54 protein-coding genes (1 of these 54 running past the window's edge) are annotated in these 56,828 nt (G+C 70.9%); 14 read left to right on the plus strand and 40 right to left on the minus strand.

Annotation, left to right across the window (positions count from 1 at the left end; translation table 11 throughout):
• A protein-coding gene (locus ASD30_RS24995; RefSeq protein WP_235529970.1) for a bifunctional cytidylyltransferase/SDR family oxidoreductase crosses the window boundary here: on the plus strand, positions 1-1,081 show its 3' portion. It extends 317 nt beyond the left edge of the window; the window shows 1,081 of its 1,398 coding nt (coding positions 318-1,398); its start codon lies off the left edge, out of view; its stop codon occupies positions 1,079-1,081.
• Position 1,082: 1 nt separating this feature from the next.
• Here ASD30_RS24995 and ASD30_RS25000 read toward each other — a convergent pair whose 3' ends face one another.
• From ASD30_RS25000 to ASD30_RS25015, 4 genes are all read right to left on the minus strand, one after another.
• Positions 1,083-3,974 (minus strand): CDP-glycerol glycerophosphotransferase family protein, encoded by a 2,892-nt coding sequence (locus tag ASD30_RS25000; protein WP_056688782.1) that lies wholly within the window; start codon positions 3,972-3,974, stop codon positions 1,083-1,085.
• Between the two features lie 119 nt (positions 3,975-4,093).
• Entirely contained in the window at positions 4,094-5,071 is a 978-nt protein-coding gene (locus tag ASD30_RS25005) for an ABC transporter substrate-binding protein (RefSeq protein WP_056688785.1), read from the minus strand.
• Entirely contained in the window at positions 4,995-5,798 is an 804-nt protein-coding gene (locus tag ASD30_RS25010) for an ABC transporter permease (RefSeq protein WP_082564165.1), read from the minus strand. The genes ASD30_RS25005 and ASD30_RS25010 overlap by 77 nt, the downstream gene beginning before the upstream one ends.
• Before the next feature lie 209 nt (positions 5,799-6,007).
• Positions 6,008-6,658, minus strand: coding sequence for an ABC transporter permease (locus tag ASD30_RS25015; protein ID WP_235529971.1), 651 nt, complete (start codon positions 6,656-6,658; stop codon positions 6,008-6,010).
• A 54-nt stretch (positions 6,659-6,712) separates the two neighbouring features.
• On the opposite strand from ASD30_RS25015, the gene ASD30_RS25020 reads away from it, so the two are divergent.
• Positions 6,713-7,699: an ABC transporter ATP-binding protein gene (locus tag ASD30_RS25020; RefSeq protein ID WP_442938278.1), complete on the plus strand. Its 987-nt coding sequence runs from the start codon at positions 6,713-6,715 to the stop codon at positions 7,697-7,699.
• A gap of 125 nt (positions 7,700-7,824) precedes the next feature.
• On the opposite strand, the gene ASD30_RS25025 is transcribed toward ASD30_RS25020, so the two are convergent.
• From ASD30_RS25025 to dacB, 13 genes are all read right to left on the minus strand, one after another.
• Entirely contained in the window at positions 7,825-8,412 is a 588-nt protein-coding gene (locus ASD30_RS25025) for a hypothetical protein (RefSeq protein ID WP_056688788.1), read from the minus strand.
• A 9-nt stretch (positions 8,413-8,421) separates the two neighbouring features.
• The gene (locus ASD30_RS25030) at positions 8,422-8,862 is read right to left on the minus strand and encodes a DUF3180 domain-containing protein (protein WP_056688983.1); all 441 of its coding nucleotides are present in this window, start codon (positions 8,860-8,862) and stop codon (positions 8,422-8,424) included.
• Positions 8,863-8,915: 53 nt separating this feature from the next.
• The gene (gene folK / locus ASD30_RS25035) at positions 8,916-9,485 is read right to left on the minus strand and encodes a 2-amino-4-hydroxy-6-hydroxymethyldihydropteridine diphosphokinase (RefSeq protein WP_056688790.1); all 570 of its coding nucleotides are present in this window, start codon (positions 9,483-9,485) and stop codon (positions 8,916-8,918) included.
• Positions 9,482-9,853, minus strand: a complete 372-nt coding sequence (folB, locus tag ASD30_RS25040; protein ID WP_056688793.1) for a dihydroneopterin aldolase — start codon at positions 9,851-9,853, stop codon at positions 9,482-9,484. Before folB ends, folK begins: the two co-directional genes overlap by 4 nt.
• Positions 9,850-10,299, minus strand: coding sequence for a YybH family protein (locus ASD30_RS25045; RefSeq protein ID WP_056688796.1), 450 nt, complete (start codon positions 10,297-10,299; stop codon positions 9,850-9,852). The genes folB and ASD30_RS25045 overlap by 4 nt, the downstream gene beginning before the upstream one ends.
• The gene (folP, locus tag ASD30_RS25050; RefSeq protein WP_235532677.1) at positions 10,299-11,129 is read right to left on the minus strand and encodes a dihydropteroate synthase; all 831 of its coding nucleotides are present in this window, start codon (positions 11,127-11,129) and stop codon (positions 10,299-10,301) included. Before folP ends, ASD30_RS25045 begins: the two co-directional genes overlap by 1 nt.
• 31 nt (positions 11,130-11,160) lie before the next feature.
• Positions 11,161-11,775: a GTP cyclohydrolase I FolE gene (gene folE / locus ASD30_RS25055; protein WP_056688799.1), complete on the minus strand. Its 615-nt coding sequence runs from the start codon at positions 11,773-11,775 to the stop codon at positions 11,161-11,163.
• Positions 11,772-13,793 carry an ATP-dependent zinc metalloprotease FtsH gene (ftsH, locus tag ASD30_RS25060; protein ID WP_082564168.1) on the minus strand — a complete coding sequence of 674 codons (2,022 nt, stop codon included), beginning with the start codon at positions 13,791-13,793 and terminating at the stop codon, positions 11,772-11,774. The genes folE and ftsH overlap by 4 nt, the downstream gene beginning before the upstream one ends.
• A gap of 100 nt (positions 13,794-13,893) precedes the next feature.
• A complete protein-coding gene (hpt, locus tag ASD30_RS25065) occupies positions 13,894-14,445 on the minus strand; it encodes a hypoxanthine phosphoribosyltransferase (RefSeq protein WP_056688802.1) in 552 nt (183 codons plus the stop codon).
• Positions 14,446-14,493: 48 nt separating this feature from the next.
• Positions 14,494-15,333: a VOC family protein gene (locus tag ASD30_RS25070; protein ID WP_056688805.1), complete on the minus strand. Its 840-nt coding sequence runs from the start codon at positions 15,331-15,333 to the stop codon at positions 14,494-14,496.
• Between the two features lie 68 nt (positions 15,334-15,401).
• Positions 15,402-16,376: a tRNA lysidine(34) synthetase TilS gene (gene tilS / locus ASD30_RS25075; protein WP_056688808.1), complete on the minus strand. Its 975-nt coding sequence runs from the start codon at positions 16,374-16,376 to the stop codon at positions 15,402-15,404.
• Positions 16,373-17,404 (minus strand): zinc-dependent metalloprotease, encoded by a 1,032-nt coding sequence (locus ASD30_RS25080; RefSeq protein ID WP_235532675.1) that lies wholly within the window; start codon positions 17,402-17,404, stop codon positions 16,373-16,375. Before ASD30_RS25080 ends, tilS begins: the two co-directional genes overlap by 4 nt.
• A gap of 247 nt (positions 17,405-17,651) precedes the next feature.
• Positions 17,652-19,082, minus strand: a complete 1,431-nt coding sequence (dacB, locus tag ASD30_RS25085) for a D-alanyl-D-alanine carboxypeptidase/D-alanyl-D-alanine endopeptidase (RefSeq protein WP_056688814.1) — start codon at positions 19,080-19,082, stop codon at positions 17,652-17,654.
• Between the two features lie 107 nt (positions 19,083-19,189).
• Here dacB and ASD30_RS25090 point away from each other — a divergent pair, with 107 nt between their 5' ends.
• Entirely contained in the window at positions 19,190-19,705 is a 516-nt protein-coding gene (locus tag ASD30_RS25090; RefSeq protein WP_442938280.1) for an inorganic diphosphatase, read from the plus strand.
• 119 nt (positions 19,706-19,824) lie between these two features.
• Here the strand turns inward: ASD30_RS25090 and ASD30_RS25095 are convergent, their stop codons facing one another.
• The 11 genes from ASD30_RS25095 to ASD30_RS25145 all read right to left on the minus strand — a co-directional run bounded on the left by ASD30_RS25095 (position 19,825) and on the right by ASD30_RS25145 (position 33,177).
• A complete protein-coding gene (locus ASD30_RS25095) occupies positions 19,825-21,807 on the minus strand; it encodes an acyl-CoA dehydrogenase family protein (RefSeq protein WP_056688819.1) in 1,983 nt (660 codons plus the stop codon).
• A gap of 34 nt (positions 21,808-21,841) precedes the next feature.
• On the minus strand, positions 21,842-23,191 hold the full coding sequence (locus ASD30_RS25100; RefSeq protein ID WP_056688822.1) for a C40 family peptidase: 1,350 nt from the start codon (positions 23,189-23,191) through the stop codon (positions 21,842-21,844).
• Between the two features lie 293 nt (positions 23,192-23,484).
• On the minus strand, positions 23,485-24,534 hold the full coding sequence (locus ASD30_RS25105; RefSeq protein WP_056688825.1) for a phosphatase PAP2 family protein: 1,050 nt from the start codon (positions 24,532-24,534) through the stop codon (positions 23,485-23,487).
• A gap of 30 nt (positions 24,535-24,564) precedes the next feature.
• Positions 24,565-25,560 carry an ABC transporter ATP-binding protein gene (locus tag ASD30_RS25110; RefSeq protein ID WP_056688828.1) on the minus strand — a complete coding sequence of 332 codons (996 nt, stop codon included), beginning with the start codon at positions 25,558-25,560 and terminating at the stop codon, positions 24,565-24,567.
• Position 25,561: 1 nt separating this feature from the next.
• Positions 25,562-27,190, minus strand: coding sequence for an ABC transporter permease (locus tag ASD30_RS25115; protein ID WP_056688831.1), 1,629 nt, complete (start codon positions 27,188-27,190; stop codon positions 25,562-25,564).
• Positions 27,187-28,293: a thiamine ABC transporter substrate-binding protein gene (locus ASD30_RS25120; RefSeq protein ID WP_056688834.1), complete on the minus strand. Its 1,107-nt coding sequence runs from the start codon at positions 28,291-28,293 to the stop codon at positions 27,187-27,189. The genes ASD30_RS25115 and ASD30_RS25120 overlap by 4 nt, the downstream gene beginning before the upstream one ends.
• A gap of 284 nt (positions 28,294-28,577) precedes the next feature.
• Entirely contained in the window at positions 28,578-29,447 is an 870-nt protein-coding gene (locus ASD30_RS27705; protein ID WP_056688836.1) for an RNA polymerase sigma-70 factor, read from the minus strand.
• 8 nt (positions 29,448-29,455) lie between these two features.
• Positions 29,456-30,058 carry a carboxymuconolactone decarboxylase family protein gene (locus tag ASD30_RS27710; RefSeq protein ID WP_056688839.1) on the minus strand — a complete coding sequence of 201 codons (603 nt, stop codon included), beginning with the start codon at positions 30,056-30,058 and terminating at the stop codon, positions 29,456-29,458.
• A 190-nt stretch (positions 30,059-30,248) separates the two neighbouring features.
• Positions 30,249-31,259, minus strand: coding sequence for an MBL fold metallo-hydrolase (locus ASD30_RS25135; RefSeq protein ID WP_056688842.1), 1,011 nt, complete (start codon positions 31,257-31,259; stop codon positions 30,249-30,251).
• A 32-nt stretch (positions 31,260-31,291) separates the two neighbouring features.
• Complete coding sequence (locus tag ASD30_RS25140; protein ID WP_082564170.1) at positions 31,292-32,095, minus strand: SDR family oxidoreductase; 804 nt, start codon at positions 32,093-32,095, stop codon at positions 31,292-31,294.
• A complete protein-coding gene (locus ASD30_RS25145) occupies positions 32,092-33,177 on the minus strand; it encodes an NAD(P)H-dependent amine dehydrogenase family protein (RefSeq protein WP_056688845.1) in 1,086 nt (361 codons plus the stop codon). The genes ASD30_RS25140 and ASD30_RS25145 overlap by 4 nt, the downstream gene beginning before the upstream one ends.
• Positions 33,178-33,259: 82 nt before the next feature.
• Between ASD30_RS25145 and ASD30_RS25150 the strand changes: the two genes are divergently transcribed.
• The gene (locus ASD30_RS25150; protein ID WP_056688847.1) at positions 33,260-33,550 is read left to right on the plus strand and encodes a hypothetical protein; all 291 of its coding nucleotides are present in this window, start codon (positions 33,260-33,262) and stop codon (positions 33,548-33,550) included.
• A gap of 124 nt (positions 33,551-33,674) precedes the next feature.
• Positions 33,675-34,337 carry a hypothetical protein gene (locus ASD30_RS25155; protein WP_056688853.1) on the plus strand — a complete coding sequence of 221 codons (663 nt, stop codon included), beginning with the start codon at positions 33,675-33,677 and terminating at the stop codon, positions 34,335-34,337.
• A 7-nt stretch (positions 34,338-34,344) separates the two neighbouring features.
• Here the strand turns inward: ASD30_RS25155 and ASD30_RS25160 are convergent, their stop codons facing one another.
• The 3 genes from ASD30_RS25160 to ASD30_RS25170 form a co-directional block, all read right to left on the minus strand.
• Positions 34,345-34,557, minus strand: a complete 213-nt coding sequence (locus tag ASD30_RS25160) for a DUF1918 domain-containing protein (protein WP_235529973.1) — start codon at positions 34,555-34,557, stop codon at positions 34,345-34,347.
• Between the two features lie 113 nt (positions 34,558-34,670).
• A complete protein-coding gene (gene ilvA / locus ASD30_RS25165; protein ID WP_056688857.1) occupies positions 34,671-35,954 on the minus strand; it encodes a threonine ammonia-lyase IlvA in 1,284 nt (427 codons plus the stop codon).
• Between the two features lie 10 nt (positions 35,955-35,964).
• A complete protein-coding gene (locus ASD30_RS25170) occupies positions 35,965-37,245 on the minus strand; it encodes an NAD(P)/FAD-dependent oxidoreductase (protein WP_056688998.1) in 1,281 nt (426 codons plus the stop codon).
• Positions 37,246-37,404: 159 nt separating this feature from the next.
• Here ASD30_RS25170 and ASD30_RS25175 point away from each other — a divergent pair, with 159 nt between their 5' ends.
• Genes ASD30_RS25175 through neuC form a run of 3 tightly spaced genes read left to right on the plus strand, consistent with a single transcriptional unit; the run spans position 37,405 to position 40,201 of the window.
• A complete protein-coding gene (locus ASD30_RS25175; protein WP_156393776.1) occupies positions 37,405-38,052 on the plus strand; it encodes an acetyltransferase in 648 nt (215 codons plus the stop codon).
• Entirely contained in the window at positions 38,049-39,080 is a 1,032-nt protein-coding gene (locus ASD30_RS25180; RefSeq protein WP_056688862.1) for an N-acetylneuraminate synthase family protein, read from the plus strand. Before ASD30_RS25175 ends, ASD30_RS25180 begins: the two co-directional genes overlap by 4 nt.
• Positions 39,077-40,201 carry a UDP-N-acetylglucosamine 2-epimerase gene (gene neuC, locus ASD30_RS25185; protein WP_082564171.1) on the plus strand — a complete coding sequence of 375 codons (1,125 nt, stop codon included), beginning with the start codon at positions 39,077-39,079 and terminating at the stop codon, positions 40,199-40,201. The genes ASD30_RS25180 and neuC overlap by 4 nt, the downstream gene beginning before the upstream one ends.
• Before the next feature lie 3 nt (positions 40,202-40,204).
• Here the strand turns inward: neuC and ASD30_RS25190 are convergent, their stop codons facing one another.
• The 3 genes from ASD30_RS25190 to ASD30_RS25200 are packed head-to-tail and all read right to left on the minus strand — an operon-like array spanning position 40,205 to position 43,445.
• On the minus strand, positions 40,205-41,383 hold the full coding sequence (locus tag ASD30_RS25190) for an aminotransferase class I/II-fold pyridoxal phosphate-dependent enzyme (RefSeq protein ID WP_056688865.1): 1,179 nt from the start codon (positions 41,381-41,383) through the stop codon (positions 40,205-40,207).
• A complete protein-coding gene (locus tag ASD30_RS25195; protein ID WP_056688867.1) occupies positions 41,380-42,399 on the minus strand; it encodes a GDP-mannose 4,6-dehydratase in 1,020 nt (339 codons plus the stop codon). Before ASD30_RS25195 ends, ASD30_RS25190 begins: the two co-directional genes overlap by 4 nt.
• Complete coding sequence (locus ASD30_RS25200; RefSeq protein ID WP_056688870.1) at positions 42,396-43,445, minus strand: nucleotidyltransferase family protein; 1,050 nt, start codon at positions 43,443-43,445, stop codon at positions 42,396-42,398. Before ASD30_RS25200 ends, ASD30_RS25195 begins: the two co-directional genes overlap by 4 nt.
• Positions 43,446-43,569: 124 nt before the next feature.
• On the opposite strand from ASD30_RS25200, the gene ASD30_RS25205 reads away from it, so the two are divergent.
• Positions 43,570-44,307, plus strand: a complete 738-nt coding sequence (locus ASD30_RS25205) for an acylneuraminate cytidylyltransferase family protein (protein WP_056688872.1) — start codon at positions 43,570-43,572, stop codon at positions 44,305-44,307.
• A gap of 10 nt (positions 44,308-44,317) precedes the next feature.
• Here the strand turns inward: ASD30_RS25205 and ASD30_RS25210 are convergent, their stop codons facing one another.
• Positions 44,318-46,408, minus strand: coding sequence for an acyltransferase family protein (locus ASD30_RS25210; RefSeq protein ID WP_056688875.1), 2,091 nt, complete (start codon positions 46,406-46,408; stop codon positions 44,318-44,320).
• A gap of 101 nt (positions 46,409-46,509) precedes the next feature.
• On the opposite strand from ASD30_RS25210, the gene ASD30_RS25215 reads away from it, so the two are divergent.
• A complete protein-coding gene (locus tag ASD30_RS25215) occupies positions 46,510-46,932 on the plus strand; it encodes a hypothetical protein (RefSeq protein ID WP_056688877.1) in 423 nt (140 codons plus the stop codon).
• A gap of 10 nt (positions 46,933-46,942) precedes the next feature.
• Positions 46,943-47,950, plus strand: coding sequence for a hypothetical protein (locus ASD30_RS25220; RefSeq protein ID WP_056688880.1), 1,008 nt, complete (start codon positions 46,943-46,945; stop codon positions 47,948-47,950).
• Positions 47,951-47,971: 21 nt separating this feature from the next.
• Here the strand turns inward: ASD30_RS25220 and ASD30_RS25225 are convergent, their stop codons facing one another.
• From ASD30_RS25225 to ASD30_RS25235, 3 genes are all read right to left on the minus strand, one after another.
• Positions 47,972-49,111, minus strand: a complete 1,140-nt coding sequence (locus ASD30_RS25225) for a PucR family transcriptional regulator (RefSeq protein ID WP_056688884.1) — start codon at positions 49,109-49,111, stop codon at positions 47,972-47,974.
• Between the two features lie 80 nt (positions 49,112-49,191).
• Positions 49,192-50,670, minus strand: a complete 1,479-nt coding sequence (locus ASD30_RS25230; protein WP_056688887.1) for an aldehyde dehydrogenase — start codon at positions 50,668-50,670, stop codon at positions 49,192-49,194.
• Positions 50,671-50,770: 100 nt separating this feature from the next.
• On the minus strand, positions 50,771-52,417 hold the full coding sequence (locus ASD30_RS25235) for a sigma-54-dependent Fis family transcriptional regulator (RefSeq protein WP_056688890.1): 1,647 nt from the start codon (positions 52,415-52,417) through the stop codon (positions 50,771-50,773).
• A 143-nt stretch (positions 52,418-52,560) separates the two neighbouring features.
• Between ASD30_RS25235 and ASD30_RS25240 the strand changes: the two genes are divergently transcribed.
• Positions 52,561-53,676 (plus strand): NDMA-dependent alcohol dehydrogenase, encoded by a 1,116-nt coding sequence (locus ASD30_RS25240; RefSeq protein WP_056688893.1) that lies wholly within the window; start codon positions 52,561-52,563, stop codon positions 53,674-53,676.
• Positions 53,677-53,689: 13 nt separating this feature from the next.
• A complete protein-coding gene (locus ASD30_RS25245; protein WP_056689004.1) occupies positions 53,690-54,628 on the plus strand; it encodes an AAA family ATPase in 939 nt (312 codons plus the stop codon).
• A gap of 47 nt (positions 54,629-54,675) precedes the next feature.
• Here ASD30_RS25245 and ASD30_RS26820 read toward each other — a convergent pair whose 3' ends face one another.
• Positions 54,676-54,846: a hypothetical protein gene (locus ASD30_RS26820; protein ID WP_156388551.1), complete on the minus strand. Its 171-nt coding sequence runs from the start codon at positions 54,844-54,846 to the stop codon at positions 54,676-54,678.
• Between ASD30_RS26820 and ASD30_RS25250 the strand changes: the two genes are divergently transcribed.
• A complete protein-coding gene (locus ASD30_RS25250; protein ID WP_082564174.1) occupies positions 54,838-55,581 on the plus strand; it encodes a VWA domain-containing protein in 744 nt (247 codons plus the stop codon). The genes ASD30_RS26820 and ASD30_RS25250 overlap by 9 nt on opposite strands.
• 8 nt (positions 55,582-55,589) lie before the next feature.
• On the opposite strand, the gene ASD30_RS25255 is transcribed toward ASD30_RS25250, so the two are convergent.
• Entirely contained in the window at positions 55,590-56,729 is a 1,140-nt protein-coding gene (locus ASD30_RS25255) for a CaiB/BaiF CoA transferase family protein (RefSeq protein ID WP_056688900.1), read from the minus strand.
• Positions 56,730-56,828 lie beyond the last annotated feature (99 nt).

Consider the following 56,828-nt stretch of genomic DNA (forward strand, 5'->3'; position numbering starts at 1 on the left):
GGTCCGCCCGATGGTCACCGACCGCATCATCAGCGACTGCTTCGAGGCGCTCGAGAAGTACGACGCGGTCGACACCGCGATCCCGTCCGCCGACACGATCGTCGAGCTCGACGAGAACGGCATCATCAGCAACATCCCGCCGCGGGCCCGACTGCGCCGCGGCCAGACGCCCCAGTGCTTCAAGGCGTCCGTGATCCGTCGGGCGTACGACGAGGCCGGCAAGGACCCCGACTTCGAGGCCACCGACGACTGCACGGTGGTGCTCCGCTACACCCCCGACGTACCGATCGGGATCGTGGCCGGCGACGACCGCAACATGAAGGTCACCGAGCCGATCGACGTCTACCTGGCCGACAAGCTGTTCCAGCTGACCTCGACCGACCTGCCGGCACCGCGCACGGAGCAGGAGTACCGCGACGCCCTGGCCGGCAAGACGATGGTGGTCTTCGGTGCGTCGTACGGCATCGGCCTGGACCTCGTCGAGCTGGCCCGGTCCTACGGCTGCACGGTCCACGGCTTCAGCCGTTCGGGCAGCCGCACGCACATCGAGCGGCGCGAGGACGTCGCCAAGGCGGCCCGCCAGGTGATGGAGTCCGACGGCCGCATCGACTTCGTGGTCAACACCGCCGGGGTGCTCCCCCGCGGCCAGCTGGCGGAGACGTCGGAGGAGACGATCTACGCGGCCACCGAGATCAACTACGTGGCCCCCGTGCTGATCGCCCAGGAGTTCTACCCGCACCTGCGGGCCTCCGGCGGGTCCTTGCTGCTGTTCACCAGCTCGTCGTACACCCGCGGTCGGAGCGGCTACTCGCTCTACTCCTCGGCCAAGGCCGCGGTCGTGAACCTCACCCAGGCCCTGGCCGACGAGTGGGCCGGCGAGGTGCGGGTCAACTGCATCAACCCGGAGCGCACCGGCACGCCGATGCGCACGAAGGCCTTCGGCGAGGAGGACCCCTCCACGCTGCTGGAGTCGACGGTCGTGGCCACCGCGGCCCTCGACGTGCTGCTGGCCCGCCAGACCGGCCACGTCATCGACGTCCGCAAGTCGGACCCGCTGGCCCTGGCCGACGACGAGATCTGACCTACCGGGGGAAGAGCAGGTCGACGGCCCGGGCGGCCGAGCGACCGTCCTGCCAGGCGTTGTACGTCGCGTTGAACTCGTCGATCGCCCACGCCCACTCGGCGGTCAGCGCCGGCACGTCGCGGACCAGGTCGATCACCTGCTCCGTGGTGTCGACCAGCGGCCCGGGTGCCGAGTTGGTGAACGGGAACAGGAAGCCCCGCTTCTCGTCGGCGTAGTCGACGAGGTCGGGCACCAGGAACACCATCGGCTTGCCGGTGAGCGCCATGTCGAAGCGCAGCGAGGAGTAGTCGAGCACGGCCACGTCGGCGGCCAGGATCAGGTCGTTGATCTCGGGGTACGCCGACACGTCGAGCACCCGCGCGCCCGACCCGGGCGGGTGGTGGAACCGGTGGCCGCGCAGCAGCACCACGTGGTCGGGGCCGAGCCGCTCGGCCATCCGCGCCACGTCGAGGTGCTGATGCATCGGCGCGGCCCGGTAGTTGGTGGCCAGGTCGTCGCGCCAGGTGGGGGCGTAGAGGATCGCGCTCTGGCCGGGCGCGATGCCCAGACGGTCACGCGCCAGCTCGCGCAGTGACTCGGCCGCCGGGCCCACGAGTACGTCGTCGCGCGGGTAGCCCTGGTTCAGGTAGGTGCCGTCGAAGCCGTACTGCTCGCGGTAGTGGAGCTCCATCTCGGGGCTCGGCACGCACGCCACCGTCCACTGCCGGGCGGTGTTGTCGAGCTGGGACTCCAGGCGCAGCGGCGAGAAGTTCTTCGCCCGCCACAGGCCGGTGCCCATCGCCTTGGAGGGGTAGCCGTGGAACGTCTGCACCAGTCGCTGGCCGGGCCTCGTGCGGAAGAAGCGGTTCATCTCGATGTTCGTCACGACGGTTCCCGCGCGGGCCAGCACGTCGTACCACCCGCGGCTGCGGATCAGCACCGGCCGGCTGCCCACGGGCGCCGGGACGCTGTGGTCGGCCACGCCCCACACGGCCCGCAGCTCCGGGCGGTGCTGGCGCATCTCGTCGAAGATCGCCCGCGGGCTGTCGGTGGTCCCGGAGCCGGCGTAGCTGTGGAACACGACGAGGTTCGGGTCGAGGGGTGCGGTCGTCGCGGCGTACGTCGCCCGGAGGCGGGCCTGCGCCCAGGGGCCGAGCTCGTCCTCGCGCAACGGCGCGGCCAGGTCGACCAGGATCTGGTCGCGAAGGCCCCGCACCAGGCGGATCCGGTGGCTGCGGGTGAGGCGCTCGCGAGGAGTCTGGTCGGCAAGGTCGCGCGGGATCGGCAGGTCGCCGTGGGCGCTGGCCGAGGCCCAGGCGAAGTGCCAGGTGCCACTGGGGAGGGGTCGCGCGGACAGCTCCCACGGCTGGTGGCGCAGCGGCACCACGGCGGTGAAGTCGCGACCGTTGGTGGTCACCCGGGCAGGCACCCGCCAGTCACCGTTGCGGAGCTCGAGGGTGAAGTCGGCCGGGGTGGTGCCGTGCAGCACGATCGACTCCCCCAGCTCGACGGCCGAGACGACCGGCGCCGAGGTCGGTTCGGGGCGCGGCTCCGGCTTGACCCCGCGGTGGATGCGGAAGCCGTGGCGACTGTCGAAGGACGCGCGCCCGGACAGGCCGACGTCGGGCAGCCCGGCAGAGCCGCGGGCGTCGCGATCCGTGGCCCGTCCCCAGAGGGTCACACCGCCCACGGAGAGGCCGATCTCGAGCGTCCACGGGCCGTCCAGCGTGAGCCAGTTCGGGTCGACGGCGATCTCGAGGCCGGCGGCGTCGTGGTTCTGGTAGGCCTGACGGAAGTGCCGGGTGGCGGCGCGGTCGGGGCGGCTCTCGGGGGTCAGTGCCACGCGTGCACCGGTGCGGGCGTGGGCCATGCGCGCCCGGAACTGCGGCGGGTGCGCGGCGAAGTCGATCCAGCGACAGGCCGCGAAGACCGTGAGCCGCACGAGGTGGCCGTCGCGGCGCACCCGGCGCAGCGATACCTCCAGCCGGGGGCGGATCTCGAACACGTCGTCGGGGACGTCGACCCCCGGCACCGGCAACACCGCCAGCAGCCGCTCGCCGTCCAGCCGGGTCGGGAACTGGCCCTCGTCGAACCAGCGGTCCGCGGTGAACCTGCTCATCGCGGCGGCGTGACCGTGGGCCACCAGCCACAGGCGGAGCCGGGTCTCGACAGGAACGTCGAGGTGCCGGGCGCGGGGCAGGGTGTCGAGGGCGGTCGAGACCGCCTGGGCGAAGGCGGTCGTCTCGCCCGCGGTGGCGTGCTCGAGGTCGTCGAGGAACGAGCCGGCGTCATGGCACAGCACCCGGACCAGTACGTCGGGGTTGGTCAGCCCGGCCAGCATCCACGCGAACTCGCCGATCTCCGCGCAGGCGGCCGGCACGGTGCCGAACGGTGTGGACCACGTGCTGTCCGTGTCGCGCGTCGTGCGGTCGGCCAGCTCGCGTGCCGGGGCCGCGTCGAGGGCGGCCTGCCCGAACCGGCCGTGCGCCTCGAGGAACTCCGGTGCCGACTTCGCGCGCCACAGGCGGGCGCCGAGGGTGGCCCCGCGCCCGGAGAGGGTGTCCTCGGCGGCGGCCAGGTCGCCCACGAGCGTGGCCAGCGCCCAAGGCTCCAAGGCCTCATTTGCCTCGAGGTAGAGGAGCGTGTCACTGGAGGCGGAGGTGGTGCCGGCATTGCGCGCCGCGTTCGCGGTCTCGTTGGGGAGCAGCACCCGCACGCCCTCGATGCCGCGCAGGTCGGTGGGACCGACGCCGCCCCAGGGGCAGAGCAGGATCTCGGACGGCGGCTCGTCCTGGCCGGCCAACGACTCCAGGCACACGCCGAGGTGTCGCACCTGCCGCGGCCCGACCGTCACGACGACGGCCACCGACGTACGACGGCGGCGCACCGCACGGCGTACCCGATCCAGCACGTGTCCTCCCACTCCCAGCCGACCCGTCGGCAGTTCCTGACGAGCCGTGATTTGCTGCCGAGCCTAGTGGAGGTCGGGTGCTTCAGCCGGGAGCGTCCGACCTCGAGGACCGGGGTGTGTCAGAGCAGGTCGTGGTCCTCCAGGTAGTCCTTGGCCACGTCGGAGGCCTTCTCGCGCTCCGCGGTCACCCGGCCGTTGAGCTCGACCAGGTCGTCGGTGGTCAGGATCGCCATCAACGGGTTGAGCACGTCGGCGACGTCGGGGTGGGCCTTCAGGAACTTCGTGCTCACCGCGGGCACGAGGTTCTGCACCGGCTGGACCGCCTTGTCGTCCTCGAGCAGGACCATGCCGCGGGCCTCGAGGGTGCCGTCGGTGGTGCTGGTCAGGCCGAGCTGCGACTCGTCGTCCTCGACCGACTTGAAGGTCTGTGCGCTGGCGAAGCCGAGCGGCAGGATGTCGTCGATCTTGATGCCGTAGACCTCCTCGAGGCCCTTGCCGCAGTCGAGGCGCTCCGCGCAGTCGGGGTGCGCCGCCAGGGTGACGGTCTTGCCCTCGAGGTCGGAGAGCTTGCTGACCGAGTTCTCCTCGGCGTACTCCTCGGTGACGAAGAACGCGTTGGTGTCAGCGGCCTCGGCGGGGTCGAGGAGCGTGACGCCCTTCTTCTTCAGCACCCCGGCACCGGCGGCGAGCGTCGCCTCGAGGTCACCGGTGCTCAGCGGCTTGGCGTCCGCGCCGTTCTGCGTCGTGTTGAGGAACTCGATGGTGCCGCCGACGTACTCGGGCGCCACGTCGATGTCGTCGGGGAACTGGTTCATGTAGATGTCGCGGCTGGTGACCAGCTTGGTCTCGACGTCGTAGCCGGCCCTGTCGAGCAGCAGTTCGTACATGCTGGCCATCAGCGCGGCCTCGTCGAACGACTGGCCGGACAGTCGCAGCTCGCCCTTGTCCGTGTCGGTGTCCGTGCTGGCGGTGTTGCTCGACGTCGCCTTGTCGTCGCCCTTGGTGTCGTCGTCCGAGAGGTCATCGCCCGCGCAGGCCGACGCCCCCATCAACGACGTCGCCATCAGTGCCGCCACCATCATCTGTCGTACCCGCATGGTTGCCACCTTCTGTGTCCCGTGGTCGAGTGCCACGCGTGTCCGGTCGTGCCGTCTGGAGGGAACGCTGCACCATCGCGGCGGAGACTTCAAGGAGCAGGGCCACGGCGGCGACGACAACCGCTGCGCCGATGCCCTGCGCGTAGTCGTGCTTGTAGAAACCGGCCGTGATCAGGTTGCCGAGCCCCGGGCCGTCGACCAGCGCGGCGATGGTGGCCGTGGCCCACACCTGCACCAGCGCCAGGCGGACTCCGGCGGCCACCAGGGGCATGGCCAGCGGGAGTTCGACGCGGACGAACCGTTGCCATCCGCTCATGCCCATGCCGTCGGCGGCCTCGCGTACGTCGCGGGGCACCTCGTCGACGCCCACGTAGGCGTTGGTGATGATCGGTGGCAGTGCGAAGAGGGCCAGGGCGATCAGGGTGGCCAGTCCGGCGCGGCCGTAGGGACCGAGGTGCTCGGTGCCGACCGGCTCCCACATCACCAGCAGGGCGAGCACGGCGAACGTCGGCACCGCCCGGCCCACGCCGGCCACGTTGATCGCCACGAAGCCGCCCCGGCCGAGGTGCCCGAGCCACAACGCGATCGGCAGGCCGATCGCCAGCGCCACTCCGAGGGCCGTGAAGGTCAGCAGCAGCTGCTGGAGCAGCAGGTGCCAGATGCCGTCGTCGCCAAGCCAGTTGGCGCCGTCGCCCAACCAGGCCGCGGTGTCGCGGAGGAGCCTCATGCGGGGTCCCCGGCGAGTTGTTCGGCGGAGGAGCGCAGCGGAGGAGTCGAAGAACTCGTTGGGGTGCTCATGCGGGGTCCCCGGCGAGTTGTTCGGCGGAGGAGCGCAGCGGAGGAGTCGAAGAACTCGTTGGGGTGTTCATGCGGGGTCCCCGGCGAGTTGTTCGGCGGAGGAGCGCAGCGGAGGAGTCGAAGAACTCGTTGGGGTGCTCATGCGCGCACCCCCCTGGTCCACGGCGTGGCCAGGCGCTGCACCAGCATCAGCGCGACGTCGAGCACCAGCGCGATGGCCACGCAGATCAGGCTCGCGGCCAGGACCTGGGCTCGGAAGTCGTTGGGTACGCCGACGAAGAGCAGGTTGCCGAGTCCGCCGTACGACACCAGGGCACCGACCGTGGTCAGCGCGACGGTGGAGACGGTCGCGATGCGCAGGCCGGCCATGATCACCGGCAGCGCCAGCGGCAGCTCGATGCGCCACAGCAGCCTGGCCCGCGAGTAGCCGAGCCCGGTCGCGGACTCGATCACCTCGTCGGGCACCGCCCGCAGCCCCTCGACCATGTTGCGCACCAGGATGGTCAGCGAGTAGAGCGCCAGGCCGAGGACCACGGTGGTGCGGGTCAGTCCGGTGAACGGCACGAGCAGCGGGAACAGCGCCAGCGACGGCAGTGTGTAGATGCCCGTGCAGATGCCGAGGATCGCGGCCTCGAGCTTCGGGAAGCGGCGGGCCAGCAGGGCCAGCGGCAACGCCATCGCCAGTCCGAGCAGTACGGCGAGCGCCGTGATGGTGAGGTGCTGGACGGTGGCGTCGATCAGCTCCTGCTTGCGATCGACGTAGTAGTCGCCGCAGAACCATTCGTTCACGAACAGGCTGTAGCAACTCGGCTCGTCGGACGCGCCTGTCGATAGGGTCACCCCATGGACGGTATCGAAGATCCGATGATCCGGCTGTCAGGCGTCAGCAAGACGTACGCCGACGGCACGACCGCCGTCCATGAGCTCGACCTCGAGGTGAGGCGCGGCGAGATGGTGACGCTCGTCGGCCCGTCCGGCTGCGGCAAGTCGACCACCCTGAAGATGATCAACCGGCTGATCGAGCCCACCACCGGATCGATCTTCATCGACGGCGCCGACGTGACCGACGCCGACCCGGTCAAGCTCCGCCGCGGGATCGGCTACGTGATCCAGCAGGTCGGCCTGTTCCCGCACCAGAAGATCCTGACCAACGTGATGACCGTGCCGCTGCTCTACGGCGAGTCGAAGTCCGTGGCCCGACGCCGCGCCCTCGAGCTGATGGAGCTGGTCGGCCTCGAGCCCGACCAGCACGCCGACCGCTACCCGCACCAGCTCTCGGGTGGACAGCGTCAACGCGTCGGCGTGGCCCGGGCCCTGGCCGCGAACCCGCCGGTGCTGCTGATGGACGAGCCCTTCGGCGCGGTCGACCCCGTCGTGCGTGGCCGGCTTCAGGAGGAGTTCCGGCGGCTCCAACGCGACCTGGGCAAGACGGTCGTCCTCGTCACCCACGACATCGACGAAGCCGTGCGCATGGGAGACCGGGTCGCGGTCTTCGCCGAGGGCGGCCGCCTCGCGCAGTACGACGTACCGGCGGTGGTGCTCGGCTCGCCGGCCGACGACTTCGTGGCGTCGTTCGTGGGCGCGGCGCGCGGCCTGCGGCGGTTGGCGGTCACGCCGATCGACCCGGCCCACCTCGAGCCCCTGGACGGCGTCCGCGCCGGAGAGCTGGGCGCGGCCATCGACGTCGGCGCAACCCTCGAGGACGCACTGGCCCTGATGATGCGCGAGGACAAGCCGATGGTCGGCGTACGCCGCGGTGCGCAGTTCGTCGGGGTGCTGACCCCGAACGGCATCCACAAGGCCCTGCGCGCCTCCGTCAACGACGCCTGACCCGCCCCTCCCCCGTGCAACGCTCCGTCCATGTCACTTCGCACCCGACCGGCAGGGTGCGAAGTGACGACAACCCCGCACAAGTCGTGCGGGGTTGTCGTGTCGTACGGCGACCAGAGGTGCGGTCAGGCGTGCTTGCGCACCGGCATCGCGGCGGCGTCTTCCCAGGCAGCGAGCTCGACCTTGAGGTCGGTGACCTGCTGCTCGAGCTCGGCGGCCAGCACGATCGCCTCGGCGGCGCGCGTCTCGGAGTCCTCGAGGCGACCGGACTCTGCGGTGAGGCGGGCCTCGGCCTGGTCGGCGCGACGCGACTCGTTGCCGAGCTTGAGCGTGGTCTCGGCGACCTTGCGCTGGGCCAGCGAGAGCTCACCCTCGAGCTCGTGGATGAGCTTCTGGCGAGCGGCGATCCGCTCGGTCATGGTGTCGGCGAACTTCTGGCTCTCGCGGGTGCGCTCGTCGGTCAGCACCGAGTAGGCCTTGGCCTGCTCGGCACGGTCACGGGCGGCGTCCTTGCGGGACTGCATGAGCTCGGAGTGGGTGATCTTGGTGGCGGCGGCCCCGAGGAGGACGGCCAGCACAGCAGAGACGGCGACGAGAAGGGACGATCCGCCGACCAACGCGCCGAGGACGACGAGGGAGGCGATCATGATGAGGGCAACTGCGACCGTGATGCGGGTGCTCCGCTGACGGCGTCGGGCGTTGGGGGAAGCCATGCATCCAGACTAGGCGCCGTCGCCGCCGTCCCGGACCCGACACGCACGCTCGAGCAGTAGTGCTGCACCACACATGAGTCCGCCGCCCACCGCCGCGATGCCGGAGCGCAGGCTTCGCTGGTCGGCGAGCTCGGCCGGCAGGCCCAACCAGGCCACGGCGTAGCCGGCGTAGCCGCCCGCGGCCAGGGCCCCGACCAGGGCACAGGCCTTGGCCAGCACCAGCCGGTTCACGGCCCGATGCGGCTCGAGGAACTGGCGCCGCGCGATCGTGCGGTGCGTGGCCCACGCGGTCGCGCCCAGCATCGCGGCGACCAGGAACAGCGCCAGCACCTGGATCCAGGTCACCACCGGCGAGGAGTCGGCGTACCGCTGGGTGAGTGGGCGGATCGCCCAACCGACGACGAGGCCGACCGTCAGGCACGCCGCCAGTGCACCGGCGGCCGTGGGCACGACGCGGGGCTCCTCGGGCGGACGCTCGTCCCCCGACCCCGCGTCGGGAGGGGTCACTGCAGGTCGAGGGCCAGGTCGTCGCGGAGCTTGATGCCGCTCTGGTCGGCGGCCTCGAGGAGCTCGGCGACGGGGCCGGCGTCCGGCAGCACCGCGTCGGGCTCGAGGTCGAACCACGGCTTGAGCACGAACGCCCGGTCCTTGGCGCGCGGGTGCGGGAGGCGCAGGAAGTCGTCGTTGGCCCTGCGGTCACCCACCACGATGAGGTCGACGTCGAGGGTGCGGGGCGCGTTCTTCTCGCTGGGGCGGACCCGGTCGAAGGCGTCCTCGATGGCGAGGGCGCGGTCGAGCAGCGTCGAGGCGGGCAGCGTGGTGTCGAGGAGGACGACGGCGTTGAGGAACTGCTCGGAGCCCGGGGGCGCGCCGATCGGCTCGGTCTCGTAGACCCCGGAGACGGCCGTCACCCACACGTCGGGGGTGTCGGCGAGGGAGTCGACCGCGCCCTGGAGGCTGGCCAGGCGTTCGCCGAGGTTGGAGCCCAGTGCCAGCACCGCACGTCGGATCGGGTGCATCTCACCGGTGAGGGTGTCGGCATCGATGATGTTCGGGTTGGGTGTCTCAGTCACGGCTGCAACGTCCTCTTCCGGGTAATCGTCAGCGCAACATCCGAGAATGTTGCGTCAATGGGCGCGTCCGGCTTGTGAACCGTGACCCGGGTCCATTCAACACGATCGTCCAAGAGGCAGACGTCCGCTATCCGTTGGGCCAGGGTCTCGATCAGGTCGACCGGGTCGGTCTCCACGGCGGCTTTCACCGAATCCACGAGAATTCCGTAGTGCACGGTCTCACGCAAGTCGTCGGTGCGTGCCGCGGGGGTCGTGTCGATGCCCAGGACGAGGTCGATCACGAAGATCTGTCCCTCGCGGCGCTCGAAGTCGAAGACACCGTGGTGCCCGAAGCACTCGATGCCACTCACGGCCAGCTCGTCGGTCATTCGTCCTCCAGGTCGAGGTTGCTCAGAACCGGCCCTGCCTGATGGCACCAGAGCAGCCAGTCGGCACCGATCCGGTGGTAGACGCTGGTCACCGCCAGCTGCGACCCCGGCAGGTCGACGACGTCCTCCAGGGTGAGGACGCCGGGCAGGATGACGTTCTCCACGCAGGCCAGCCAGGCGACGCTGCCGCGGACGGCGACGTTGAGGTCCTCGAAGAGGAACTGGATGCCGGACGTGAGCTCGATGCCCTCGCTCAGCTGCGTGCGGACCTCGTCACGGCCCATGACGCCCGGCACTCCAGGGAACGTGCAGCTGATGTCGTCGGCGTCGATCCAGAACCCGAGGGCGGCGGCCGCGTCACCGCGCTCCCAGGCGGCGTAGAAGGCCCGGTGCGCGGCCTCCACGGCGGCCTCCTGGCCGGTGGTGTCGCCGACGCCGGCGATCATCAGGCCTCACCCGGGTCGTGCGCGAACCGCTCGACGACCCGGATCGCATCGGCACTGGCGCGTACGTCGTGCACCCGCACGCCCCACATGCCCTGCAGGCTGACGATCGTGGTGAGGGCCACGTTGGCGTGCTCGCGCTCTGCCACCGGCCGGGGTGCGTCTGCGGATCCGAGCAGGGTGCCGAGGAACGACTTGCGACTCGACCCGACCAGCACCGGGCGACCGAGGCCGACGAGCTCGTCGAGGTGCTTGAGCAGCTCCCAGTTGTGGTCCGGTGACTTGGCGAACCCGAGCCCGGGGTCGACCACGAGGCGCTCGAGGTCTACACCGGCGGCCAGCGCGTCGTCGATGCGGGCCGACAGCTCGTCACGGACGGCGCCCACGACACCGCCCGGGCCGTCGTACACGGCGTGCTGCTGCATCTCGGTGCTGTGCGCCCGCCAGTGCATGGCGACGTACAGCACGTCGTGGTCGGCGGCGACCCGCAGGATGTCGGGGTCGGCCAGCCCTCCGGAGACGTCGTTGATCACCACTGCGCCGGCCAGGGCGGCGGCCTCGGCGACCTCGGCGCGCATGGTGTCGACCGAGACTGCGGCGCCCTCGGCGGCCAGGGCGCTGATCACCGGCACCACCCGGTCGAGCTCTTCGGAGACCAGCGGACGGGTCGCTCCGGGACGGGTGGACTCGCCGCCGATGTCGAGGATGTCGGCGCCCTGGGCGATCAGCTCGCGGCCGTGGGCGATCGCGGTGTCGGTGGTCGCGAACCGTCCCCCGTCGGAGAACGAGTCGGGGGTGACGTTGACGATGCCCATGATCCGCGGACGGGTCATCGGCTCGGTCAGCGCACCGGATCGCACCGGTTCACCTTCTGCTGTGGATCAGCGCCATGGCCTCGGAGCGGGTGGCGGCGTTGTGCATCTGTCCGCGAACCGCCGAGGTGATGGTGCGGGCGCCGGCCTTGCGGACCCCGCGCATGGTCATGCAGAGGTGCTCGGCCTCGATCACCACGATCACGCCGCGGGCCTCGAGGATCTCCATGAGCGCGTCGGCGACCTGGGTGGTCAGGCGCTCCTGCACCTGGGGCCGCTTGGCGTAGACGTCGACCAGGCGGGCCAGCTTGGAGAGGCCGGTGATCTTGCCGGTCTCGGCCGGGATGTAGCCGACGTGGGCCACGCCGGTGAACGGCACCAGGTGGTGCTCGCACATCGACCACAGCTCGATGTCGCGCACCAGCACCATCTCGTCGTGCCCGATGTCGAAGGTGGTGGTCAGCACGTCGGCCGGCGTCTGGCGCAGGCCTGCGGTCATCTCGGCGTACGCCCTGGCCACCCGGGCCGGCGTGTCACGCAGGCCCTCGCGCTCGGGGTCCTCGCCGATCGCGGCCAGCAGCTCGCGGACGGCCTTCTCCGCGCGGTCGTGGTCGAAGTCCGGAACACTGGCCGGGTCAGGGTTCACGCCGCCGAAGGGCGCGATCATGCCTGGTCTCCGCCTTCGTTCTGACTCGGGAGACCACCCGCCGGCGGGGTCGAACTGTGTGGGGTTGCCAGGTCGGGGTCCGCGGACTCGGGTACGTCGGACTGTGCCGACGCCGGCACGCTGACCGGCGGCAGCGTCGAGGGCTGGCGGTGCGGGGAGCCCGTCCATGCCGGCCGCACCGGGCGGCGACGCAGCGGCACGAAGACCTCGGCGACCTCGGCCTTGTCGAGCGTCTCGCGCTCCATCAGGGCGAGCACCAGCGCGTCGAGGACGTCGCGGTTCTCCTCGAGGATGTCGAAGGCCTCCTGGTGGGCCTGGGCGAGGAACTTCTTGGTCTCCTCGTCGACGATCGCGGCGACGTCCTCGGAGTAGTTGCGGGTGTGGCCCATGTCGCGACCCAGGAACGGCTCGCCCTGCGGCTCACCCAGCTGGATCGCACCGAGGCGGTCGGTCATGCCGTACTGGGTGACCATCGCGCGGGCCAGGCTGGTGGCCTTCTCGATGTCGTTGCCCGCGCCCGTGGTCGGGTCGTGGAAGACCATCTCCTCGGCGGCCCGGCCGCCGAGCATGTAGGCCAGCTTGTCGAGCATCTCGGAACGGGTCTGGGAGTACTTGTCCTCGTCGGGCAGCACCATCGTGTAGCCCAGCGCGCGTCCGCGGGGCAGGATCGTGATCTTGTGCACCGGGTCGGTGCCGGGCAGGGCCGCGGCGACCAGGGCGTGTCCGCCCTCGTGGTAGGCGGTGATGAGCTTCTCCTTCTCGCTCATCAGGCGGGTGCGGCGCTGCGGGCCCGCGACCACGCGGTCGATCGCCTCGTCGAGGGAGGAGTCGGTGATCACCTTCTCGTTGAGGCGGGCAGTCAGCAGGGCCGCCTCGTTGAGCACGTTGGCCAGGTCGGCGCCGGTGAAGCCGGGCGTACGGCGAGCCACGCTGAGCAGGTCGACGTCGGGACCCATCGGCTTGCCGCGCGAGTGGACCTTGAGGATCTGGTGGCGACCGTTGAGGTCGGGGGCGTCGACGCCGATCTGGCGGTCGAAACGGCCGGGACGCAGCAGCGCCGGGTCGAGCACGTCGGGCCGGTTGGTGGCCGCGATCAGGATGACCCCGCCGCGGACGTCGAAGCCGTCCATCTCGACGAGGAGCTGGTTGAGGGTCTGCTCGCGCTCGTCGTGACCGCCGCCCATGCCGGCGCCACGGTGGCGACCGACGGCGTCGATCTCGTCGATGAAGACGATGGCCGGGGCGTTCTCCTTGGCCTGCTCGAAGAGGTCGCGGACGCGGCTGGCGCCGACACCCACGAACATCTCGACGAAGTCGGAGCCGGAGATGGAGTAGAACGGCACGCCCGCCTCGCCGGCGACCGCACGGGCCAGCAGGGTCTTGCCGGTGCCGGGAGGGCCGTAGAGCAGCACACCCTTGGGGATCTTGGCGCCGACGGCCTGGAACTTGGCAGGCTCCTGGAGGAACTCCTTGATCTCGCCGAGCTCCTCGATCGCCTCCTCGCAGCCCGCCACGTCGGCGAACGTGGACTTCGGCATGTCCTTGGAGATCAGCTTGGCCTTGGACTTGCCGAACTGCATCACCTTGCCGCCACCGCCCTGCACGCTGTTCATCAGGAAGATGAAGAGCAGGATGATCAGCGCGAACGGCAGCAGCGTCGCGAGGAGCTGGCCGATGAAGCTGGGCTGCGGGTTCTCGGAGTTCGACTTCTCGATCGTGCCCTTGTCGACCTGCTCGCGGGCCATCTTGATGAGGTCGTTCTGCTGGCCGTTGACCCAGTGGGTGACGACCTTGCGGCCGCCGTCACGGTCGACGTCGTCGTCCAGGGTTGCGCGGATCTCCTGGTCGTTGTCGAGGAAGGTGATCTCCTTGACCTCGCCGGTGCTGATGTATTTCTCCATCTGCGACGTCTGCACCTCGTCGTACCCACCATTGGGCGCGAGGTATTGCAGGCCGAGCAGTACGGCGACGACGGCCAGGACGATCCAGAGCCAGGGACCCTTGAATATGCGCTTCACAGACTTCTCTCGGGACAGCTCAGCACGTCGTCTGAGCGGTGACCATGTGAGGTTTGACGGTACATGGTCGCAGAAAGTCGGCCGCGATCAGGAGGGTCCGTCAGGAGTACACGTGCGGTGCGAGCGTGCCGATGTCACGCAGGTTGCGGTAGCGCTCCTTGAAGTCGAGGCCGTAGCCCACGACGAACTCGTTGGGGATGTCCCAGCCGACGTACTTCGGCTCGACCGGCATGGCCAGGGCCTCCGGCTTGCGCAGCAGGGTGGCGATCTCGACGCTGGCCGGGCTGCGGCTGCTCAGGTTGGAGATCAGCCAGCTCAGCGTCAGGCCGGTGTCGATGATCTCGTCGACGACCAGCACGTGACGGCCGGAGATGTCGGTGTCGAGGTCCTTGAGGATGCGGACCACGCCGCTCGACTTCGTGCCGGATCCGTAGGAGCTCACCGCCATCCAGTCCATCTCGACGTGGATCGGCAACGAGCGGGCCAGGTCGGCCATCACCATCACCGCACCGCGCAGCACGCCCACCATGAGGACGTCCTTGCCCTCGTAGTCGGCCGCGATGACGTCTGCCATCTCCTGCACCTTGGCCTGGATCTGTTCCTCGGTGAAGAGGATGTTGACCAGATCGCTCTCGACGTGGGCGGAATCCATGGGCGTCAGACTGCCACATGCCCCTGCTGCTGTGAGGGTCGACCCGGACTACGCCGGCGGGACGAACTGGCTCGCGGTGAAGACGGCGCCCTGCGGATCACGGATCACGGCGGCGCGCACCCACGGCAGGTCCACCGGTCCCTGCACCACCTCGGCCCCCAGCTCGGAGGCCCGGGCGACGACGGCGTCGGCGTCGTCGACCGCGAAGGTCACGCCCCAGTGCGGCGCGGCGTCGGCGTCGTCCTCCGGAATCGGGGAGAGCGCGGCGACCACCTCGTCGAAGCGGGCGGGTGCCCCCATCTCGGCCTGGCGATCACGGTTCCCCGGGTTGCGCTGCTCGAGGAAGTCGCCGTACGCCGGCAACGCCCACATCTGGCCGTCGCCCACGCCGATGACGTCCCAGCCGAACACCGCGCCGTAGAACGCCCCCGCCGCTGCGGAGTCGCGGGTGTGCAGGTCGTTGAAGTTCAGCGACCCGTGGGCGTTGACGCGTTCCGCGCCGCGGTTCTCCCGGGGTTGCCACAACCCGAGTGGCGCACCTTCGGCGTCGCGGACGGTCGCCGTACGCCCGACGCCGCCGTCGGGGCCGAGATCGACCGGTGCCGCGACGACCTCTCCTCCCGCCGACTTCGCGCGGGCGACGGCCGCGTCGGCGTCGTCCACCCACACGTAGGAGTTCCAGGCCGCGGGCTCGCCCTCACCCGAACCGATGGCGGCCACGGTCTCGCCCTCGAGTCGGGCGTAGGCGTAGCGCACCGGCGCGCTCGGTGGCGTGCGCTCCTCGAACTCCCAGCCGAAGAGCCCTCCGTAGAACGCCATCGCGGCGTCGACGTCGGGCGGGGTCAGGTCGATCCAGCAGGGGACGCCGGCAATGTATCGGTCGCTCATCGTTTGCTCCTGGTTGTCGGTGGTCGGTCCCGGACCACGCTAGGAGCGATTCAGGCCATCCTCCGGCCTCAATCCGTCAGGAACGCCAGATGCCTGTCCCGGCGTACTGCGCGCAGGTGGCCGGGGAGGTCGATCCACCTCTGGCCGCGCCAGTCGGTGATCAAGGCGTCGATGGCGCGCACGTGCTCGTGGAACAGCTCCGACCCGATCGCGCCGGCGTCGAGTGCCGCGAGCCTCAGGACACGGGTGCGCAGCGGGCCGGGCAACGCGGCCAGCTCGTCGACCGGCAGCCCCTCCGGGACCTGGTCGCGCAGGCGGTCGTACGCCGCGTCGGCGAGTCCGTCGAGGTACTCCATGTCCGGGCGGACGAGGTCGGCCGTGCGGGCCAGCGCCACCGCCACCCCCGGACCCAGCTCGGACTCCAGCACCGGCAACACGGTGTGCCGCACCCGCACCCGGGTGAAGCGAGGGTCGGTGTTGTGCGGGTCGTGCCAGACGTCGATGCCCTCCGCCTCGCAGGCGGCGGTGGTGTCGGCACGCGAGACGTCGAGCAACGGCCGGGCGAAACCGTCGAAGGATCGCCGCATCCCTGCAATGGCGCGGCCTCCCGACCCGCGGGTCAGCCCGAGCAGGACGGTCTCCGCCTGGTCGTCACGGGTGTGGCCGAGCAACACGGTCGCGGCGCCGAGGTGCTCGGCCATCTGCTCCAGCACGGCGTAGCGCGCCTCCCGGGCCGCCGCCTCCGGGCCGCCCTCGGAACTGACCGTGACGCGCGCCGAGACCGTCTCGTCGGCACCCAGCTCCGCCATCTGTCGTACGACGACCGCGGCCCGACCGGCTGATCCGTCCTGCAGCCCGTGGTCGACAGTGGCGCCCACGACCCGCAGCGACATCTTGTGGCCCTCGAAGACCGCGGCGGCCAACAGGGCGAGTGAGTCGGCACCCCCGGAGCAGGCCACGACCACCGTCGTACCCGGCGCGAGAGGTGCCAGGGTCCGGCGTACGACCAACCGGACGGCGGCCACCGCCGGGTGGAGCGTCATCCGTGGACCCGGGCCACCCAAGCGGTGGGGTCTTCGATCTCGGCCTTCGACGGGAGGTTCTCCGGGGACTCCCACACGGCGTTGAAGCCGTCCATGTCGACCTTCTCGATGACGGCGCGGACGAAGGCGGCGCCGTCGCGGTACTGGGCCATCTTCGCGTCGAGGCCGAGCAGGCGGCGCAGGATGCGGTCGAGCGGGCCGACGCCCTTGCGGCGCTGGTTGAAGCGGCGCCGGATCTTGCCGACGCTCGGGATCACCTCGGGACCGACGCCGTCCATCACCACGTCGGCGTGGCCCTCGAGCAGGGACATCACCCCGGTGACGCGGTCGATCACCTCGCGCTGCTCGGGCGTGCTCATCATGTCGAGCAGGCTGCCGCCCTTGCCGCGCATGGACTCCCCGAGCCGCTTGACGCCCTCCTCGAGGGTCTTGCCGACCTCGATCGAGTCGGCCAGCGTGGTCATCTGGGCGAAGAGGTGGTCACGCATCCACGGCACGGCCGTGAACTGCACGCGGTGGGTCTCCTCATGGAGGCAGACCCACAGGCGGAAGTCGGTCGGGTCGACGTCGAGCTCGCGCTCGACGTGCACGATGTTGGGGGCGACCAGCAGCAGGCGACCGCTGGGGTCGAAGAACGGGTCGAACTGCCCGAGCACCTTGCCACCCATGAAACCGAGCACCAGGCCCACCTCGGCGCCGGTGATGCGCGAGCCGATCGCCTGGCCCAGCACTCCCGGCGACTTCTTCTCGGAGAGCTTCTCCACGATCGGCGACAGGATCGTGGCGAAGCTGTCGGCGTTCGCGCGGATCCAGCCCGGTCTGTCGACGACCAGCACCGGGGCGGTGCGTTCGGCCGCGGCCAGGCCGGTGAAGTCACGCACCAACCCCGTGGAGCGGTTGGCGTCGGCGCGCAGCTCCTCGACCGCGTCGGCGGCGGCCAGCGTGGAGATCTCCGGCCCGTCACCGGCCAGCCGTGAGCCGATGCGTACGGCGAGGTCCCAGTCGATCATCGACGGCGCGTCAGTCATGCGGCGAGCCTAGCCGGGCACGACGAAGGAGTGCCCGGCGTGGCGAGCCGGGTCGAGCAGGCGCGCGGCTGAGGAACGAAGCCGCGACCGCCGTGTCGAGACACCAGTGAGGTGCGCTGGACACGGGGCGCCGGGTCGAGCAGGCGCGCGGCTGAGGAACGAAGCCGCGACCGCCGTGTCGAGACACCAGTGACGTGCGCAGAGCGCGCTCCGGTGGTCGAGCAGGCCGAGCAACGACCAACCAGGGTCAGGACGAGCAGTGACAGGCCGCCAGCGCGGCGGTGAGGTCGTCGAGGGTGTCGCGGGCCTCCAGCACCTCGGTCACCCGGTCGGCCAGGAAGACGAACGTGAACACGTTGCCGTCGAGGTCGGTGGTCACCCCGGCCAGCCCGTGGACCCCAGTCAGCGTGCCGGTCTTGGCCCGCACGCGGCCCGGCCCAGACGTGTTGCTGTCGCCGAGGCGTCCGGCCATCGAGCCGGTGAAGCCGGCGACGGGCAGTGCCGTGATCACGGTGCGCAGGTCGGGATTGGCGTCGCGGGCGGCGGTGGCGAGCACGCCCAGCAGCGCCTGCGTGGTCAGCCGGTCCTGGCGGGACAGCCCGCTGCCGTCGTGGATCCGGGTGCCGGCCAGCGGCACTCCGAGCCGGCCGAGCACCTTGCGCACGGCACGCGCGCCGCCGTCGAAGGATCCGCCGGTACCCTCGGCCAGCCCCACCTGGTGGGAGAGGATCTCGGCGCCCTCGTTGTCGCTGACCGAGATCACCCGGTCGACGATCTGCGAGACGGGGGCGCTCTCGACGCCGGCGAGCTCGGCCGCACCGTCGGCGGCGGTCGTGCGCTGCGGCGTACCGGTCACCTTGATGCCGGCCCGGCGCAGCTCGGCGGAGAAGAGCATCGCGGCCGCCCGGGACGGGTCGGACTCGAAGCCCCACGAGTCGCGCTTGGCGCCCTTGTCGACCCACAGCGCGGTGATCGGTGGCACGACGGCCTCGGGGATGTAGCTCGCCGGCCAGTGCGGGTTCACCGACGGTCCCGTGAAGAGGGAGTCGTCGAACTGCAGGCGCACCTGCGCCTGGCCCTGCTCGGTCAACGCGGCCGCGGTCTCGCGGGCCAGGGTGCGGATGTCGGCCGGCTTCGGGTACGTCGTCGAGCTGGCCGGCTTGTCGGTCAGGAACGGGTCGCCGCCGCCGACGAGCACGATGTCGCGGGGCTTGGCGCCGGCCACGACCGTCGTACGGAACGTGACGTCGGGCCCGATCGCCTCGAGCGCGGCCATGCCGGTGAGCAGCTTCATGGTGGAGGCGGGCATGAACGTGCCGCCCGCGTTGTCGTACCAGACGCTGCCGTCGAGGCTGCCGACCGCGAGCACCCGGTGCTTGCCGAGGTCCTTCTCAGCGGCGTACGACGCGAGCGCCCGGCGCACCTTGGCCGGGTCGACGCGACTGTCGGTCGGTGCTGCGGCGGCCACCGGGCGCGGTGTGGTCAGCGCCGGCAGGTCGAGCCCGCGCGGCGGAGCGACCTGCGCCGGGTCGGCCGGATCGTCGGGGGCGATGCCGAGCCGGTCACCCAGGTCGTACTGGAACGAGGCGAAGCCGGCGGCCACCACGGCCAGCACGAGAAGGATCGGCAGCCACGACGACAGGCGTCTCGAGGTGTGGCCTGCGTCACGCCGTTTCACCAATTCGTCCCTTCCGAGTGCACGTTTGCGCCCATTGTGCGCGAAGATGTTGCCGGCCCGATGTTCGGGTCATGATCTTTCGCCGCCCGCAGGCCGGGTGCGCGAGCATGCCGATGATGCGGAGGAATGCTGTGTTGGAGTTCGACGTGATGGTGGAGATCCCCAAGGGGTCCCGCAACAAGTACGAGGTCGACCACGAGAGCGGTCGCATCTACCTCGACCGCATGCTGTTCACCTCCACGGCGTACCCCGAGGACTACGGCTACATCGAGGACACGCTCGGCCAGGACGGCGACCCGCTCGACGCGCTGGTCATCCTGCAGGCGCCGACGTTCCCCGGCTGCATCATCAAGTGCCGCGCAATCGGCATGTTCCGCATGACCGACGAGGCCGGCGGTGACGACAAGGTGCTGTGCGTGCCCACCCACGACCCGCGCCTCGAGCACCTGCGCGACATCAATCACGTCTCGAAGTTCGACCGCCTCGAGATCCAGCACTTCTTCGAGGTCTACAAGGACCTCGAGCCCGGCAAGTCCGTCGAGGGCGCCAACTGGGTCGGTCGCACCGAGGCCGAGGCCGAGGTGCTCGCCTCGTTCGAGCGGGCCAAGAAGGCCGGTCACTGACCCGCTTCACACGACGTACGGCGCGGGCCGAACCACAGGCCCGCCCGTGAAACTGCCCGATCGACACGAAACATCACGTCGATCGGGCAGTTTTCGTACGGGGACGACCTCCGCGAGCGTCAGTCGCCCCAGGTGAGGAGCTCTTCGGCGCGCATCACCTCGGGCGGGATCCCGAACGCGTCGACGAGGTCGACGGCGATCGGGCGCACCTTCCGGCACAGGCCGTTGATCTCGCGGCTGATCGCCTTGGAGCGCTGCGAGGTCAGGCGACCATGCTCCATGAACCAGGCCCGGTCGGCCTCGATGGTGGTCAGCGCGAAGAGGTCGACCATCAGTCCCATCGCAACCTTGTTGTCACCCTCGGGCATCTGCGCGACCTTCTCGACGCACGCATCGAGCACGAGGCGTTCGACGTGGGCCTTCGCGGTCGCGATGACGTGGTCCTGCACACGCGAGAACACCTCGCCCGGCTCCATGCCGGTGTCCACACCGCGCTTGAGCCGACGGGCCACGCCGCTGAGCATGTGCTCCTCACGGAACCGCAGCATCGCCTGCTGGAAGTTCGGGTCGAGCAGCCCGGCCTCCTGGTCCCACTCGTCGCCGCCGGGCAGGAGGTCCTTGACCCGCTCGAGCAGCTTGTGGACGTTGGTGCGCTCGAGCACGGTGTCGACGGCCATGCCGGCCACGAACCTGACCATGCCGAGCTGGTCGAGGTCGGAGAAGTCGCTGGAGTATCCGGTCAGTAGCCCCTTGGCGACGAGCTGCAGCAGCACGTGGTTGTCGCCCTCGAAGGTCATGAACACGTCGGTGTCGGCCTTGAGCGCGTCGAACCGGTTCTTCGAGATGTAGCCCGCACCGCCACAGGCCTCGCGGCACTCCTGGATGGTGCGGGTGGCGTGCCAGGTGCCGAGTGCCTTGGTGCCTGCGGCTCGTGACTCGAGGGCCCGGCGGTCTGCCTCGTCGGTGGTGGCGCCCGAGAACACGTCGTGGCAGCGACTGGCCAGCACCTCCTGCGCGAAGTGCATCGCGTAGGTGCGGGCCAGCAGTGGGAAGAGCCGTCGCTGGTGCTGGCCGTAGTCGAGCAGCAGTTGCTCGGGCTGGTCGTCGGAGGTCTCGAACTGCCGGCGGCGTACGGCGTACTTCACCGCGACGGCCAGGGCCACCTTCGACGCGTTGATGCTGGCGCCGCCGACGCAGACCCGACCCAGCACGAGGGTGCCGAGCATGGTGAAGAACCGCTTGTTGGGGTTCTCGATCGACGACTCGTAGACGCCGGTGGCGGTCACGTCGGCGAACCGGTTGAGCAGCGCCGTGCGCGGCACCCTCACGCCGTCGAACCAGAGCCGCCCGTTGTCGACGCCGTTGAGGCCCATCTTGCGGCCGCAGTCCTCGATGCGTACGCCGGGCGCCGGCTCGCCGTCGACGCGGATGGGTACGACGAACGCGTGCACGCCCTCCGTCTTGCCACCGATCTCGAGCTGGGCGAAGACGACGGCCAGCTCGGCGTGCCGTCCTGCGTTGCCGATGTAGTCCTTGTGGGCCGACTCCTTCGGCGTGGTGATCACGAACTCCTGGGTGGCGACGTCGTAGGTCGCCACGGTCTCGAGCGCCTGCACGTTGGAGCCGTGGCCCGCCTCCGTCATCGCGAAGCAACCCATCAGCTCTCCGCTGATCGTGTCGCGCAGGTAGGTGTCGTGGTGGTGCTTCGTGCCGAGCTGCTGGATGGCTCCGCCGAAGAGCCCGAACTGCACGCCGATCTTGACCAGCACCGACAGGTCACCGAACGCCATCGTCTCGAACGCCGCGATTGCCGCCCCGGTGTCGTCTGACCCGCCGTACGCCGCGGGGAAGGCGACCGCGGTCTGCCCGGTGCCGGCGACGTCGAGAACGATGTCCTTGACCCGGTCCTTGAACGCCGGCAGGTCGAGGGTCTCGGCCTCCGCCAGCATGCCGGCGTGCTGCACCAGGTTGCTGCGGACCAGGCCCCGCACCTCGGCGTACTTCCCGTCGAGGAGCCGGGTCAGCTCGGCCACGTCCACGTCGGGCCGGGTGTAGCCGGCGGTCTCTTCGTCGGGCTCGGGCGTCACGGTCTCGGTGGCCATGCCGCCACCGTACCGACTGTGCGCCGGCGCGACCTCAGGGCCGAGCGTAGAAGTTCGGCGGGATCCAGTAGTACATCGACTCCTGGGTCACGTCACGACCGGTGCGCGGCGCGTGGATCATCTGGCCGTTCCCGACGTAGAGCGCGACGTGGTAGATCGACGACGGGCTGCTCGAGGATCCCCAGAAGACCAGGTCACCGGGGCGCAGGTTCGAGGAGCTGATCGGCGTCGCGGTGTCGTACTGCCCGACGGAGTAGTGCGGGAGGTACTTCCCACCGGCGGCCCACGCCTTCATGGTCAGGCCCGAGCAGTCCCACGAGTTGGGGCCTGCCGCCGCCCACACGTAGGGCTCACCGATCTGGGCCCGCGCGAAGTTGATCGCGGCCTGCGCGCCCGACGAGGACGGGGGCGGCGGTGTGGGGTCGGGCTCAGGCTCGGGGTCCTGGGTGGGCGGCGCGGGCTCGTCGCTCGGCGGGTCGCTCGGCTCGGGGTCCTGGGTCGGCGGCGCGGGCTCGTCGCTCGGCTCGTCGGACGTCGTGGTCGGAGTCGGGTCGACGGTCGTCGTGGCCGGCGCATCGTCCTCGGCGGCGGCCTGCTGTGCGGCCCGGGCCGCACGCAGCTGGGCGGCGGCCTCGAGGGCGGACTGGCGGCGCGAGGCCAGGGACACCGAGATGTCCTGGAGGTTGGCCAGCTCGCGGATCAGGGAGTCCTTCTCCGCGGCCACCGCGCTGGCCTCCGAGAGGGCGGCCTGCTCCTGCGCCTCGGCCTCGGCACGGGCCGACTCGGCCTCGACCTCGAGGGCGGCCGCTGCGTCGTGGGCGTCGTCGGCCTGGTCCGAGGCCAGCTCGGCGACCTTCGCCGCGGCGTCGTACGCCTTGGTGATGTCCTCGATCGAGCTGTCGACGGTGTACATCGTGTGGGCGTCGTCGAGCATCGCCTCGGAGCCGTCCTGCTTCATCATCGACGAGAGGGCGGTGACCTCGGGCGACATCTCGTAGTTGTCGGCCACCATGTCGCTGTAGGCGACCGTCTGGACCTCGAGGCGGGACTCTGCTCCGGCGGCCCTGCGGTCAGCCGCGGCGGCGGCACGCTGGGCCTCCTGGAGCTTCCACCGGGCGGCGTTGTACGCCTCGGCCGCCTGGCCGGCCTTCACGCCGGCCTCCTGGAGCCGCTGGTTGGCCATCACGAGATCAGCCTGGACGCTGGCGACCGTGCGCTTCATGTTGGTCGCGGCCGACTTGGCGGCGTCGACCTCGGCCTGGCTCGGAGTGTCCCCGCCCGATCCCGGGTCCGGGTCGGCCACGGCGGCCGGCACGCACAAGGCAAGCGTGAGGACACCGGCGAGCCCGGCAAGCAGCGGTCGGCCCGAGGTGGTCCGTCGCACGATATTCAGCCCCTTTGTCTGTCTGGAGACCTCGGGCGACTTCCCCATCGCCCGAGGCACTTTGAGCACGCTAGTGCTCACCAGTCACAAAAGAAACACTTCTTTCCAGATTTCTCAAAAGTATCGGCGTGTCGCCTTGACAAACTACAAGCGTGTAATTTCCGAATTACATCGATGTAATTCACGGACAATGTCCCGAAAGAGGCAGCAATGACAGAACGTCCTGCGGTCCGGCTGCCGGGGCGGCCAGGACGCAGGACGTTCTGGAAGAGCGAGTGTGGAGGAGGGGCGGGTCAGTCCTTGTCGACGGGGATCTGCGAGGTCGTCGTCGTCGGATGGCTCGACAACCCGTGTCTGTCGAACTTCTGCCCGGAGGCCAGCCCACCGACGTAGAACGAGATCACCGCGATCGCGACACCGGCGACGTCGTCGGCGATGTAGTGCCAGCCGAAGTAGAGGGTGGCCACGACGGTGATGCCGAAGTTGATCCACATCGCCCAGCTGAGCCACTTGACCTTGATCGTGTACTGCACCATCAGGGCCACCAGCAGCGTGATCGCGCAGTGCAGGCTCGCGAAGCCCGCGACAGACTGCACCGCATCGACGCGCCCGCCCCAATAGACGCCGACGCGCCCGTAGGACAACGCCTCCATCAGTTGGGACGCCCCTGTCGGGCTGAGGTCGGTGTAGAGGAAGCGGTACTCGAAGCCGGGGCCGAGCGTCGGCAGCAGGTAGTACGACGCCGTGCCGAGGCTCCAGGCCAGGCACTGCGAGGTGGCGAACCAGTAGCCGTAGCTGAGGTTCTTCGACCAGATCAGCCAGGCAGTCAGCACCAACGGCACCATCGGCAGGAACCACAGGTAGATCGTCGAGAGCACGTGCGCGGAGTAGTTGGTGCCGAGCACGGCGTGCAGGACGGTGGCCGGCTCGTGCCCGAAGAAGATCGCCTTGTCGAGCAGGTGCAGCGGCCGGTCGAACTTGTAGTCGACGCCGAGCACCTGCGGCAGGAACGACTTGAGGTTCCGGTAGCTGACGTAGGTGATGTAGAAGCAGACCAGGCCCAGGACCACCAGCGTGAGACGCTCACGGTTCCAGTGGGAGTGCCAGCGCTCCATCACGATTGGCCACATCGCCTTGGGCTTCATCTTCGAGAGCCACAGCGTCCGCGGCAGCATGTCGAGGAGCAACGCCCCGAAGACCAGGAGAGGCAGCCGCAGCCACGACGGACCGAGGAAGCCCTCGGGGTCGACCACACGCTCTCCGAGGCTGATCGCCGTGAAGACAGCGAGGGCGCCCATCAACGTTGCGACCCCGACGAGGAGGACGTAGGCACGGCGATACACGCGGGCAGTCTAGGGGACCGCCCCCGACGATCAACGTCTCGGGATCACCGCGAGCCGGTTCCGCGCCACCTCGAGACGCACTTCCTGCCCGGGCGACGGGGGCGCGGTGCCGTCGGACGTGACGGATGCCACGACACCGACCCCGGGCACGTCGACCTCGACGCGCACGGCGTCCGGGGTGACCCGCGACGACAGCACGACGCCGTGCAGCGGGCCTTCCGCGGACACCCGGAGTGCCGACCTGCGCAGCGCCACGCCGTCCCCGACCGGAAGACCTGCCGCGGTGAGTACGGCGTCGGCGGCCGAGCCGTCGAGCACGGTGGGGTAGCCCAGGAACGACGCGGCCTCCGAGTCGGCGGGGTGCTCCCAGACCTCGGCCAGCGTGCCGTCCTGGACCGGTCGTCCGGCACGCATGAGCGCCATCCGGTCGGCGACCGCGAACGCCTCCTCGTGGTCGTGCGTGACGAACAGGGCCGTTGTCCCGGCGCGGGTGAGGATCTCGCGCAGGTCGAGGGCCAACCGCTCGCGCAGGGACTTGTCGAGTGCGCTCAGCGGCTCGTCGAGGAGCAGCAGTCGCGGCTCGACGGCGAGGGCACGGGCCAGGGCGACGCGTTGCCGCTCACCACCGGAGAGGGTGGCCGGGGCACGGTCGGCGTACCCGGCGAGGCCGACCAGCTCGAGCAGCTCCTCGACCCGGGTGGCCACCTCGCGGCGCGGCCGGTGCCTGATGCGCAGCGCGTAGCCGACGTTGGCGCCGACACTCTGGTGGTTGAACAGCTGGCCGTCCTGGAACATCAGGGCGAAGCCGCGCTTGTGGGTCGGCACCCCGGCGAGGTCGCCACCGTCGAACGTGATGCGGCCTGCCGAGACCGGCTCGAGGCCGGCGACCGCGCGCAGCAGTGTCGACTTGCCGCAGCCCGACGGGCCGAGCACCGCGAGCACCTCGCCGGCCGACAGCTCCAGGGACACGTCGTCGACGGCGACGGCGGCGCCGTACGTCACGGTGACCTGGTGGAGGGACAGCACGTCAGAACCCTCCCACGCCCGGCACCCGGAGCCGCTCGACGACGAACATCACCGACGCCGTGGCCAGGGCGAGTACGACGGCCGCCGCCAGCGCCATGCCGTAGTTGTGCGTGCCGGGCTGGCCGAGCAGGCGGTAGATCAGCACCGGCAGCGTCGGGTGGTCGACCCGCGAGAGGAAGGAGGTCGCACCGAACTCCCCCAGCGAGATGGCGAAGGCGAACCCGGCGGCGGCCAGCAGCGGCTTCCACACCACGGCCAGGTCGATCGTGACCAGTGCGCGCAGCGGGGAGGCGCCGAGCGAGTGCGCGGCCTGGCGCTGGCGGTCGTCGATGCCGGCCAGCACCGGGACGAGCGTGCGCACCACGAGCGGCATCGCCACCAGGGCCTGCGCGATCGGCACCAGCAGCGGCGACTCGCGGAAGTTGACCGGGGGTTCGTCGAGGGTGATCAGGAAGCCGAAGCCGAGGGTGACCGCCGAGACCCCCAACGGCAGCATGAAGAAGCCGTCGAGCAGTCCGCGGATCCGGCGTTCGGCCGGGCCGTGCGAGCGGCGGGTCGCGATCACCGCGACCAGTCCCCCGATGAGCAGCGCGATCCAGGTCGCGTCGACAGCCGTGCGCAGCGAGTTGACCAGCGCCTCGACGACCGTGACGTCGACGAGGCCGTCGCCTCCGGTCGTGTCGAGGGCCCGGTAGTTGGCCAGGCTCCACGCCCCGTCGACCCGCAACGAGCCGGTGACCAGCATGGCGATCGGCACCGCGACGAGCAGCAGCCCGAGTGCGGTCGCGAGCAACGCCGGGGCGTCGTACAACCTGACCCGGGAGGGCTCGACACGACGGCGGGCGGCCTGGCCCGGCGCCGAACGGGCCCGGGCGGCGAGCAGGAGCAGCACGGTGACCACCAGCAGCTGCAACAGGCACAGGGCTGCTGCGGCGGGCAGGTCGAAGAGGCTGGTGGTGAGCAGGTAGATCTCGGTCTCGACGGTCGAGTAGCGCAGGCCGCCGAGCACCAGCACGATGCCGAACGCGGTCGAGCAGAACAGGAAGACGACGCTGGCCGCGGAGACGACCGATCCGCGCAGCGCCGGGAACGTGGCGGTCCGGAACACCTGCCACGGGGAGGCGCCCAACGCTGCGGCCGCCTCACCGGGTCGCGGGTCGAGTCCCTCCCACGCCGCCCCGACCGTGCGTACGACGACCGCGAGGTTGAAGAACACCATCGCCGCGATGATCGTGACCGGCGACCCGTCGAGGCCGAGCACCTCGAGAGGGCCGGTGGAGACCAGCCGGTCGAAGGCGATCCCGACCACCACGGTCGGCAGCACGAACGGCACCAGGAAGGCCGCCCTGACCACGCTCCGGCCGGGCACCCGCAGACGGTGCAGCGCATAGGCGGTGGGTACGCCGAGGAGCAGCGTCACCAGCGTGGCCGTGGCCGCGACCCAGACGGTGAACCACAGCACCCGGTGCACCCGGGGCCGGGCCAGCACCTCGAGCACGTCGCCGGGGGCGAACCTGCCGTCCGGCCAGAGCCCCTGCCCGAGCATGCCGGTGACCGGCAGCACGAAGAAGACACCCAGCACCAGGACCGGCAGCGCGGCCAGCCCGGCGAGCGTCAGGAGGCGCTTCACCTACTGACGATGTCCGTCCACTCGGTCAGCCACTCGGCGCGGTGCTCGGAGATGTCGTCGGCGGAGACCTCGTAGGGCTCGGTCGGCTGCTGCGCGAACTTCGCCCACTCCTTCGGCAGCGCGACGGAGTCGTCGACCGGGAAGACGTACATGTTGTCGGGCAGCGCGGCCTGGACCTCAGGGCTGAGCAGCCAGTCGACGACGGCCTGGCCGCCGACCGGGTTGTTCGCGTTCTCCAGCACGCCGGCGTACTCGACCTGGCGGAAGCAGGTGTCGAGCAGGGCCGCGGTGGTGGTCTCGCCGGTCTTCTTGTCCACGGTGAAGGCGGGCGAGGTGTCGTACGAGACCACGATCGGTCGGTCGCCGTCGCCACCGCCGGTGAAACCGCCGTAGTAGGCGTCGGTCCAGCCCTCGGTCAGCTCGGCGCCGTTGCCGACGAGGTCCGTCCAGTAGTCGGGCCAGTCGTCGCCGTACTCGGCGATCGTGGCGAGCAGGAAGGCCAGGCCGGGCGAGCTGGTGGCCGCGCCGGGGATCACCGTGAGGTCCTTGTAGGCCGGGTCGGTGAGGTCGTCGAGGCTGGTCGGTGGCTCCTGGTCGTTCTTCTCGAACCAGGCCGTGTCGACGTTGACGCAGACCGAGGCCTGGTCGATCGGCGCGAGCTTGTCCCCCGCGTCGCCGTCGAGGCGCAGCTTCTCCGCGCTGCCGGGCAGCTCGGCGGCGTACGTCGCGAAGACGTCCTCGTCGACCGCGCGCGAGGCGAAGGTGTTGTCGACGCCGAACGCCACGTCGCCGATCGGGTTCGACTGGCTCAGCGCCAGCGCGTTGGTCAGCTTGCCGGCGTCACCGGAGGGCCGGATCTTCAGCGTGGCGCCGGTGTCCTTCTGGAACTGGCGGATCAGCTTCTTCGGCAGGTTGAACGAGTCGTGGGTGACGAGCGTGACGGTGGTTCCGGCGATCGCGTCGGCGGGGTCGACGCCGTCGGTCGCCTCGATCTTGGTCTCGCCCGAGTCGTCCCCGTCGTCGGCCAGCAGCGTGCACGACGCTGCGCCCGTCAACGTCAGGGCCGTGATCGTGGCCAGGGTGGTGCGCAGTGCGCGGTTCATCTCCGACTCCCTTCGCCGGTGCTAACCGGATCAGGTCCTGAGGGTCTGCGGCCAGCGTGGTCTGCTGGGCCCGCACTCTCAGCTCCCCGGCTCGCTGGCCGGAGGGCTCCCCTGTCTCTTGAGCTCCCGAATCTACCCCACGCCCCGCCCGCCCCGAGTAACGCGGGGTTACGGTCGCTCCACACGCGTCGTGACGCGTGCGAACCGTCAGCAGCACCGCACAAGTGCCGCCGTACGACCGCCCGGCGGCGCGCTCGACCGACGGGACGTGCCGGCGTACGACCTCAGCGGCTCAGCTGCACGACGTCCTTGTCGGCCCGGGTCAGCTTGTGCGGGTTGCGCACGAGGTACATCTCGGTGACCACCCCGTCCTCGAACCGCACTGTGCCGACCACGTCGAGCACGCCATCGAGGAAGAACCGGATCGCCGGCTGGCCGTTGACCTGCACCGTGTCGAGTGTCATCACACCCGCGTCGCGCCCCATCACACCGACCAGCCAGCGCATCACCTTGTCGCGGCCGTGGATCGGGCGCAGTGCGGCCTGCCGGAGCCCGCCGCCGTCGCTGAACATGACGACGTCGGGCGCCATCACGTCCATCAAGACTTGGAGGTCGCCGCCTGCCGCGGCCGCCATGAACCGCTCCAGCACGCTCTCGGTGTCCGCCGGTACGACGGCCCGCGGGCGTCGGGCCTGCACGTGCTTGCCGGCCCGGCTCGCGATCTGGCGCACCGCCGGCTCCGACTTGTCGACCGCGGCAGCGATCTCGGGGTACTCGAAACCGAAGACCTCCCGCAGCACGAACACTGCGCGCTCGGTGGGGTTCAGCGTCTCGAGCACCATCAGCATCGCCGTCGAGACGGAGTCGGCCAGCTCGACGTCATCGGCGACGTCGGGCGTGGTCAACAACGGCTCGGGCAGCCATGGTCCGACGTACGACTCCCGGCGCCGCTCGAGCGTGCGCATCCGGTTGAGTGCCTGCCGGGTGGCGATCCGCACCAGGTAGGCCCGCGGGTCGCGCACCTCGGGCTGGTCGACCTCGGCCCAACGCAGCCACGTCTCCTGGACGACGTCCTCGGCGTCGGCGGCCGAGGAGAGCATCTCGTAGGCAACCGTGAAGAGCAGGTTGCGGTGCTCGACGAAGGGATCGCTCACGGGTGGTCTCACCGTGCCAAGGGTGCCAGTTCGCACGTGTCCGAGTAACCCTGCGAGGCGAGTCCCATCGCGGCGTTGGTGCGCGAGCGCATGTTCTCCAACGAGATCATCGCGGTCAGCTCGACGGTGGCCTCGACACCCAGCTGGCGGTGCAGGTTGTCGACCATCTCGTCGTCGACCTCGGGCGGTGTGGCGGTCATCGCCTCGGCGTACTCCAGGACGTCGCGCTCGAGCGGGGTGAAGACGTCGCTGTCGCGCCACACCGGCACCTGGCGGATCTTGGCCTCGTCGAGCCCCTTGTTGTGGGCCATGAAGTAGCCGAAGTCCATGCACCAGCTGCACCCGATCATCGCCGCGCTGGCCATCTCGGCGTACGACTTCAGGTTGGGGTCGAGGGCGCTGAACTTCGCGACCTTGCCCTCGAACGAAAGGATCGCCTTGGTCAACGGCTTGTGGTGGTACATCACGTAGGCGAAGTCGGGCACCTCGCCGTACGTCCGCTTGGCGTAGCCGCTGAGCATCCGGCCGTAGATGCCGTCGAGCTCGGCCTTGGGGATCCGGAAGTTGCTGGTCGTCTTGCTGGTCGTCTTGCTGGGCGTCTTGCTGGGCATGGCTCCTCCTGCGGAGACCCGGGGCCCCACCTGCTGGAGCCCGTTCGCCCATGAAGACACCGGCCGTCCCGGATCTGTGACAGGTCAGCCTGTGAAGGGTCAGCCTGTGAAGGGGTCCGGACTTGTGCGGTGCTGTTGACGGTTCGCACGCGTCACAACGCGTGTGGAGCGACCGTAACCCCGCGTTACATCAGGGGATCGCGTAGATGTGGACGCCGTCGGTGAGGGTGCGGGTCATCTCGCCGCGAGCGACGAGCAGCTCGAGGTGGGCCCGGGTCTCGAGGGTGGCCAGCGCCGAGTTGAAGAGGTCGAGGTCCTTCAGCTTCCGCTCGTGACGGGTCCATGGCAGCCGGGCGGCCACGTCGTACGACGACGCCGGCTCGGCGGCGACCGCTTCGCGACAGAGGTCGAGTCGTACGTCGTGGTGTGCGGTCAGCTCGTCGACCCGCGCATGGGTCGAGCCGGTGACCGCACCGTGCGCGGGCAGCAGCCGCAGGTCGGGCATCGCGCGCACCTTCGCCAGCGAGTTCAGGAAGTCGCCGAGCGGCTGGCCGGCCAGCTTGGGCTCGAAGCCGATCGAGGGAGTGATCGTCGGCAGCACGTGGTCGCCGGCGAAGAGCAGTCCGTCGCCGTGGTCGGCGAAGACGTAGTGGCCCTGGGTGTGACCGGGCGTCGAGACCGCCTCGAGCGTGCGCTGCCCGACCGCGATCTCGTGGTCGCCGCTGAGCCAGGTGTCAGGTGCCTCCCACAGGGTCAGGTCGGGAGTCATCTCGGCCGTGTAGGTGCCCCAGTCGGTGGCCATCTGGCCCGCGCCGGAGGTGCGCAGCACCTCGACGTAGGGGTCCTCCTCGACGTCGGGGTCGTGGATCAGGTCGAGGGTCGGCTTGTCGCCGATGCCGAGCGAGACGTGCGAGCCGAACTCACGGCGCACGGTCACGGCCTGCGTGTAGTGGTCGCGGTGCACGTGCGTGACCAGGAACCGGGTGATGTCGGAGACCTGGCGGTCGATCGAGGCCAGTGACTTCTCCAGCAGGGTGCGCGACTCCTCGATCGCCCAGCCGCCGTCGATCAGGGTCAGCCCGTCGCCGGTGTCGATCGCGTAGACGTTGACCGCACGCAGCCCGTCCATCGGCAGGGGCAGCGGGATGCGGTGCACGCCGGGGGCGACCTCGAACGCTCCCGGCTCGGTCCAGTCAGTCATCGGGCCACCATGTCACGTACCGCCGGGTCACTTCAGGTGACGTCCGGCACACCGAGATCGAGGTTCGGCTGCTGGATGCCGCCGTCGATCTCGAGCAGCTTCCCGGTGACGTACTGACCGGCCCTCGACGCCAGGTAGACGACGCCGGCGGCGATGTCCTCGGGCTCCCCCACCCGGCCCAACGGGGTCCGGGTCTCCAGCTGCTCCATCATCTCGGGCACGCCGGCGACGAACTCCAGCGCGCTGGTCATCACCGAGCCGACGAAGACGCCGTTGACCCGGATGCGCGGGGCCAGGTCGGTGGCCGCCAGCCGGGTCCAGTGCGCCAGCGCCGCCTTGGCGGTGCCGTAGGCGAGGTAGCCCCGACCCGACGCGCGCCCCATCATCGAGCTGATCGAGACGATCGACCTCTGCGCGTCCGGCGGACCGGTCAGCATCAGCGGCACGGCCGCCCGGCTCAGCGCGTGCGCCGTGCTGACGTTGAAGTGGAACGCCTCTTCCAGGTAGGCCACGTCGGTGTCGAGGAAGGCGTTCGGGATGGTGCCGCCGACGTTGTTGACCACGATGTCGAGTCGGCCGAACGCGTCGTACGCCGCCTGCGCGAGGCCCGCGGCCGCGTCGGTGTCCGACAGGTCCGCCGGTACGACGACCGCACGGCGCCCCGCACCACGCACCAGATCGGCGACCGCCTCCAGCTGGTCTGCGTGCCGGGCCGCGATCAGCACGTCGGCGCCTGCCTGTGCGAGTGCGACGGCGGTGGCCGCACCGATCCCGCGACCGGCCCCGGTGACGACCGCGACGTGGTCGGTGACGGTGAACCTGTCGAGGATGCTCAAGAGACGAGCCCCTTGCCGGTCACGTGGAGCAGGTCCAGCGCGGTGACGATGCCGGGCTCCGCCGCGACCACGGAGGACACCGAGTTCACCAGACGCTGTGCGGTGGTGACCATGCCCGAGACGTTGTGGTCGCCGTCCTCACCACGGTGCGTGAAGTCGACCTTCATCATCGGCTGACCGGTGATCTCGACGCGGTAGCAGCCGCCACCCTCGGGCGGGGTCGGCCACTCGGGCACCTGGTCCTCAGCGGTGCGCGTGATGTGCTCGAGGACGATCTTGTCCTCGCCGTCGACGCGGCCGATGACCTGGAACCTCACTGCCCCCATCGTGCCGGCGGCGATGTCGACGGAGACGGTCTCGGTGTCGACCGGCGCCGGACGCCGGTCGACGGTCTCGGTGAGCGGCTCGTCGAGCGTGACCCCGAGCCCGGCGGCGATCTGCCGGACCACGGATCCCCAACCCATGCTGAGGATTCCGGGCTGCCACAGCATCACGTCGTCGGCGTCGACCGGCTTGCCGAAACCGAAGATGTCGCGCATGACGACGGGTTGGTAGTACGTCGAGTAGTCGGCGATCTCGCTGACCTTCACCTGGTCGATGCGCTGCGAGAGCGACGTCATCACCAGTGGCAGCACGTCGTTGGCGAATCCCGGATCGATGCCGTTGACGTGCAGGCTCGCACCGCCCTCGGCGCAGGCCTTCTCGAGGGAGCTGAGCGCCTCGTCCCACAGCACGCCGTACGGGTACTGCAGCAGCACCGGTCCGCTGGAGACCACGTTGATGCCGGCCGCGACGAATGCCTGGAGGTCCTCGATCGCCTCGAAGATGCGGTCGTCGGTCATCGCGGTGTGCACGATCGCGTCCGGCGCCAGCGCGATCAACGCGTCGCGGTCGGTGGTCGCGGTGACGCCGAGGTCGCGGTCGAACCCGGCCAGTCGCCCGACGTCCTGGCCGTCCTTCTCCGGACCGGAGACCCAGACCCCGACCAGCTCGAGATCGGGGTGCCGGTCGATGCCGGCGATGACATGGCGGCCGACAGTTCCGGTGGACCAGCCGACGACGCGCAGGGGTTCAGTGCTCATGCGAGCCAACCTAGAACACGTTCTAGGTTGGCGGAAGGCCCTAGTCTCCTCACAAACACCCTCGAGTCCGGGAGGCGGACCCATGAGCGACGAAGAAGAAGTCGAAGCAACCCTCAGCGTCGGAGCCCGGTTCATCGGCGACCCGGAGTCGCTGCACGTCGTCGCCCTCGGTGGCGAGAAGCCGGGGATGTTCCTCGAGCTGGTCGACTTCAGCCAGCCGCAGGCGGCCGAGGACGACGAGGACTGGAACCTCGACCCGAGCTCCGACCTCGGGCTGAAGGTCACCATGGCCGGCCTCGACCCCGAGGTCGCCGTACAGCTGCTGAAGGTGGCCGCGGAGTTCCTCGAGCAGGCCGAGTTCGAAGAGGGCTGAGCTCCGACGGGGCCGAGTTCCCACGGGCCGGGCACTGCGCCTGTGCCTTCCCTTCCGGCGTACGGCGACGCACACTGGAAGGGAGCACAGCGCATGCTCGCTCGGGACCTTGGAGATGACGGCCATGCACGACAAGCTTCTGCACAGCATCAAGGCCACGCACGACGTCCTCGACGAACGGCTCTCCACCGCTGAGTGGCACAAGCCGACACACGACAGGCCGCGCGACCGCTTCCCTGCCACGGACACCTTCCTGGCCAGCGCGAGCCGACACCTCGCCGCGGCGAACGCCGTGCTCGTGCCGGCCGCACGACGGCGACTGCCTGACGGCAACGACGTCGCCCACCGGTTCTCCCGCACCAGCCGCGACCTCGAGTACGCCATGGCCCAGACCAAGGCCAAGCTGTACGGCGAGGCGCACGCGATCCACCGCCCGTGGCACGACATCTGGGCCGACCTGCACCGGCGCTTCGACGAGTTCATGGCGCTCGAGGAGGAAGTGGTCACCGCCCTCGTCGAACACACCACCTCAGAGGCGCGCTCCGACCTGGCCGACCGCGTCTACGGTGCGGAGCTGCACTCGCCCACGCGACCCCACCCCTACGTGCCGCACCTCGGCCTGCCCGGCAAGGTGGCCCGGCGCATCTGCCTGGGCGTCGACCACTTCTGGGACACCACCGAGGGCCGGATGATCCCCGAGCCGGTCAAGCCGCACGACCGCGACCACGACGGCAAGCTGGCGCAGTACCTCCTCGCCGACCCGCACCTCCCGGGCGACGAGGCCTGACCATCCGTCACTCCTGCGGCAGGTCCTGTCCTGCCGGCCGCACCTGCGCGTCCGGCCCCGGGTAGACGAGTGACTCGTGCCCGTCCGTCCAGCGCACGAGGAAGGGCGGGGTGCCCTCCGATCCGCGCGCCTCGAGGATCTCCGCCTCACGCTCCGCTTCGCCGACGTGCCCGCTGTGCACGATCAGCCGGTCCCCCGCACCCGCATGCATCCCTGTCATCACAGTTCGCTCCTTCCTGGCCGGAACCGCCGGGGCGCGAGACCGCGCCCTTCAGTGGTCAGTCTTCTCCCTTCCCGGGAGCAGGCCAAGGGCTTCGGGCAACTCAGCGAGGCTCAGAGCAGGAAGCTGAACACCGGGGACCCCGGCGGGACCAGCTCGATGGTCAACGGGCTCGCCGTCATGCGCTCCATCAGCTCGGCGAGATCGGTGGCGCGCTCGAGCTCGATGCCGACCAGGGCCGGCCCGGTCTCGCGGTTGTTCTTCTTGACGTACTCGAAGACCACGATGTCCGCGCCCTCGATCAGGACGTCCTCGAGGAAGTGCCGCAGCGCGCCAGGCTCCTGGGGGAAGGTCACCAGGAAGTAGTGCCGCAGCCCCTCGTGGAGCAGCGAGCGCTCGACGATCTCGGCGTAGCGACTGACGTCGTTGTTGCCGCCCGACACGATCGCCGCGACCGCCCGGCCGCCCGCGTCGATGCGGGAGACGGCCGCGCTGGCCAGGGCACCGGCGGGCTCCGCGATGACGCCCTCGGTCTGGTAGAGCGCGAGCATCTCGGTGCACACCGCCCCCTCGGGCACGGTCACCACCTCGTCGACCAGGTCGCGCACGATCGGGTAGGTCAGGTCGCCCACGCGGCCGACCGCGGCGCCGTCGATGAAGGTGTCGAGCTCGGTCAGCCCGATCGGCGCCCCGTGGCCCAGTGCGGCGGTCATGCTGGCCGCCCCCGCGGGCTCGGCGCCGACGATCCGGATGTCGGGGTGCCGCTCACGCAGCCACAGCGCGATGCCGGAGATGAGTCCGCCGCCGCCGATCGGCACCACCACGGTGCCGAGATCGTGGCCGGCCTCGAGGGCCTGCTCGACCAGCTCGGGCCCGATGGTGCCCTGCCCGACGATCGTGCGCGGGTCGTCGAACGGGTGCACGTAGACCGCACCGGACTGCTCCGCGTCGGCGTGGGCGGCCGCGCTCGCCTCGTCGTACGAGCTGCCGACCATGACCAGCTCGACCAGGCCCTCGCCGAGGGCGAGGATGCGTTGCCGCTTCTGCCGCGGGGTGTTCTGGGGTACGACGACCCGACCGTGGATGCCCAACGTGGCGCAGCTCAGTGCGAGACCCTGCCCGTGGTTGCCGGCGCTGGCGCAGACCACGCCGCGTTCGCGCTCGGCGTCGGTGAGCCCGGCGATCAGGTGGTGCGCACCGCGGATCTTGTAGGAGCGGGAGAGCTGCTGGTCCTCACGCTTGAGCAGCACGGGCACCCCGGCCCGTTCGCTGAGCCGCACGCTCAGCTCCAACGGCGTACGCCGGACCACCGGGCGCAGCACCTCGGCCGCGCGTTCGACGCCGGCCGCGCTGAGGTGGGCGCCGGTGAGATCGCCAGTGAGATCGGGGAGGGTCACTCCCCCGATGCTACTTCCGCAGGGGGTCGAAGGCGCTCAGCAGGTCGCGGTCACCGGCGGTGGAGCTGCCCGCGATCCGGCCGGCCAGCAGCTTGCCGGTCAACGGCCCCAGCGCCACGCCCCACATGCCGTGACCGCCGGCGACGAAGACCCGGTCGGAGCGGCTGGCCCCGACCAGGGGCAGGCCGTCGGTGGTGCACGGCCGCGAGCCGACCCACTCGTCGTGCCGCTGCGACCAGTCGACACCGGTGAACATCGGGGTGGCCGCGTCGACGATGGCCTGGATGCGGCGCTGGTCGAGCGGGTCGTCGGGGCTGCGGAACTCCATCATGCCGGCCACCCGCAGGCCCTCCTCGGGCTTGCCGAGCGGCGTGCACGCGACCCGCTGGGTCGGGAAGTAGACCGGTCCGGTCGGCACGTGGTCGGGATGCACGGTGAAGCTGTAGCCGCGGCCGGCCTGCACCACCTTGCGCACGCCGTGGGGGCGGGCCAGCTCGCCGAGCCAGCTGCCGTTGGCGAGCACGACGGCGTCCGCGACGATCGACTCGCGGCCCTTGCTGGCCACCAGCACCCGTGCACCGCGCTGGCTCACGCCGGTGACCTGCTGGCCGTCGACGATCTCGCCGCCGCGGGCCTGCACCGCCTCGGCGAGGGCGTGCACGAAGCGACCGGGGTTGAGGTAGCGCTGGCCGTGCAGGCGGGCGCCGTGCGTGACGACCTTGCCGAGCGACGGCTCCAGGGTGTGCAGGTCGTCGCCGTCGAGCAGCTCGAAGTCGGTGAGGCCGCCGGTCTGGGCGACGTGCCGGAACTCCTCGACCAGCACGGCGCGGTCCGCGTCGGAGACGAAGCCGGCCAGGAACGGCTCGGCGTTCAGGGTCGGCTCCTCGACGCGTCCGGTGCCGTCGTGCTCGGTGAGCTCGTCGTACGCCGCCAGGGCACCCGCGTTGGCCCGGTTGAAGACCTCGATCGCCTTGCCCCAGTGACCTTCCGTGCAGTGGCGGGCGAAGCCGAGGAGGAACTGGACGAGACGCGGGTCCGCGCGGAACGGCACGTAGACCGGGGAGTCGGGCTTCAGCGTCGCGAGGATGCCGGTCCTGAGCATGGCCGGCTCCGGCAGCGGCAGGGTCAGGGCGGGCGCGAGCCATCCGGCGTTGCCCCACGAGGAGCCGGCGGCCACGCCGTACCGGTCGACGACGGTGACCTTGACGCCCTCCTGCTGGAGGTACCAGGCGGTCGAGAGACCGACCATCCCGGCGCCGACGACGACCACGTGTTCAGGGTGCTCAGCCATGTCCACGAGTCTGGCGAAGTCCACGCCCCTCCGGGCTGCCCGAACCTCCACGGTTCCGCCACTTCCCTTGTGCAATCGGCCAACGCCCCCTGCGGTGGTTGAGCGGGCCGAGGAACGAGGCCGTCTCGACACCCTCGGCACCGGCCCTAGACTCGGGCCGTGTCGTCCGAACCCGTTGCCGTGCTGACCCCCTGGATCTCCGTGGGGGCCGGCGGCCATGCGGCCAGCGTCGCCCACGCCCTGCTCGGAGTGGCCGAGCTGGTCGCCGTCGCGGGCGTCTCGACGCGGGAGTGGTCGGTCGACGTCCTCGACTCCGACGCCGACGCGATCGCGCTGGCCCAGCAGCAGGACCGACGCCTGGTCGTCACGATCGGCGAGAACCGCCGTCGACTCGAGGTGATCGACCAGCTGCCACCCGACCTGTTGTTCTCCGCAGCGGCCAACACCTCGACCGTGTCCGCCGACGTCACGCTCGGCGGCTCGTCGGTGGTGCTGCACCACGCCCATGTCGGTCCGGGTGCCCGCGTCGGACGCGGTGTCATCGTCAACACGGCGGCCGTCGTCGAGCACGACGTGACGCTCGGTGACGGGGTCCACGTGGCGCCCGGCGCCGTCGTCCTCGGCGGGGCGAGCGTGGGCGCCGGCACGTTCGTCGGATCCGGGGCCACGATCCTTCCGGGGGTCACCGTGGGCGCCCATGCCGTGATCGGCGCAGGGGCGGTCGTGACCCGCGACGTCCCCGAGAATGCCTGCGTCGTCGGGGTGCCCGCCGTGGAACGCCACCGCACCGAGAGGACCCCGTCATGAACGACGAGCGCCCAGTCTTTCCGCCCGCCGACCGGCTCACGGTGATCGCCGAGGCCGGCGTCAACCACAACGGCGACGAGGCCCTCGCCCACGAGCTCATCGACGTGGCCGCCCGGTCCGGTGCCGACGCGGTCAAGTTCCAGACCTTCGACCCGGCCCTGCTGGTCTCGTCGCACGCGCAGACCACCCCCTACCAGCGGGACCGGGGCGGCGCGGAGGACCAGGCCGGGCTCCTCGCGGCGCTGACCCTGCCGGCCGAGGCGTGGGAGCGACTCCGCGACCACGCCGAAGGTGAAGGGCTCACGTTCCTGAGCACGCCGTTCGACCTCGACAGCGCCCGACTGCTGGCCGACCTCGGGGTCGCCGCGATCAAGACCTCGTCGGGCGAGCTGACCAACACCCCGTTCCTCCGGGCCCTCGCCGAGCTGGGCCTGCCCCTGCTGGTGTCCACCGGGATGGGCGACGAGGCCGAGGTCGCGGCCGCTCTCGAGGCCACCTCCGCGGCACCGTCGGTGACCCTCCTGCACTGCGTCTCCGCCTACCCCGCCCCGATCGACGAGGCGAACCTCCGGGTCATCCCGGCGCTCGCCGCGAAGCACGGGGTGCCGGTCGGCTGGTCCGACCACACGCTGGGGCTGACCAGTGCCGTCGCCGCCGTCGCGCTGGGCGCCACCGTGCTGGAGAAGCACGTGACGACCGACCGCACCCTGCCCGGACCCGACCACGCGGCCAGCCTCGAGCCGGACGAGCTCACCGACTACGTGACCGCGGTGCGCGACGCCTTCGCGTCCCTGGGCGACGGCGTGAAGCGACGGATGCCCGCCGAGGTCGAGAACGCCACGCTCGTACGCCGTTCCTGGCACGCCGCGCGCGACCTGCCCTCCGGACACACGCTGGTGCCCGACGACGCGGTCACCCTGCGCCCGGAGCACGGCCTGGCGCCGAGCACAGCGGTCGTCGGCGCCCGGGTGATCCGTCCGGTCCGTGCCGGTGACCCGATCACGGCGGCCGACGTGGAGCTCGCGTGAAGGTCGCGGTCTTCGTCGGCACGCGTGCCGATCTCGGGCCGTTGCAGCCGGTGCTGGCCGAGCTCACGTCCCGCCCCGAGGTCGAGACCGTCGTTCTCACCGGCCTGGCCTTCGACGCCGCCGGCCTGGCCGACCGACTGGAAGGCTCGGTGTCCTCCGTCATCGCCCTGGCCGCCCCGCTCGACGAGGTCGACCTGGCCGCCCAGCTGCGCCACGGTCCCGCCCTGTCGACCGGAGCCGGTCGCGTGGTGGCCGAGCATCCGGTGGACCGCCTCGTGGTCCTGGGTGACAGGTGGGAGCTGCTGTACGTCGTACCGCCGTTCGTGCTGGCCGGTGTGCCGGTCGTGCACCTGCACGGTGGCGAGGTCACCAGCGGGGCGATCGACGAGCGGGTCCGCCATGCCGTCACCAAGCTGGCCGACGTCCACTGCGTCGCCTCGCAGGACGCCGCGGAGCGGGTCGCCCGGCTCGGCGAGGAGCCTAAGCGCATCCACGTCACCGGGGCGCCCGGGCTCGACCGCTACGCGGCACGGACCCGGTTGGACGACGCCGAGCTGGAGGCACTCCTCGGGGTCCCGGTGCGGCGCCCCCTGGCCCTGTTCACCTACCACCCGCCCACCGCGTCGGCCACGCACGACATCGGCCGGTGGGCCGAGGAGGCGCTGCGCGCCACCCTCGACGTGTGCGGCACGGTCGTGGCGACACACCCGGGCATGGATGCCGGCCGGGACGACGTGCTGGCCGCGTTGACCCGCCTCCAGGGTGACGAGCGGCTGCTCGTGGTCGAGGCGCTCGGCCCGCGCTACCCCGCCGTCCTCGCGTCCTGCGACGTGGTGGTCGGCAACTCGTCGTCAGGCGTGATCGAGGCGGCGTCCGTCGGCGTACCGGCCGTCGACGTCGGGCTGCGCCAGCAGGGGCGGCTCCGGTCCGACAACGTCCTCTGGTCGGACGAGGGCGAGGCCGCCGTCGGCGCCGCGTTGCGGCAGGTCCTCGACGACGGCTTCCGGCAACGGGCCGCCCGCGTGGTCAACCCGTACGGCGACGGCACGGCCGCCCGCCGCATCGTCGACGTGGTCGTGGCGGACCCTCCGGCCCGGGCCAAGCACTTCGTCGACGAGTGAGCCTCAGGAGTTGAAGAACGACCGCACCGCGGCCACGACGCGAGCGTGGTCGTCGGCGCTCAGGTCGGTGGAGCAGGGCAGGGACAGCCCCCGGTCGAACAGGCTGGTGGCGACGTCGCCGCCGATCGTGCGCGCGCCGCTGAACGGCGGCTGCTGGTGCAGCGGACGCCACAGTGCGCGGGCTCCGACACCCTCCCGCGCGAGGTGCTCCAGCAGTGCGTCGCGGCTGGGTTGGTCGGCGGCGAGGACGGAGTAGAGCCAGTACGTCGACTCGGTGCCGGCCACCCTGGGGCCCAGGGTGAGCGGGAGATCGGCGAACGCAGCGTCGTAACGTGCGGCGATGTCACGCTTGGCGGCCACGAACTCGTCGAGCCGGCGCAGCTGGGCCAGGCCGAGCGCGGCGGCGAGGTTGGTGAGCCGGTAGTTGTAGCCCACCTCGTCGTGCAGGTAGCCGACGTCGGGCACCTTGGCCTGGGTGGTCAGGTGGCGCGCGCGGCGGGCGAGCTCGTCGTCGTCGGTGACGATCATGCCGCCGCCGCCCGCGGTGACGATCTTGTTGCCGTTGAAGGAGAACGCACCCAGCCGGCCGAGGGCGCCGGTGTGGACGGCGTCTCCGACGTCGTCGACCCATCGGGCACCGAGGCTCTCGGCGGCGTCCTCGACCAGCGCGATGCCGTGGCGTCGGGCGATCTCGGCGATGCGGTGTCCGGCGGCCGGCTGCCCGAGGACGTGGACCAGCTCGATGGCGCGCGGCATGGCCTCACCGGCCCGCGCACGGCGGTCCAGCTCCTGCTCGAGGAGCTCGGGGTCCATGTTCCAGGAGTCGGGCTCCGAGTCGACCAGCACGACGTCGGCACCCAGGTAGGCGACCGGGTTGGCCGAGCCGATGAAGGTGAAGTCGGAGACGAAGACCTCGTCGCCCGGACCGACGCCGGCCAGGCGCAGGGCCACGTGCAGCGCGGCGGTCCCGCTCGCCGTGGCCACGGCGTGCCTGGTCCCGACCAGCTCGGCGAACTCCTGCTCGAACTGGGTGACCTCGGGCCCGACGGAGGACACGAAGCCGGAGTCGATTGCCGCGAGCACGGCGTTGCGCTCGGCCTCGCCGACGTTGGGCGTGGCCAGCGGAATCGTACCGACCGCTCCCGGCGCACCCGGGGCGCTGGGCTCCCGAGGTGCGGTCATCGGTGGTACCGGTGAGCCGTCGCGAGGTCGACGTTCTCGGCGATCCAGTCGCGGGTGAGCTCCAGGCCGGTCTCGAGGTCCACCTGCGGCGTCCAGCCGATCAGCTCCTTGGCCAGGCTCGGGTCGGAGAGCAGGATCTCGACCTCGGACCCTGCCGGGCGGACCCGTTCGTCCTCGACGACGACCTTCGCACTCGACCCGGTGATCCGCCGGGCGATGTCGACGACCTCGCCGATGGACACGGTGCGACCGGTGCCGAGCTGGACTGTGGTGCCGGGGGTGACGTCGGCGACGGCGGCGCGGGCGAACCCGAGTGCGGTGTCGGTGACGAAGGTGAAGTCGCGCTGGGGGGTGATCGAGCCGAGGCGCAGCTCTTCGGCGCCGGCCAGCAGCTGGGCCAGGACGGTCGGGATGACCGCCCGGGCCGACTGGCGGGGCCCGAAGGTGTTGAACGGCCGCAGGATCGTGACCGGGGTGTCGAAGGAGAGCGCGTAGGACTCGGCGAGCTTGTCGGCCGCGATCTTCGTGGCGGAGTACGGCGACTGCCCGCGCAGCGCGTGCTCCTCGGTGATCGGCACGGTCTGCGGCGTTCCGTAGACCTCCGAGGTGGAGGTGTGCACCAGCCGTGGGGTGCCGTGGCGGCGTACGGCCTCGAGCACGTTGAGGGTGCCGGTGACGTTGGTGTCGACGTACGACCGCGGCGCCACGTAGGAGTAGGGGATCGCGATGAGGGCGGCGAGGTGGAGCACCACGTCGACACCCTCGACGGCGGCCGAGACGTGCTCGGCGTCGCGGATGTCGCCCAGGACGAACTCCGCCTGCCCGGACTCGACCGCGGCGGCGAAGACCTCCGAGCTGTCGAGCCAGCCCAGCGACCCGAAAGAGTTGTAGAGCGCGAACGCCTTCACCCGGGCGCCCAGGCCGATCAGGCCCTCGACGACGTGGCTACCGATGAACCCGTCCGATCCGGTCACCAGGACGGTGCGCCCCGCGAGGGACTCGGCCAACGTGCTCATCCGGCTCCTTTCGCCCGGGCGAGGTCCGCCGGGGTTCCGACATCGATCCAGTCCGAGGAGAGTTCCCAGGCCGAGACCCGCTGACCGTCGTCGAGGCAGCGCTGGACGAGATCAGGCATGTGGCTCATCGTGTCGGGTGGGACGAGCCCGATCAAGTCAGGGTCGATGCAGTAGACCCCGGTGTTGATCGAGACCGTCAGGTCGGGCTTCTCGACGAGCTGCTGGATGCGGTGCTCGGCGTCGTGCTCGACCACCCCGAACGGCACGGTGTGGGAGTACTGCCGCACGCCGACGGTGATCCGCGACTGCGACTGGGTGTGGAACCGGAGCAGCTGCTGGGCGTCGAAGTCGACCATGAGGTCGCCGTTCATCACCAGCATCGGCTCGGTGGGCCGGTCTCGGAGGAGTGCCAACGAACCACCGGTGCCCAGCGGGGTCTCGGGATCCTCCCGGAGGTAGCCGACCTCGGCGCCCAGCCGCCTGCCGTCGCCGACGTGGTCGATGATCTGGTCGGCGAGGTGGTTGACGCTGACGTGGATCTTGCGGATGCCGTCGCCGACGAGCCCCAGGATGATCCAGTCGATGATCGGGCGCCCGGCGACCGTCATCAGCGGCTTCGGGACATGACGGGTGAGGTCGCCGAGCCGGGTGCCCTTGCCGCCGGCCATGATCACGGCGACGTTGGGCAGGTCGGGGGGTCCGATGACGTCGGAGAGCGCGTGGACGCCGTGCACCAGGCCGGCGGCATCGACCTCGGGGATGGCCGAGACCCGCCAGGCGTGCATCAGGTCGAGCACGTGGGCGCGCGGGGTGCCGGCGACCACCGTGTGGGGGCTGGCGGTGGCGTGGTCGATCGCCGGCGCCGTCAACGGGTGGCCCGCGATCAGCGCTCGCCGGGTGTCGCCGTCGGTCAGCACGCCCTGCAGGCGGCCGGCGTCGTCGACCAGGCAGCAGATGCCGAGGGCTCCCCGGTCGATGACGGCGATGGCCTCGAGCAGCGTCGACCCGACGTCCGCCCGGGGGATGCGGTCATCGGCGTGGATCATCGTGGCTTCCGTCTCGAGCGATCGGGGCGTGGGCGCCACGGGTCCGTGGCAGGGCCATCATAGGGTCGGGGTCGGACGGGTCTCGCGGCGGCGCGAACCGGTGTCCCGGAACGGAGAGTCCCAGTTGATCGAGCGCATCCTGGCCGTGGTTCCCGCACGAGGTGGGTCCCGCGGCCTGCCCGGCAAGAACCTGATGGAGCTGGGCGGCGTGCCCCTGGTCGGCCACTCGATCGCCGCGGCCCGCACGGTTCCCGCCGTACGCCGCACCCTGGTCAGCACCGACGACGAGCAGATCGCGGCGGTGTCGCGGTCCCTGGGCGCGGACGTCCCGTTCCTCCGCCCCGCCGAGCTGTCCTCCGACACGGCCCCGACCGGGCCGGTGATCGCGCACGCCCTGTCGTTTGCCGAGTCCGACGAAGGCAGGCCGTACGACGCCGTGCTCCTGCTCGAACCGACCAGCCCGCTGCGGGACCCGGCACTCCTGGCCGAGGCCGTCGACCTGCTGGGCTCGCGCCCCGAGACCGACGGGGTGGTCAGCGTGTCCGTGCCCGGGTTCGACCCGATGTCGACCGGCGTCGACGTCGACGCCTCCGGCACCCTGCGTCGGGCCTTCCCCGAGGCCGCCGGCGTGACGCGGCGACAGGACGCCGGACGCAGCTTCCTGAAGCTCAACGGCAACTTCTACCTGTGGCGCGCTGACTTTGTCCGCCGGCTGGAGCACAGCTGGCTCGACGAGGGCAGCTTCCTGGCACTCGAGATCCCCGAGTCGCAGGCGTTCAACATCGACACCGAGTACGACTTCCGGCTCGTCGAGGCCGTGGTGGGCGCCGGCCTGGCCGACCTGCTGACCACGGCCACCTGACCTGCCCGGCTCAGCGTCGGCCCAGCGCCTTGAGGAGGTACGGCGCGAGCTGCGGAGCCAGCGTGTGGGAGTACGTGTTGGTCAGGTGGTGCCCGTCGGCATAGACGACCACCCCGCCGATCGCACCCCAGCAGGTGGTCTCGTCGCACAGCGAGTCGGTCAGGTCCGCGATCGAGACGCCGCGGTCGGCGAGCTGCCGGGCGGCCGCGATGCTGGGGTCCCCCGACTCCCACACGTCCCGCGGACCCGAGCACGCCGCGGGATCGTCGTCGTGGAGGGCCAGGCAGTCGGGAATGTCGTCGATACCGTCCTGGATCGGGATGGGGGTGTCGCGGATGACGACCACCGGCACACCGGTCGAGGTGAGCACGCCCAGGGTCTTGCGGAAACCGGCCGTGTACTTCGGGGCGCTCTCCTCGACGGAGGTCTCGTCGAGGGCGGGCCGGCCGGTGCGGTTCGTGAAGACCACGAGGTCGGGCTTGTCCTGGGCGACGGACTCGGAGACCTCCCTGGTCCAGTCGATGCAGCCGGCCGTCGAGCCCTCCGTGTCGAAGTACTGCGGCAGGTCCGCCGCGGTGCACATGCTCGCGAGGTAGGTCGTGATCCTCCAGTGGCGACGCTCCGCGATCGACTGCAGTGCGGGCAGCCACTGGCCCGCGTGGGAGTTGCCGACCAGGACGACGTCGACGGTGCCGTCGGGATCACCGAACGTGCACTCGACCACCTTGAACCTGGAGGAGCCGGCGAAGCAGCTGCGGCCGTCGGGGCGCTTGTCGTAGGCGTCCGACCAGTCCTCGCTGGCCAGGAGGGGCGACGGGACCAGGTCGGTGTTGTCGTTGGGCGGGCACGACCTCGCCGGGTCGAGGGCACCCGCGCCGGCGCACGGGTCGCTGCCGTCGAGGATTGCCTCGAGCGCCGTACGGTCCTCGCGCTGCTGCGCGTTGACCGTCGCCACGAGCGAGGTGGCCAGCGCCACGACGACAGCCATCCCGACCCCACCGGACACCAGGCTCGGCACCACCCGACGGGACCAGGTGGGCGTGCGGAAGCGGTCCTCGATGTGCACCTTGGTGAGCCCGGCGAGCACCAACGTGGCGACCAGGATCAGGAGCGTGTCGAGCGGCCCTCGTTCGGGCGACCCGGCCACCTTGCTCAGTGCGATGGGAGCGATGACGATCAGCGGCCAGTGCCAGAGGTAGACCGCGTAGGAGACGTCGCCGAGCCACTGCACCCCCGGCACGTCGTACACCCGCATCCGGGAGTGGGCGGCGATGACCAGGGCCGAGCCGACCACCGGCAGGGCCGCGTGCCAGCCGGGGAAGGGTGTGCGGTCGGTGTAGAGGAACGCGGTGACGAGGATGAGGCACCAGCCGGCCACGGCGACGGCGTTGGCCCCCCGCGGGCGCTGCTCCGCCCACCGTCGGGCCGTCGGGGCGGCGAGGGCGAGCAGTCCACCGGCACCCAGCTCCCACAGCCGGGTCCAGGTGACGAAGTACGCCGCGGCCGGCTCGGAGGCGGTGAGGTGGACCGACCAGACCAGTGAGGCCACCACGACCGCGCCCAGGCCCAGCCAGTAGCCGCGCAGCCGGTGGGCGACCGGCACGAGCACGGTGAGCGCGAGGAGCAGGACGGGCCAGCCCAGGTAGAACTGCTCCTCGACGCCGAGCGACCAGAAGTGCTGGACCGGCGAGGGCTCGTTCTCCGCGGCCAGGTAGTCGACCACGTCGGCCGCCAGCTGCCAGTTCGCGTAGTAGAGCGCCGCGGCGCGCGTGTGGACGGCGGTGGTCTCCCACTGGGTCTCGGGCAGGAAGAGCCAGGCCGCGCCCAGGGTCGCCGCGAGCACGGTCAGGGAGGCAGGCAGCAGCCGACGGGCCCGGCGGGCCCAGAACGCGAGCAGGTCGCGGCCTCCCCGGGGCGGTTTCTCGACCAGGTGCAGGGTGATCAGGAACCCGGAGATCACGAAGAACGTGTCGACGCCGATGAAGCCACCGGTCAGCCGGCTCGGGAACAGGTGATAGACCACGACCAGGCCGACCGCGAGCGCGCGGAGGGCCTGGATGTCGGCGCGCGCCTCGCGTCGCTTCGTCGCATGGTCAGTCATCGCGCGCCATTGTTCACCATGGCCCGCGAGCCCGGGGGCCAGTGGGCCACCACCGGCTAGCATGTCCGCGTGATTCCCACCCCCGCCGCTTCGAGCCCGCGATGAGCGCCCACAGGCAGCAACGGCTGGCAATCCTGGCGATCGCCGCGCTCGCCGTCGTGGTCGTCTCCGCCGTGGCCGTCGAGGCCCTGGGCGACCTGGCCGTGGGTGCACTCCTCGGGATCCTCGTGGTTCTCGGGATCCTCGGCCTGCTCCAGCAGATGCGCTACGCCCGCCAGTCCGCGGCCCGGTTGGCCGCCACGGAACGGGCAGTCGCCTCCGCGGACCGCCGCGTCATCAAGGTCTCGAAGAGCGTCACCGCCCTGTCGAAGGACACCACCGCCCAGTCCAGGGCGGTCACCGCGCTGTCCCGCAACGTCACCACGTGGTCGAAGGACACCAGGAAGGCGGAGATCGAGACCGGGATCGCGGCCCTCAACCGGTACGTCGCCCTGGGCACCGACGACTCCGTCGACCGGACCTGAGGCCCGCTGCGTGACGCCTTCCATCCTGGCCGTGATCGGTTCGCCGTACCAGGCCCTCGGGCTGTTCGAGTACGTCCGCGAGCACGGCATCACCAAGGGCACCGTCTTCCTGCCCATGCAGGAGGAGGACCCGTCGATGCTGCGGCCGACGATGAACGTGCTGATGCACCTGCGCGGCTTCACCTTCCACCTGCGCAAGTCGACCGGGTTCCGCAAGCCCGGACCGAGCACCGGACCCGTGGCCGAGGAGATGGTCGCGATCGCCCGCAACGAGCGCACGGTCGACACGGTGGTCATCGGCGACTACCGCGACACCTCCGGGTGGCGGGTCGCGTCGCTGCTCGGGCGGACCGGCTCCGACGTCGTGGTGCTCGACGACGGCGCGTCGACACTGGCCATCGACCGGTCGCAGGGGGGCTTCGAACCCCTCGAGTGGACCGAGGCGGCCGAGCGCGACGGCTTCATGCCGCAGCCGGACGTCACGTTCTTCACCTCGATGGCCGAGTCCCTGCGCTCCGCGCCCGGGGACACCGTGCTCGCCAACGAATGGACCTGGCTCAAGTCGCGCTACCGCGACCTGCGACGGTCCTCCTCGCTCGTCCTCGTCGTGGGCCAGGGCTTCGCCCGGGTCAGGCTGATGGACGCGCCGCTCGCCCTCGAGGTGGCGCGCGAGCTCATCGACACGGCCCGCGAGCTGCACCCCGGGTGCCGGCCGCTCTACGTGGCGCACCGTGGCGAGCCGGTCGACAAGCTGGCGGCGATCAGCGAGACCTGCGACGTGGTCCGCTTCGACGTCCCCCTCGAGCTGGTCCCGGTGGAGACCCGCCTGCTGCCGGCGGGCGTCGTGGGGCACTACTCGACGGCGCTGACCAGCCTGGCCGAGCTCGCGCCAGCCGACCTTCCCGTGCACGCGAAGCGCCTGCGCACCGATCAGCTGCTGATCCGGCAGGACTACGTCGCCGAGGTGTACGCCAGGCTCGCGTCCGACTACGCGGGACGCATCACGGTCATCGACTGATCGGTCACGCCGGGACCGACCTCAGCGGACCACGCGCAGGTCGATCATCAGCGCCAGCCGGACCGCCGGGTCACCGACGTCGACGCCGCAGGCCTCGCGGGCCCGGCGCAGGCGGTTGCGGACGGTGTTCGGGTGCACGGTCAGCGCCTCGGCCGCCGTGCTGATCTCGCCGGTGTCGAGGAAGGCGCGGACCGCGTCGACCAGCCCGCCCTCATGCGTGCGGTCGTGCTCGGCGAGCCGGGTCAACGGGCTCGATCGCCTGTGCAGGTTGAGGAAACCCTCGAGCCGGTCGACCAGCACGTCGGCGAACACGTCGTCCAGCGAGGCGACCACGCCGACCCGTCCGCGTCGTACGAGCGCGTCGGCAACCTGGTCCGCGACCACCCGTGACTCGGGAAGGTCGGCGACCTGGCCCACCGGCGTACCGATGCCGACCGCCAGCCGGTCGCGGGCCCCGAAGCGACGCAGGAAGTCGCCGAGGATGCGGGCCGCCGAGCCGGCCGGGAGGACACCGCGGATGCTGCGGTCCTGCGGTGCACTGAGCGCGCCGGGCGCGATGGCGGCCAGGTGCAGCGTCAAGGGTCCGGCGGCCTGGTGGAGCGCTTCGTCGTCGGCGCTCCGGATCGTCACCACCGCCCAGTCGCCGCGCATCGTGCGGTCGGCGGCCACGGCCTCGGCCTCCTCGCCCCCGCCGAGCAGCGTGTCGAGGAGCGCGACCCGCTCACGCCGGTTGCGGTCCGCCCGGGAGGCTTCGGCGCGCAGCCGGCCGGCCACGACGGGTGCGGCTGCGCGGAGGATCTCGGCCTGGGCCGCGGACGGCCCGCCGGGGATGGCCGCCCAGATCGAGCCGGCCAGCCGGCCCTCGTCGCGTACGGCGATCACGGCGCGCGAGACCATGTGCTCCTCCGGGAGGTCGACGGTGATCACGTCGTCCGACGTCCGGAGCTTCTCGAAGACACCAGTGGCGGCGATCGCCTCGCGGTAGCGCACCGGCACCTGGCGGCCGAGGATCGTGCCGATCCGCGCCTCGTCGACGTCCTGGTTGCCGCCGGAGTAGGCGATCACGATGGTGTCGCGGTCCTCGATGGTGACGGGGGCACCGAGGAGTCCCGCGAGCGAGTTGGCGAGGTCGAACAGGTCGCCGTCGACGTCGAGGGTCACGCACACTCCTTCTCCGGTGTCCCGCGAGCATACGGGCGCCCGCAGGACCCGGAGAAGGAGGCGTCGTCGCCGGCGGAGGGTCAGCCCTCGAGGTGGTCGGCGCTCGCGTAGATCGACTTGTACTCGAGGTACGGGTTGATCGCCTCGGGCCCCATCTCGCGCCCGATCCCGGAGTCCTTCATGCCGCCGAACGGCGCACCGAGGTCGAGGTTGTAGTAGTTCAGCCCGATCGTGCCGGTGCGCACCTGGCGGGCGACGTCGAGGGCGCGCCCCTCGTCGGTGCTCCAGACCGAGCCGCCCAGGCCGTAGTTGGAGTCGTTGGCGATCCGCACCGCGTCGGCGTCGTCGTCGAACGGGATCACCGCCATCACCGGGCCGAAGACCTCCTCACGGGCGAGGCGGTCGTGGTTGTCGACGTCGGCGAAGACGGTGGGCTGCACGAACCAGCCGCGGTCCTGGTCCTGCGGGCGACCACCACCGGAGACCAGGCGCGCGTTGCTGTTCTTCGCCACGTCGATGTAGCCGAGCACGCGCTCGAGGTGCTTCTCGCTGGCCATCGGGCCGATGGTGACCGACGGGTCCAGCGGGTTGCCGACGGTCTGCGAGTTCGTCCAGCCGGCCAGGGCGTCGACCACCTCGGCGTAGCGGGAACGCGGCGCGAGGATCCGCGACTGCGTCGTGCAGGTCTGGCTGTTGTTCATGAACGACGCCATCCCGATGCCGCCGAGGAAGGTGTCGACGTCGCCGTCCTCGAGGAAGATCGCCGCCGACTTGCCTCCCAGCTCCAGGGTCATCCGGCGGATGAGTCGGCCGCACTCCGCGCCGATGATCCGACCGGTCTCGGTGGAGCCGGTGAAGGCGATCTTGTCGACCAGCGGGTGCGAGACCAGCGAGGCGCCGGCCTCCCGGTCGGCCAGCACGATGTTGAGCACGCCGGGCGGGAGCCCGGCCTCCTGGGCGGCGTCACCCATCACGTAGGAGTCGAGCGCCGTCTCGGGCGACGGCTTCAGCACGATCGTGCAACCGGCGGCCAGGGCGGGCGCGATCTTCATCATCGCCAGCACCTGCGGGTAGTTCCACGGCGCGATCGCGCCCACCACGCCGACCGGCTCGCGTCGCACGATCGTCGAGCCCGACGCGCTGGGCCGGACCTCCTCGAGGTCCATCGTCTTGATCTGCTCGGCATACATCTGCAGCAGGCCGGCCGGGGCAGCGCCGTTGAAGGCGGTCGACAGCCCGATCGGCATGCCGTTCTCGCGGCTGACCAGGGTCGAGGTCGCCTCGGCCCGCTTCGAGAGGGCGTCGGCGAACTTGTGCATGTACGCCGCACGCTCGGCGGCCGTCGTACGACCCCAGGGGCCGTGGTCGAGCGCCTCCCGGGCGGCCTTGACCGCGCGGTCGATGTCGGCGTCCGTGCCGAGCGACGCCGTGCCGAGTGCCTCCCCGGTGGCGGCCTCCAGTGCGCGGTGGCTCTCGGAGCCGATCGGGTCGACCCACTCGCCGTTGATGAAGAAGCGGGTGCGGTCGAGATCGGTCTCGACGTCTGCGATGACGGTCATGGCACTCCTCGGGAGGGACAGGGGATGTCGGGCTCCCAGCCTGACCACGGATCGACACGTCAGATGTTCAGTCTCTGGACAGGTGTCGGCGACCCAGGGTTCAGTACTGCTCGATGCGCAGCTGCCGGATCCTGGCGTAGAGCGTCGTCCGCGAGACGCCGAGCTCTCGCGCGGCCTGCACCTTGTTCCCGCCGGCCGCGCGCAGTGCGACGACGATGGCGTCGCGTTCGGCGCGGTCGAGGGCGGTGAGCTGCCGGGCGGGGGTGGTCAGGCGGTAGCCCTCGGGCAGGTCGGTCAGGGCGATCCCTCCGCACGACCGGCGCGAGACCGCGTGACCGATCACCGCCTTCAGCTCACGCAGGTTGCCGGGCCAGTCGTGCGCGGTCAGCGCGTGCAGGGCCCCGGGTGTCAGGTGCACCGAGTCGTTGGCGGCCACGTCACGAATCATCGAGGTGGCCAGGTCCGGGATCTCGTTGCGTCGTGACCCCAGCGGGGCCAGCTCCTCGCGCACGGTCGCGGTGCCGGCCAGGTTGACGGCCCGTCCGGTCAACGAGTCGACAGGACCACTGGTCAGGATCACCTGCGGCCGGGGCCTCCGGTCGACCCCTTCGATCACGAGGTCGAGGAGCTCGTCGCTGAGCAGGTCGATCCCGTCGACGACGACCGACCCCACGGTGCGCTTCATCGCACTCTCGAAGTCCCTCGCCCACGCGACCTCGCCCTCGAGGAGGGCGGTCGCTGCACGGAGCACCTTCGTCGGCAGGGCGGCGAGCGCGCGGGCCCGGGTCGACCGGCCGCTGCCGGGCGGGCCCGAGACCAGGGTCGGAGCCGAGGCCCGCGGATGGCCGGAGGACGAGATGGCCGCCGGGGTCAGGTGCGGCCCGGTCGCGTGCTCGACCACCTTGAGCAGCACGCCGCGTCGGGCACCCGGCACCGGGGTGACCGTCACGTCCGCGGAGCGGCCCGTCTCGAGGGTGAGGCGCAGGGCGCTGCCACCCCGAGTCGGCGGATCTTCCGCGAGCACCCGCAGCAGCGCGATGTCGGAGGGACTGAGCAGGTCCGAGGCGGCCTGGTTGCTCATCACCACGTCCTCGCCGATGGCCAGGACTGCGCCACGGCAGTGCCCCGAGGCCTCCTGGAAGGCAGCCAGCAGGCTCTTCTCCGAGATGCGGCTGCCACCGAGGAGGCGTTGCTCTATGTCATGCACCGCGCGGGCGATGATCGGCGGGAGCAGTGGGCTGGCGGTCGCGACCAGGGCGGAGATGTCGAGGACGCCCTCGATCCGGCGGGTCAGCGGGTGCCGGATCGGGTGCCCGTAGCAGCTGAACCGTCGCAGGGTCTCCACGAAGTGCTCCGACCCGTGGATCAGGACCGGGTGGCGGGTCTCGAAGACCGTGCCGAGGGCGTTGGTCCCGATGGTGTCCTCGAGCATGCTGGCACCCTCACGGATGTTGAGGGCGTCGAGGCTGTCCCGCGTGCGTGCGTCGTCGTCCCAGCGCCTCACGATGCGGCACTCGCGGTCTCCAAGGATCGTCGAGAAGCCAGTGCCGGTCAGGCTGGTCTCCAGCTGGTCGAGCACCGGGCCGGCGCCCACCAGGAGCGAGCTGTTGTGGTCGATGTCGCGCGGGACGAGGCGGACGAAGGGGCCGGTGTGCTCGACCCCGGCCAGGCTGGCCCGGCGCCAGGAGGCGGCGATGTCCGGGCGGGCGCCGGGAACCTCGTCGTACGTCGTTGCGCTCTGCGACATCGTGTCGTGCCCTTCCAGGATCTGTGACTTCCGTCACGACATCATGCGCCGGTTGGAGAAGGGTTGGCTGTCCAGTTCTTGAACACCCGGCCGCGGCGACGGGTGCGACGGTGAGAGGACCACCCAGCCCCGAGGAGAACCCCATGAAGACCCAGGCCGCAGTCGTCATCGAAGCCGGCAAGCCGATCGAGATCGAGGAGCTGACCCTTGACAAGCCGCGCGAGGGCGAGGTGCTGATCCAGTACACGCACGCCGGCCTGTGCCACTCCGACGTACACGTCGCGCACGGCGACCTCGAGGCCCGGCTGCCGATGGTGCTCGGGCACGAGGGCGCCGGGATCATCCAGGAGGTCGGCCCCGGCGTGACCCGCGTGAAGGTGGGCGACCACGTGGTCTGCTCCTTCATCCCGAACTGCGGCAGCTGCCGCTACTGCGCCAACGGCCAGCAGTCCATCTGCGACATGGGCGCGACGATCCTCGAGGGCTACCTGCCCGGCGAGCGTTTCCCGATCACCGGCCCCCGCGGTGAGTACGGCGCGATGTGCATGCTCGGCACGTTCAGCCAGTACGGCGTCATCCACCAGAACTCGTGCGTCAAGGTCGACGACGACCTGCCGCTCGAGAAGGCGGTTCTCGTCGGGTGCGGCGTACCCACGGGCTGGGGTGCCGCGGTGAACACGGCGAACGTGAAGGCCGGCGAGACCGTCCTTGTCGTCGGTGTCGGCGGCATCGGCATCAACGCCGTCCAGGGCGCGCGTCTCGCCGGAGCGAAGAACATCATCGCGATCGACCCGCTGGAGAACAAGCGCGAGAAGGCGATGGAGCTCGGCGCCACGCACAGCTTCGCGAGCACCGACGAGGCCATGGAGGCGCTGACCGACATGACCCGTGGCCAGATGGCCGACTCGGCCATCCTCACGCCCGGCCTGATGACCTCCGAGATCGTCGCCGGTGGCTTCAACGCGGTCGGCAAGGGTGGCGTGGTGGTGCTCACCGGCCTCAACAAGCTGGAGGAGCAGACCATCGAGCTGCCCGGCTCGATCATGACGCTCTTCCGCAAGTCGCTGAAGGGCAGCCTGTTCGGCGACTGCAACCCGACGACCGACATCCCCAGGATCCTCGGGCTCTACCAGAGCGGTGACATCAAGCTCGACGAGATCATCACCCGCACGTACACGCTCGACCAGGTCAATGAGGGGTACGACGACCTGCTCGCCGGCAAGAACGTCCGCGGCGTCGTCGTCCACAGCCACGACTGAGGTGGCGCTTCCCGTGACACAGACGTCCTCCGTGGGCCCGGCCGCCGATGCCGGACCCACGGAGGTCATCGAGCGCGCCGCCGAGGCGGAGCTGCTCGAGGCGGCCCTGCTCAGCGGCGCCCACGTGCTGCTGGAGGGGCCGCCCGGGACCGGCAAGTCGACCCTGCTGCGGCAGGTCGCGACCGGGCGCCGGATCGCCTTCGTGATGGTCGAGGGCAACGCCGAACTCACCCCGGCGCGCCTGATCGGTCACTTCGACCCGGCGTTGGTGCTGACCAAGGGCTACGTGCCGGACATCTTCGCCGACGGGCCGCTGCTCGAGGCGATGCGCACGGGCGGGCTGCTCTACGTCGAGGAGCTCAACCGGATCCCGGAGGAGACCCTCAACGTCCTGCTGACCGCGATGTCCGAGCTCGAGATCACCGTGCCCCGCCTGGGTCGGGTCGCGGCGGCGCCGGGCTTCGCCCTCGTCGCGGCGATGAACCCGTTCGACGCGGTCGGTACGGCGCGGGTCTCGGGCGCGCTCTACGACCGCACCTGCCGCATCTCGATGGACTACCAGACCGCCGAGGCCGAGCAGGAGATCGTCGGCCTGCGCACCCGCGACATCGACCCGACCTGGCGCGCCCGGGTCGTCGAGCTGGTCCGCAGCACGCGCGACCACGACGACATCCGCTTCGGGTCGTCGGTGCGCGGCGCGATCGACGTCGCCCGCCTGTCCGTCGAGCTGGCCCGCTTGCGCGGCACCACCACCGACGACTGGCACGTCGGGCTGGCCGCCGCCAAGGCCGCGCTGTCCGGACGGATCCGACTGCACGACGGCTGCGACCGCACGCCCGAGCAGGTCGTCACCGCGTTGTACGTCGCGGTCTTCGGTGCGGAACCGAGCGAGTCGGACCGCGACCCGGCCTCCGACTCCGACGCGTCCCCGGGGTCGCCGGGGGAACCCTGAGCCCGCCGCCGTCGGCGGGCTCACCCCCAGCGTCCAGCACCCCGGAGTCACGTCAGCGCAAGTCGGCGCCGCGCACGACCGGGCGGGCCGAGCTCGACAAGTTCCCGACGTTCGCCGAGCTCTCCCCCGAGGTCGGCGAGCTCGACCTCGAGGCGCTCGACGACGCCCTGCGCAACGACCCGGACGACACCCTGACGCTGCTGGTCGAGATGTCGCACGCCACGGACGAGGGCCTGCGGGCCGCCGTACGCCGCCTGGCACCGCGGCTGATCCTCGACCAGACCCGTCGCGGCATCCCGCGCAACCGCGGGGTCTCGAGACCTCGCACGGTGCCGGCCCATCGCAGTGGCGACCTTGACATCGAGCGTTCGATGGATGCGATCGTCGGGGCCCGCGCGGAGGCGCGGATGCCCTCGCTCGAGGAGATGTCGGCGGTGGACTGGGCGCGACCGGAGCTGGCCCTGTGCCTGGTGATCGACCACTCGGGATCGATGAACGGTGCCCGGCTGACCACGGCCGCGGTGGCCGGTGCCGCGTGCCTGACGTTCGCCCCCGAGGAGCATGCCGTCCTGGCGTTCGCGGCCAGGACCACCGCACTGAAGCGGATCGCGGATGCCAGCACGCCGACCCGGACCGTCGAGCGGATCCTCGCCCTGCGCGGCCACGGCACGACCGCCCTGGCCGACGCGCTGCGTGAGGCACAGGTGCAGCTGGCCGGCGCCCGGGCCCGGCGTCGGGTGGTGCTCCTGCTCTCCGACTGCCGCGACACCGACGACGCCGACGTCACCCGGGTCGCCCGGGGCCTCGACGAGCTGGTGATCCTGGCCCCGGCGGACGACGATGACGAGGCCCAGCGGCTGGCCCGTGACAGTGGCGCCCGGGTCGCGGCGATCGGCTCGGTGCTCGACGTACCCGCCGCACTGAACCGTCTGATCGCCGACGACCGGGCCTGATCGGCTGCCTACTCCCCCGGCGCCACCGGGAGGACGGGTGGCGCGACGCGGTACGTCGCGGGCGTCCGTGACATCCGGATCGGGTGCGCCACCTGACGGACGGGACTGCTCCGCCCCGGGCCGCCGACCTCCACGACCGGGTCGAGACCCAGCGACTCGGCCAGCGCCACCGCCTGGGCGAGGTCGTTGATCGGCCCGCACGGAACCCCGCACGCGGACAGGGTGGCGAACCAGTGGTCGGCGGACTCCTCGCGCAACCGGTCCTCGAGCTCGGCGACGAGCACGTCACGGTGCGCCACCCGCGCGGAGTTGGTCGCGAAGCGCGGGTCCTCGGCCAGGGCGTCACGCTCCAGCGCGACGGCCAGGTTGCGGAACAGCTTGTCGTTGGCGGCCGCGACGGCCAGCGGACGGTCGGCCGTGGCGAACACTTCGTACGGCGCGATGCTCGGATGCTTGTTGCCCATCGCCTTCGGCACAGCCCCGGTCGTGACGTGTGCCGAGGCCTGGTTGGTCAGCGCGGAGAGCAACGAGGACAGCAGGTTCACCTCGACCCGCTGCCCGACACCGGAGCCGGCCCGGTGCACGAGGGCGGCCTGGATCCCGATCGTGGCGTGCAGCCCGGTGATCACGTCGACCAGTGCGACACCGGCCTTCATCGGTCCGGAGTCCGCGTCACCGGTCAAGCTCATCAGCCCACCGACGGCCTGGACCACGAGGTCGTAGCCGGGCAGGTCGGCGCCCGCGCCCGAGCCGAACCCGGTCACCGAGCAGTAGACGAGCCCGGGGTGCTCTGCCGCCAGGTCGTCGTACCCGAGGCCGAACTTCTCCATCGTGCCCGTCCGGAAGTTCTCGATCAGGACGTCGCAGGAGGCCACCAGGTCCCGCGCCTGTCCCTGCCCTTCCTCGGTGCGCAGGTCGATCACCACGGTGTCCTTGTTGCGGTTCACCGACAGGAAGTACGTCGACTCGCCCTCGTGCCACGGCGGCCCCCAGGCCCGGGTCTCGTCGCCGCCGTCGGGCCGCTCGACCTTGATCACCTCGGCGCCGAGGTCCGCGAGCAGCATGGTGGCGTACGGCGCGGCGAGCACCCTGCTGAAGTCGGCGATGCGCACGCCCGCCAGGGCTCCGGCGGAGTCCTGATCGGTCACCGGTAGGCCGACTCGCCGGTGACGGCCTGGCCGATGATCAACTGGTGCACCTCACTGGTGCCCTCATAGGTCAACACCGACTCCAGGTTGTTCGCATGC

The sequence above is a fragment of the Nocardioides sp. Root140 genome, from assembly GCF_001426745.1.
GTDB lineage: Bacteria > Actinomycetota > Actinomycetes > Propionibacteriales > Nocardioidaceae > Nocardioides.

Coding starts and splice junctions, on each gene's coding strand:
- ASD30_RS25145 (WP_056688845.1), bottom strand. CDS start 33,177: ATGAGCACTGAACCCCTGCGCGTCGTCGGCTGGTCCACCGGAACTGTC.
- ASD30_RS25045 (WP_056688796.1), bottom strand. CDS start 10,299: ATGATCGCCGGCGTCGGCGACACCACCGGCCAGGAGGCCGCCGTGGAG.
- ASD30_RS25005 (WP_056688785.1), bottom strand. CDS start 5,071: ATGCGGGTACGACAGATGATGGTGGCGGCACTGATGGCGACGTCGTTG.
- ASD30_RS25240 (WP_056688893.1), top strand. CDS start 52,561: ATGAAGACCCAGGCCGCAGTCGTCATCGAAGCCGGCAAGCCGATCGAG.
- ASD30_RS25215 (WP_056688877.1), top strand. CDS start 46,510: ATGAGCGCCCACAGGCAGCAACGGCTGGCAATCCTGGCGATCGCCGCG.
- ASD30_RS25135 (WP_056688842.1), bottom strand. CDS start 31,259: ATGACTGACTGGACCGAGCCGGGAGCGTTCGAGGTCGCCCCCGGCGTG.
- ASD30_RS25010 (WP_082564165.1), bottom strand. CDS start 5,798: ATGAGGCTCCTCCGCGACACCGCGGCCTGGTTGGGCGACGGCGCCAAC.
- ASD30_RS25195 (WP_056688867.1), bottom strand. CDS start 42,399: ATGAGCACGTTGGCCGAGTCCCTCGCGGGGCGCACCGTCCTGGTGACC.
- ASD30_RS25150 (WP_056688847.1), top strand. CDS start 33,260: ATGAGCGACGAAGAAGAAGTCGAAGCAACCCTCAGCGTCGGAGCCCGG.
- ASD30_RS25230 (WP_056688887.1), bottom strand. CDS start 50,670: ATGACCGTCATCGCAGACGTCGAGACCGATCTCGACCGCACCCGCTTC.
- folE (WP_056688799.1), bottom strand. CDS start 11,775: ATGATCGCGCCCTTCGGCGGCGTGAACCCTGACCCGGCCAGTGTTCCG.
- ASD30_RS25170 (WP_056688998.1), bottom strand. CDS start 37,245: ATGGCTGAGCACCCTGAACACGTGGTCGTCGTCGGCGCCGGGATGGTC.
- hpt (WP_056688802.1), bottom strand. CDS start 14,445: ATGGATTCCGCCCACGTCGAGAGCGATCTGGTCAACATCCTCTTCACC.
- ASD30_RS25090 (WP_442938280.1), top strand. CDS start 19,190: ATGCCGATGATGCGGAGGAATGCTGTGTTGGAGTTCGACGTGATGGTG.
- ASD30_RS25070 (WP_056688805.1), bottom strand. CDS start 15,333: ATGAGCGACCGATACATTGCCGGCGTCCCCTGCTGGATCGACCTGACC.
- ASD30_RS25190 (WP_056688865.1), bottom strand. CDS start 41,383: ATGACCGCACCTCGGGAGCCCAGCGCCCCGGGTGCGCCGGGAGCGGTC.
- folB (WP_056688793.1), bottom strand. CDS start 9,853: ATGACCGACGAGCTGGCCGTGAGTGGCATCGAGTGCTTCGGGCACCAC.
- tilS (WP_056688808.1), bottom strand. CDS start 16,376: ATGACGCTCCACCCGGCGGTGGCCGCCGTCCGGTTGGTCGTACGCCGG.
- ASD30_RS25250 (WP_082564174.1), top strand. CDS start 54,838: ATGTCGCACGCCACGGACGAGGGCCTGCGGGCCGCCGTACGCCGCCTG.
- ASD30_RS25210 (WP_056688875.1), bottom strand. CDS start 46,408: ATGACTGACCATGCGACGAAGCGACGCGAGGCGCGCGCCGACATCCAG.
- folP (WP_235532677.1), bottom strand. CDS start 11,129: ATGACCCGTCCGCGGATCATGGGCATCGTCAACGTCACCCCCGACTCG.
- ASD30_RS25120 (WP_056688834.1), bottom strand. CDS start 28,293: ATGAACCGCGCACTGCGCACCACCCTGGCCACGATCACGGCCCTGACG.
- ASD30_RS25235 (WP_056688890.1), bottom strand. CDS start 52,417: ATGTCGCAGAGCGCAACGACGTACGACGAGGTTCCCGGCGCCCGCCCG.
- ASD30_RS25155 (WP_056688853.1), top strand. CDS start 33,675: ATGCACGACAAGCTTCTGCACAGCATCAAGGCCACGCACGACGTCCTC.
- ASD30_RS25180 (WP_056688862.1), top strand. CDS start 38,049: ATGAACGACGAGCGCCCAGTCTTTCCGCCCGCCGACCGGCTCACGGTG.
- ASD30_RS25160 (WP_235529973.1), bottom strand. CDS start 34,557: ATGACAGGGATGCATGCGGGTGCGGGGGACCGGCTGATCGTGCACAGC.
- ASD30_RS25080 (WP_235532675.1), bottom strand. CDS start 17,404: ATGACTGACGCGCCGTCGATGATCGACTGGGACCTCGCCGTACGCATC.
- ASD30_RS25020 (WP_442938278.1), top strand. CDS start 6,713: ATGGACGGTATCGAAGATCCGATGATCCGGCTGTCAGGCGTCAGCAAG.
- ASD30_RS25095 (WP_056688819.1), bottom strand. CDS start 21,807: ATGGCCACCGAGACCGTGACGCCCGAGCCCGACGAAGAGACCGCCGGC.
- ASD30_RS27710 (WP_056688839.1), bottom strand. CDS start 30,058: ATGCCCAGCAAGACGCCCAGCAAGACGACCAGCAAGACGACCAGCAAC.
- ASD30_RS25025 (WP_056688788.1), bottom strand. CDS start 8,412: ATGGCTTCCCCCAACGCCCGACGCCGTCAGCGGAGCACCCGCATCACG.
- ASD30_RS25200 (WP_056688870.1), bottom strand. CDS start 43,445: ATGATCCACGCCGATGACCGCATCCCCCGGGCGGACGTCGGGTCGACG.